General features: G+C 42.2%; 60 protein-coding genes and 1 riboswitch (2 of these 61 only partly in view). Of the genes, 18 read left to right on the top strand and 42 right to left on the bottom strand.

The window, feature by feature from the left end:
- The 8 genes from allE to AC6CHU_RS07275 form a co-directional block, all read right to left on the bottom strand.
- Positions 1-214 carry the start of a (S)-ureidoglycine aminohydrolase gene (gene allE, locus AC6CHU_RS07310; RefSeq protein WP_498120989.1) on the bottom strand. The gene continues 551 nt to the left of window position 1, outside the view, so only the first 214 of its 765 coding nucleotides appear in the window; its start codon is at positions 212-214; its stop codon lies beyond the left edge, outside the window.
- 19 nt (positions 215-233) lie between these two features.
- Positions 234-1496, bottom strand: coding sequence for an allantoate deiminase (gene allC, locus AC6CHU_RS07305; protein ID WP_498120987.1), 1263 nt, complete (start codon positions 1494-1496; stop codon positions 234-236).
- A gap of 49 nt (positions 1497-1545) precedes the next feature.
- Entirely contained in the window at positions 1546-2937 is a 1392-nt protein-coding gene (gene allB / locus AC6CHU_RS07300) for an allantoinase AllB (protein WP_498120985.1), read from the bottom strand.
- A 30-nt stretch (positions 2938-2967) separates the two neighbouring features.
- On the bottom strand, positions 2968-4194 hold the full coding sequence (locus AC6CHU_RS07295) for an amidohydrolase (RefSeq protein WP_498120983.1): 1227 nt from the start codon (positions 4192-4194) through the stop codon (positions 2968-2970).
- Between the two features lie 72 nt (positions 4195-4266).
- Positions 4267-5832, bottom strand: a complete 1566-nt coding sequence (locus tag AC6CHU_RS07290; RefSeq protein WP_498120981.1) for a glutathione ABC transporter substrate-binding protein — start codon at positions 5830-5832, stop codon at positions 4267-4269.
- Between the two features lie 120 nt (positions 5833-5952).
- Positions 5953-7431, bottom strand: a complete 1479-nt coding sequence (locus tag AC6CHU_RS07285; protein WP_498120979.1) for an amidohydrolase family protein — start codon at positions 7429-7431, stop codon at positions 5953-5955.
- Entirely contained in the window at positions 7428-8936 is a 1509-nt protein-coding gene (locus AC6CHU_RS07280) for an amidohydrolase family protein (protein ID WP_498120977.1), read from the bottom strand. Before AC6CHU_RS07280 ends, AC6CHU_RS07285 begins: the two co-directional genes overlap by 4 nt.
- Before the next feature lie 402 nt (positions 8937-9338).
- The gene (locus tag AC6CHU_RS07275) at positions 9339-9704 is read right to left on the bottom strand and encodes a DUF488 domain-containing protein (protein ID WP_498120975.1); all 366 of its coding nucleotides are present in this window, start codon (positions 9702-9704) and stop codon (positions 9339-9341) included.
- A gap of 115 nt (positions 9705-9819) precedes the next feature.
- On the opposite strand from AC6CHU_RS07275, the gene AC6CHU_RS07270 reads away from it, so the two are divergent.
- Complete coding sequence (locus tag AC6CHU_RS07270; protein WP_498120973.1) at positions 9820-10041, top strand: hypothetical protein; 222 nt, start codon at positions 9820-9822, stop codon at positions 10039-10041.
- 42 nt (positions 10042-10083) lie between these two features.
- On the opposite strand, the gene hemG is transcribed toward AC6CHU_RS07270, so the two are convergent.
- The 3 genes from hemG to AC6CHU_RS07255 form a co-directional block, all read right to left on the bottom strand.
- Complete coding sequence (hemG, locus tag AC6CHU_RS07265) at positions 10084-11469, bottom strand: protoporphyrinogen oxidase (RefSeq protein WP_498120971.1); 1386 nt, start codon at positions 11467-11469, stop codon at positions 10084-10086.
- A 140-nt stretch (positions 11470-11609) separates the two neighbouring features.
- Complete coding sequence (locus AC6CHU_RS07260; RefSeq protein WP_498120969.1) at positions 11610-12674, bottom strand: C45 family autoproteolytic acyltransferase/hydrolase; 1065 nt, start codon at positions 12672-12674, stop codon at positions 11610-11612.
- A gap of 80 nt (positions 12675-12754) precedes the next feature.
- Positions 12755-13768: a DUF1835 domain-containing protein gene (locus tag AC6CHU_RS07255; RefSeq protein WP_498120967.1), complete on the bottom strand. Its 1014-nt coding sequence runs from the start codon at positions 13766-13768 to the stop codon at positions 12755-12757.
- Between the two features lie 150 nt (positions 13769-13918).
- On the opposite strand from AC6CHU_RS07255, the gene AC6CHU_RS07250 reads away from it, so the two are divergent.
- The 4 genes from AC6CHU_RS07250 to AC6CHU_RS07235 all read left to right on the top strand — a co-directional run bounded on the left by AC6CHU_RS07250 (position 13919) and on the right by AC6CHU_RS07235 (position 15738).
- Entirely contained in the window at positions 13919-14395 is a 477-nt protein-coding gene (locus AC6CHU_RS07250) for a glutathione peroxidase (RefSeq protein ID WP_251283206.1), read from the top strand.
- 25 nt (positions 14396-14420) lie between these two features.
- Entirely contained in the window at positions 14421-14861 is a 441-nt protein-coding gene (locus AC6CHU_RS07245) for a MarR family winged helix-turn-helix transcriptional regulator (protein WP_498120965.1), read from the top strand.
- Between the two features lie 86 nt (positions 14862-14947).
- Entirely contained in the window at positions 14948-15250 is a 303-nt protein-coding gene (locus AC6CHU_RS07240; protein ID WP_251283207.1) for a DUF5634 family protein, read from the top strand.
- 74 nt (positions 15251-15324) lie between these two features.
- The gene (locus tag AC6CHU_RS07235) at positions 15325-15738 is read left to right on the top strand and encodes a VOC family protein (protein WP_159861962.1); all 414 of its coding nucleotides are present in this window, start codon (positions 15325-15327) and stop codon (positions 15736-15738) included.
- A gap of 40 nt (positions 15739-15778) precedes the next feature.
- Here AC6CHU_RS07235 and AC6CHU_RS07230 read toward each other — a convergent pair whose 3' ends face one another.
- From AC6CHU_RS07230 to AC6CHU_RS07200, 7 genes are all read right to left on the bottom strand, one after another.
- Positions 15779-16531, bottom strand: a complete 753-nt coding sequence (locus AC6CHU_RS07230) for an AAA family ATPase (protein WP_159861963.1) — start codon at positions 16529-16531, stop codon at positions 15779-15781.
- A 30-nt stretch (positions 16532-16561) separates the two neighbouring features.
- Positions 16562-17404, bottom strand: a complete 843-nt coding sequence (locus tag AC6CHU_RS07225) for a radical SAM protein (protein ID WP_159862426.1) — start codon at positions 17402-17404, stop codon at positions 16562-16564.
- A gap of 117 nt (positions 17405-17521) precedes the next feature.
- Entirely contained in the window at positions 17522-18988 is a 1467-nt protein-coding gene (locus tag AC6CHU_RS07220) for a protein adenylyltransferase SelO (RefSeq protein WP_159862427.1), read from the bottom strand.
- Between the two features lie 143 nt (positions 18989-19131).
- Positions 19132-19287, bottom strand: coding sequence for a DUF1540 domain-containing protein (locus tag AC6CHU_RS07215; protein ID WP_082804505.1), 156 nt, complete (start codon positions 19285-19287; stop codon positions 19132-19134).
- Positions 19288-19388: 101 nt separating this feature from the next.
- The gene (locus AC6CHU_RS07210; protein WP_201306444.1) at positions 19389-19808 is read right to left on the bottom strand and encodes a YhfM domain-containing protein; all 420 of its coding nucleotides are present in this window, start codon (positions 19806-19808) and stop codon (positions 19389-19391) included.
- 338 nt (positions 19809-20146) lie between these two features.
- Entirely contained in the window at positions 20147-21112 is a 966-nt protein-coding gene (locus AC6CHU_RS07205; RefSeq protein ID WP_159861965.1) for a tRNA dihydrouridine synthase, read from the bottom strand.
- A gap of 256 nt (positions 21113-21368) precedes the next feature.
- Positions 21369-22061, bottom strand: coding sequence for a conserved phage C-terminal domain-containing protein (locus tag AC6CHU_RS07200; RefSeq protein ID WP_498120960.1), 693 nt, complete (start codon positions 22059-22061; stop codon positions 21369-21371).
- 1264 nt (positions 22062-23325) lie between these two features.
- Here AC6CHU_RS07200 and AC6CHU_RS07195 point away from each other — a divergent pair.
- Complete coding sequence (locus AC6CHU_RS07195) at positions 23326-23556, top strand: hypothetical protein (RefSeq protein ID WP_498120958.1); 231 nt, start codon at positions 23326-23328, stop codon at positions 23554-23556.
- A gap of 428 nt (positions 23557-23984) precedes the next feature.
- On the opposite strand, the gene AC6CHU_RS07190 is transcribed toward AC6CHU_RS07195, so the two are convergent.
- Positions 23985-24383 carry a GyrI-like domain-containing protein gene (locus tag AC6CHU_RS07190; RefSeq protein ID WP_159861969.1) on the bottom strand — a complete coding sequence of 133 codons (399 nt, stop codon included), beginning with the start codon at positions 24381-24383 and terminating at the stop codon, positions 23985-23987.
- A gap of 234 nt (positions 24384-24617) precedes the next feature.
- Between AC6CHU_RS07190 and AC6CHU_RS07185 the strand changes: the two genes are divergently transcribed.
- From AC6CHU_RS07185 to AC6CHU_RS07175, 3 genes are read left to right on the top strand one after another with little or no spacing between them, the layout of a single operon-like run.
- Complete coding sequence (locus AC6CHU_RS07185) at positions 24618-24767, top strand: hypothetical protein (protein WP_498120956.1); 150 nt, start codon at positions 24618-24620, stop codon at positions 24765-24767.
- Positions 24767-26050, top strand: a complete 1284-nt coding sequence (locus tag AC6CHU_RS07180) for a recombinase family protein (RefSeq protein WP_498120954.1) — start codon at positions 24767-24769, stop codon at positions 26048-26050. The genes AC6CHU_RS07185 and AC6CHU_RS07180 overlap by 1 nt, the downstream gene beginning before the upstream one ends.
- A gap of 2 nt (positions 26051-26052) precedes the next feature.
- Positions 26053-26256, top strand: a complete 204-nt coding sequence (locus AC6CHU_RS07175; RefSeq protein ID WP_498121022.1) for a DUF4368 domain-containing protein — start codon at positions 26053-26055, stop codon at positions 26254-26256.
- Positions 26257-26263: 7 nt separating this feature from the next.
- Here the strand turns inward: AC6CHU_RS07175 and rlmD are convergent, their stop codons facing one another.
- The 5 genes from rlmD to AC6CHU_RS07150 all read right to left on the bottom strand — a co-directional run bounded on the left by rlmD (position 26264) and on the right by AC6CHU_RS07150 (position 31795).
- Positions 26264-27649, bottom strand: coding sequence for a 23S rRNA (uracil(1939)-C(5))-methyltransferase RlmD (rlmD, locus tag AC6CHU_RS07170; RefSeq protein WP_498120952.1), 1386 nt, complete (start codon positions 27647-27649; stop codon positions 26264-26266).
- A 19-nt stretch (positions 27650-27668) separates the two neighbouring features.
- Positions 27669-28520 carry a DNA-3-methyladenine glycosylase family protein gene (locus AC6CHU_RS07165; RefSeq protein ID WP_498121019.1) on the bottom strand — a complete coding sequence of 284 codons (852 nt, stop codon included), beginning with the start codon at positions 28518-28520 and terminating at the stop codon, positions 27669-27671.
- 222 nt (positions 28521-28742) lie between these two features.
- Positions 28743-29534, bottom strand: a complete 792-nt coding sequence (pdaA, locus tag AC6CHU_RS07160; RefSeq protein ID WP_251283214.1) for a delta-lactam-biosynthetic de-N-acetylase — start codon at positions 29532-29534, stop codon at positions 28743-28745.
- A gap of 123 nt (positions 29535-29657) precedes the next feature.
- Positions 29658-31211: a fumarate hydratase gene (locus AC6CHU_RS07155; RefSeq protein WP_285868938.1), complete on the bottom strand. Its 1554-nt coding sequence runs from the start codon at positions 31209-31211 to the stop codon at positions 29658-29660.
- A gap of 401 nt (positions 31212-31612) precedes the next feature.
- Positions 31613-31795 carry an SE1561 family protein gene (locus AC6CHU_RS07150; protein ID WP_159861986.1) on the bottom strand — a complete coding sequence of 61 codons (183 nt, stop codon included), beginning with the start codon at positions 31793-31795 and terminating at the stop codon, positions 31613-31615.
- Between the two features lie 177 nt (positions 31796-31972).
- Here AC6CHU_RS07150 and AC6CHU_RS07145 point away from each other — a divergent pair, with 177 nt between their 5' ends.
- Entirely contained in the window at positions 31973-32491 is a 519-nt protein-coding gene (locus AC6CHU_RS07145) for a DUF421 domain-containing protein (protein ID WP_159861987.1), read from the top strand.
- A gap of 13 nt (positions 32492-32504) precedes the next feature.
- Here AC6CHU_RS07145 and ggt read toward each other — a convergent pair whose 3' ends face one another.
- A complete protein-coding gene (gene ggt, locus AC6CHU_RS07140; RefSeq protein ID WP_498120949.1) occupies positions 32505-34211 on the bottom strand; it encodes a gamma-glutamyltransferase in 1707 nt (568 codons plus the stop codon).
- Positions 34212-34351: 140 nt separating this feature from the next.
- Positions 34352-34978 carry a hypothetical protein gene (locus AC6CHU_RS07135; RefSeq protein ID WP_498120947.1) on the bottom strand — a complete coding sequence of 209 codons (627 nt, stop codon included), beginning with the start codon at positions 34976-34978 and terminating at the stop codon, positions 34352-34354.
- A 169-nt stretch (positions 34979-35147) separates the two neighbouring features.
- On the opposite strand from AC6CHU_RS07135, the gene yfkAB reads away from it, so the two are divergent.
- Positions 35148-36263 carry a radical SAM/CxCxxxxC motif protein YfkAB gene (gene yfkAB / locus AC6CHU_RS07130; protein WP_498120946.1) on the top strand — a complete coding sequence of 372 codons (1116 nt, stop codon included), beginning with the start codon at positions 35148-35150 and terminating at the stop codon, positions 36261-36263.
- 80 nt (positions 36264-36343) lie between these two features.
- Here yfkAB and AC6CHU_RS07125 read toward each other — a convergent pair whose 3' ends face one another.
- The 4 genes from AC6CHU_RS07125 to AC6CHU_RS07110 all read right to left on the bottom strand — a co-directional run bounded on the left by AC6CHU_RS07125 (position 36344) and on the right by AC6CHU_RS07110 (position 40849).
- Positions 36344-37165, bottom strand: a complete 822-nt coding sequence (locus AC6CHU_RS07125; protein WP_251283218.1) for a YfkD famly protein — start codon at positions 37163-37165, stop codon at positions 36344-36346.
- Between the two features lie 413 nt (positions 37166-37578).
- The gene (gene cax, locus AC6CHU_RS07120) at positions 37579-38640 is read right to left on the bottom strand and encodes a calcium/proton exchanger (protein WP_498120944.1); all 1062 of its coding nucleotides are present in this window, start codon (positions 38638-38640) and stop codon (positions 37579-37581) included.
- 565 nt (positions 38641-39205) lie between these two features.
- Positions 39206-40348: an acyl-CoA dehydrogenase family protein gene (locus tag AC6CHU_RS07115; protein ID WP_498120942.1), complete on the bottom strand. Its 1143-nt coding sequence runs from the start codon at positions 40346-40348 to the stop codon at positions 39206-39208.
- A 117-nt stretch (positions 40349-40465) separates the two neighbouring features.
- On the bottom strand, positions 40466-40849 hold the full coding sequence (locus AC6CHU_RS07110) for an OsmC family protein (protein WP_159861993.1): 384 nt from the start codon (positions 40847-40849) through the stop codon (positions 40466-40468).
- Positions 40850-41009: 160 nt separating this feature from the next.
- Between AC6CHU_RS07110 and AC6CHU_RS07105 the strand changes: the two genes are divergently transcribed.
- Both AC6CHU_RS07105 and AC6CHU_RS07100 read left to right on the top strand, forming a co-directional pair.
- A complete protein-coding gene (locus AC6CHU_RS07105; RefSeq protein ID WP_251283220.1) occupies positions 41010-42188 on the top strand; it encodes an MFS transporter in 1179 nt (392 codons plus the stop codon).
- A 217-nt stretch (positions 42189-42405) separates the two neighbouring features.
- The gene (locus AC6CHU_RS07100; RefSeq protein ID WP_498120939.1) at positions 42406-44328 is read left to right on the top strand and encodes a heavy metal translocating P-type ATPase; all 1923 of its coding nucleotides are present in this window, start codon (positions 42406-42408) and stop codon (positions 44326-44328) included.
- A gap of 227 nt (positions 44329-44555) precedes the next feature.
- Here the strand turns inward: AC6CHU_RS07100 and AC6CHU_RS07095 are convergent, their stop codons facing one another.
- Complete coding sequence (locus AC6CHU_RS07095; protein WP_159861995.1) at positions 44556-45380, bottom strand: YihY/virulence factor BrkB family protein; 825 nt, start codon at positions 45378-45380, stop codon at positions 44556-44558.
- A 19-nt stretch (positions 45381-45399) separates the two neighbouring features.
- Positions 45400-45780, bottom strand: coding sequence for a YtxH domain-containing protein (locus AC6CHU_RS07090; RefSeq protein WP_498120937.1), 381 nt, complete (start codon positions 45778-45780; stop codon positions 45400-45402).
- A 226-nt stretch (positions 45781-46006) separates the two neighbouring features.
- Between AC6CHU_RS07090 and AC6CHU_RS07085 the strand changes: the two genes are divergently transcribed.
- The gene (locus AC6CHU_RS07085) at positions 46007-46237 is read left to right on the top strand and encodes a DUF1128 domain-containing protein (RefSeq protein WP_159861997.1); all 231 of its coding nucleotides are present in this window, start codon (positions 46007-46009) and stop codon (positions 46235-46237) included.
- Between the two features lie 301 nt (positions 46238-46538).
- Here AC6CHU_RS07085 and AC6CHU_RS07080 read toward each other — a convergent pair whose 3' ends face one another.
- The 4 genes from AC6CHU_RS07080 to AC6CHU_RS07065 all read right to left on the bottom strand — a co-directional run bounded on the left by AC6CHU_RS07080 (position 46539) and on the right by AC6CHU_RS07065 (position 50202).
- The gene (locus AC6CHU_RS07080; protein ID WP_498120935.1) at positions 46539-47054 is read right to left on the bottom strand and encodes a type 1 glutamine amidotransferase domain-containing protein; all 516 of its coding nucleotides are present in this window, start codon (positions 47052-47054) and stop codon (positions 46539-46541) included.
- Between the two features lie 72 nt (positions 47055-47126).
- Positions 47127-47867, bottom strand: a complete 741-nt coding sequence (gene treR / locus AC6CHU_RS07075) for a trehalose operon repressor (RefSeq protein ID WP_251283307.1) — start codon at positions 47865-47867, stop codon at positions 47127-47129.
- 47 nt (positions 47868-47914) lie between these two features.
- The gene (locus AC6CHU_RS07070) at positions 47915-48904 is read right to left on the bottom strand and encodes a class I SAM-dependent methyltransferase (protein ID WP_498120933.1); all 990 of its coding nucleotides are present in this window, start codon (positions 48902-48904) and stop codon (positions 47915-47917) included.
- Complete coding sequence (locus tag AC6CHU_RS07065) at positions 48901-50202, bottom strand: FAD-dependent monooxygenase (RefSeq protein ID WP_498120931.1); 1302 nt, start codon at positions 50200-50202, stop codon at positions 48901-48903. Before AC6CHU_RS07065 ends, AC6CHU_RS07070 begins: the two co-directional genes overlap by 4 nt.
- 225 nt (positions 50203-50427) lie before the next feature.
- Here AC6CHU_RS07065 and mnmH point away from each other — a divergent pair, with 225 nt between their 5' ends.
- Positions 50428-51486, top strand: a complete 1059-nt coding sequence (gene mnmH / locus AC6CHU_RS07060) for a tRNA 2-selenouridine(34) synthase MnmH (protein ID WP_251283225.1) — start codon at positions 50428-50430, stop codon at positions 51484-51486.
- Between the two features lie 178 nt (positions 51487-51664).
- Positions 51665-51988, top strand: coding sequence for a helix-turn-helix domain-containing protein (locus AC6CHU_RS07055; protein ID WP_159862003.1), 324 nt, complete (start codon positions 51665-51667; stop codon positions 51986-51988).
- Positions 51989-52088: 100 nt separating this feature from the next.
- On the opposite strand, the gene AC6CHU_RS07050 is transcribed toward AC6CHU_RS07055, so the two are convergent.
- The 6 genes from AC6CHU_RS07050 to sipW all read right to left on the bottom strand — a co-directional run bounded on the left by AC6CHU_RS07050 (position 52089) and on the right by sipW (position 55212).
- A complete protein-coding gene (locus AC6CHU_RS07050) occupies positions 52089-52235 on the bottom strand; it encodes an anti-repressor SinI family protein (protein WP_159862004.1) in 147 nt (48 codons plus the stop codon).
- A gap of 30 nt (positions 52236-52265) precedes the next feature.
- Positions 52266-52354, bottom strand: a riboswitch (cyclic di-GMP riboswitch).
- Positions 52355-52498: 144 nt separating this feature from the next.
- Complete coding sequence (locus AC6CHU_RS07045) at positions 52499-52750, bottom strand: hypothetical protein (RefSeq protein ID WP_498120926.1); 252 nt, start codon at positions 52748-52750, stop codon at positions 52499-52501.
- A 50-nt stretch (positions 52751-52800) separates the two neighbouring features.
- Complete coding sequence (locus AC6CHU_RS07040; RefSeq protein ID WP_498121015.1) at positions 52801-53067, bottom strand: DUF5658 family protein; 267 nt, start codon at positions 53065-53067, stop codon at positions 52801-52803.
- Between the two features lie 117 nt (positions 53068-53184).
- Positions 53185-53892 carry an LPxTATN C-terminal sorting signal domain gene (locus tag AC6CHU_RS07035; RefSeq protein WP_498120924.1) on the bottom strand — a complete coding sequence of 236 codons (708 nt, stop codon included), beginning with the start codon at positions 53890-53892 and terminating at the stop codon, positions 53185-53187.
- A gap of 68 nt (positions 53893-53960) precedes the next feature.
- A complete protein-coding gene (locus AC6CHU_RS07030; protein WP_498120922.1) occupies positions 53961-54575 on the bottom strand; it encodes a TasA family protein in 615 nt (204 codons plus the stop codon).
- An 82-nt stretch (positions 54576-54657) separates the two neighbouring features.
- A complete protein-coding gene (gene sipW / locus AC6CHU_RS07025; RefSeq protein WP_498121013.1) occupies positions 54658-55212 on the bottom strand; it encodes a signal peptidase I SipW in 555 nt (184 codons plus the stop codon).
- A 299-nt stretch (positions 55213-55511) separates the two neighbouring features.
- On the opposite strand from sipW, the gene AC6CHU_RS07020 reads away from it, so the two are divergent.
- Both AC6CHU_RS07020 and srtD read left to right on the top strand, forming a co-directional pair.
- On the top strand, positions 55512-55853 hold the full coding sequence (locus AC6CHU_RS07020; protein WP_498120920.1) for a helix-turn-helix domain-containing protein: 342 nt from the start codon (positions 55512-55514) through the stop codon (positions 55851-55853).
- Positions 55854-56470 carry the 5' portion of a class D sortase, LPxTATN-specific gene (srtD, locus tag AC6CHU_RS07015; RefSeq protein ID WP_498120918.1) on the top strand. It continues 1 nt past the right edge of the window, so 617 of the gene's 618 nt are visible here — the first part of the coding sequence; it begins with the start codon at positions 55854-55856; only part of the stop codon is in view: it crosses the right edge, with 2 bases visible at positions 56469-56470. It begins immediately after the preceding gene.

The following is a 56470-nucleotide window of genomic DNA, read 5'->3' as shown; positions in this document are numbered from 1 at the left end:
GTCCGCCAAAGCCTTCGTTATTTCCGCCTCGATTTTTCATTGTCACATAATAGTCGACAAAGCTTGCCCCAAGCTTAGGAGAACCTAAAATCGAAATATGGCAAAGATGGAATCCAGGAATCACATTGTTTACTAGCCCTTCAGGTGCTATTAAGGCATACTTCCCATGTTTTATTACAGACCTGCTTGATAATAAATCTTTTGGATAACCCATTCATAAACTCCCCTTTTCTTTATTTATAAGCCAGTTCATATAAAGTGCTGATTAGCGCTTTAACCCCTTCAGCTAAATCAGCCGCCGCGGTATATTCATCAGGGTTATGGCTAATACCCTTTACGCTCGGCACAAATAACATTGCCGCAGGAATAGAGGCTGCAAAAATTTGTGCATCATGTCCTGCACCACTATGCATGACTTTATAGCTCAGGTTTTCTTCCCTGCACTTCTTTTCCATCAATTCCGTCATATCCGGATCCATTGGAACCGGATCCGTATCAAGCCATTTTTCAATGACCGTCTCAACCGCACGCTCCCTTGATATATCATTTATGTTTTCTATAAATCTCTCAGTAAAATGGGAGATTGCATTTTTATCAATATGCCGCAAATCTAAAGTAAACGCAGCTTTTCCCGGCACCACATTGGCAATGTTGGGTGAAATATCAATACTCCCTACAGTTGCGACCAGCGGGTCACCATATTGCTCTGCCATTTTAAGTGTTTCATATATCATTTGGCTGGCAGCAAATACAGCATCTTTGCGATATCCCATGGGAGTTGTTCCGGCATGGTTGGCTTGACCTTTTACTTCAACTGTAAAGCGCCTTTGTCCAACGATGCTACTCACAATCCCAACAGACTTTTTCTCAGTTTCAAGGACATTTCCCTGTTCAACGTGAACTTCCACGAAGACCTTCAAATCCTCCCGCGGAGGTTTGGTTTCATCCCTAAATCTGAACCCCGCCTCACTCATGGCGTCAGCAAAAATTACTCCATTTGCATCTTCAAGATTTTCAACGTCCTTTTTAGATGCGCATCCTGCAATATTCTTTGAACCCCAGAAGCAATATGGAAATCTGCTTCCTTCTTCTTCCGCCAGTGAAATAACCTCGAGATTGCGTTTTGGAGTCCCGTAATGTTCTTTCAAATAAATTAGTGCCATAATCCCAGCTACAATACCATATTGGCCGTCATACAACCCGCCATTTTTCACAGTATCTATATGAGATCCTGTTAAAATGGTTTCTTCCTGATTTACTCCCATCAGTATTCCGCTAAGATTACCAACTTCATCATACTTTACTTCCAAGCCCTCGGCCTCCATCCATTCCTTCAAAGCCTGCTGAGTATCGGTCCATTGCCGGGAGTATAGAAGGCGGGTAATTCCTCCTTCCGGATCCTTTGCAAACGAACCCAGCCATTCAAGCCTGTTCACAATATGTGTTGCTAAATCTTTAAATTCGAGCTTCCCCTGCAAATTGATTAAGTCAGTCATCCCCAATCCCCCTAATTATTTTGCGGATAATGAATTTTTTCTGTTAATTTCAGATCAGATTCAAATGTGACCTTCCATATTTTAACTTAAGGGCTTTTCCAATCGGTTTCCCCACAATCCCCTGGTCCAAATCATAGACAATCTTGCCGCGGACAAACGTTTTGGTTATCCGGCAATTAATCACCCTCCCAATATATGGGCTGTGCTTATGCCGATAATATAGGCCTTCCTCCTCCACAACATAGGAGCGATTAGCATCGATAAAGATGATATCTGCATCCATTGATACGGCTATTTCTCCTTTATTGGGAATATTAAAGCGTTCAGCGGGATTAGAAGAAATCATCCTTGAAAAATGCGTGATTGGCAGCTTTCGTTTCAAAACCGCTTCATCAAACATTAAATCAACACTGTTTTGACATCCTGTGATGCCTCCCCACACTTCAAAAAAATTATTTGAAGAACTATACTTCATTTCAGGCGGACATGGTGAGTGATCAGACGTTAACATATCAATCTTGCCTTCTAGTAACTTTTTCCAAAGCTTTTCCTGCTCCTCCATACTTCGCAGCGGAGGAGAACACTTGGCTGCCGGGCCAATTTTTTCGAGCTGCTCAGATGAGATCGTAAAATAGTGCGGACAGGATTCAAGGGAAACATCCTGCCCCCCGCTTCTGGCATTCATTATTTCTTCTACTGCTTCTGCGGTGCTAATATGCACAAAATGAATAGGGCACTTCGTTTCTTTTCCAAAGTAAAGTGCGCGTTTCACTGCTTCAACCTCAGTAAAAACAGGCCGGGATGAGACATAATCCGCAGCAGATGTCCTTCCCTGTGCATTTAACTCTTCACCTAACCGATCGGTAATTAGGGCATTTTCCGCATGAATCGATAGAATTTTCCCCAGTTCGGCAATCTTCTTCATCCCCGCAAAAAGGGTATAATCATCCACATTGGAAAAATCATCGGGATGATCTGTTCCGCATGTGGACATAAAGCATTTAAATGCGATAACTCCTTCATCTGAAAGCTCTTCAAGTCTTTCAAGATTGCCTGCAACAAGACCGCCATAAAATGCATAATCGATATAATTTTTCCCGTGGGCTGCTTCTGCCTTTAATTGCAGTGTATGCCTGTCTACCGTAGCTGGAAGGGCATTCAGGGGCATATCCGCATAGCATGTAGTTCCTCCTGCAGCAAGAGCTTTAGTCCCCGTTAAAAAACCTTCCCACTCTGTTCGGCCAGGCTCACAAATATGGACATGAGTATCAATCATACCAGGCATAACATATTGTTCAGATGCATCGATTATCTGTTCAGCTTTATGATCAATGGTTTCCGCAATCGCAGCAATTTTCCCATTTAAAATGGCGATATCATTCTTTATTACCTTGTCTTTCAGAACTACATTGCCGCCCTTTATAATCAAGTCATAAATCATCACATTACTCCCTCTGCTTTTCCTATCCAGTTATTCAGCCATCTTTTCGTAAACTAAATTCCCCTTGTAAAACACTGCCCGTCGTTCCGCCCTTCTAGCCATAGCTTCCGCTGAACAGCTTGCATCAACAAGTACCATGCTGGCTTCATCACCAGCAGCTGGCCAGACCCTGTCTCCCTTCTGATCCAGCGGTGTTCTGCCCCCTGTAATATATCGAAATGCTTGGGAAAGTGACTTTTCATCTGTCCATCTGTACCTTTCAATTAAGCGGCTTGCTCTTTCCAGGATATCTCCATTTCCTGTCGGCCACCATGAATCAAAGATATTATCATTCCCGACAGCCACCTCTACTCCATATTCACTTATCAGATCAACAGGCGGGATCTGACGGCCAGAAGGGAGACTGGTAACGATCGAAATACCGGCGTCTTTTAAAATCACTGCCATCTCGGAAGCCTCTTCCCTTGAAACATCCCCCAGGCCAAATGCATGGCTAATCGCTACTCTTCCTTCCCAGCCAGCTTCCTTAGTCAGAGAGGCCAGCCTTTTCATTGTAAAAGTACCAAGGTGACCAGGGTCATGCAGATGCAAATCAATATCTGCATTGCCTTCTACAGCTAGGTCCATCAATTGAACAAGCGAAGCTTCAATATTGTTGTCAACAGTAGCGGGATCGACCGCACCGACAATACCAGCACCATTTCTAACAGCTTCTCTTACCAGCTGGGGTGTCCCTGAGCGCAGCAGGCCATGCTGGGCAAAAGCAACAATCTCTGAGTTCGCATGACTTGAAAATTCCTCCAAAGTCTGCTGGACTTCTTCTAAATTCCGTAATTGGACTTCAGGGTATATATCCACATGGGTCCTGATGTGAGTTGATCCATAGGATATTAACTGCTTAAGCAATGCTTTGGATCGCTGATAGGTGCTTGAAGACATAGATAATAATGCATTCTTTTCAATTTCACACCGTTCTATGACACCGGACGCCGGAATGCAGGCCCTCCATTCATCCCCCATATACGTTTTATCAAGATGGACATGCTTTTCAACAAAGGATGGCAATAGCAGCAATCCCTTTGCATCTTTAATGGGCAGATCCTCAGAGGAAGCCTCTAAGTCCTTCGTAATCTCAGCAATGCGGCCATCCTCTATAAATAAATGAAATTGATCTGTTATCGTACCTGACACTCTATTATTCTCTTTTCTGTATCCGCATTCCAAACGCACATTCTTTAGCCAATAGCTATTATTCATTTCCATTCACCTCTCCGGCCCCGGACAAGATAAAAGGGTACCCCGAACGGATATCCCTCTTACCTTCGAGCCTTATTTAATTGAAATATCATTGATCTCCAAGTATCCGGATGGACTGATTGAGAAGCCCTTTACATCCTTTGAAATAGCCGCCATATTCTCAATGACACGAACCGGAATATATACAGATTCCTCCATTTCAATTTCCTGGGATTTTGCATAGAGCTCCATTCGTTTATCCGGATCTTTTTCAGCCCGTGCTGCTTCGATTAAACTGTCCACTTCTTTATTGCTGTAAAAGAAGGTATTGCCGGCAGCTCCCTTCGAACTGCTATGGAACAGATTATATTGATTATAATCCGCATCTCCTGTCGCATTTCTCCAGCTCAAAATAAACATTTCGGAATCTCCGCGGTTTACTTGTTCGACAAATGTCCCGTATTCATATACCTGAATATCCAGCTTGATTCCGATCCCTTTCAGCTGAGATTGAAGGACCTCTGCCATATTGATCCATTCTTTCTTATCCATTGTTTTCAACGTAGTTTCAAAACCGTTTGGGTAGCCTGCTTCGGCCAGAAGCCTTTTAGCCTCATTGAGATTGTATTCGTATGCTTCCAGGCTTTCATGATATCCAAATACCTTTGGCCCCAGCAGTGAATTGGACTTTTTCCCAACATTCTCAAATACTCCTTCCAGGATAGAGTCCATCTCAATAGCATGTCCAACTGCTTTGCGGACTCGTGCATCATTAAACGGCTCCTTTTCTACATTGAATCCAATATATTCTGTGCCAAATCCTTCACTTCGGTAAATTTCCGCATTTTTGGAGTTTTCTACTGTTTCCATCATTGTGACTGAGAGCGGTTCGGCGATATGGGCTTCGCCTGTTTCAAGCATGGATATCCTTGTTGTTTCTTCAGGGACGATCTTAAATATGACTTTATCCAGCTTGGATGGAGTCCCCCAATACGTGTCATTTTGGTTAAAAACAATTTCTTTGCCTGGTGTCCAGGACTCAAATACAAATGGGCCTGTTCCTACAGGCTCTTGGATAACTTTTTTTCCATATTTCTCGATTGTTTTTGGTGAAATAATGCCGCCTTCATGATTGGCCAATATGGACAGCAAAGGTGCAAAAGGTTCTGATAACTTAAATTGGACAGTAAATTCATCGACTGCCTTTACTTCTTCTACCATTTTGAATACAACAGCTCTAGGGGAGGCAACCTCCGGATCTAATAACCGGTCAAATGTTGCTTTCACTGCATCGGCATTAAATGCCGTCCCGTCATGGAATGTGACATCCTCTCTAAGCTTGAACTCCCAGGTTGTTTCATCTAGCTGTTCCCACTTTTCAGCCAGCAGCGGCTTGATTTCAGCGTTTTTATCCCGGCCAACAAGCCCCTCATAAATTTTATTATGCGTAACGCTTGCCGCATTGATTGTCGACATAAAATGATGATCTAAATTTTCTGCGTCAGATAAACGGGCTATAACTAATTCTCCACCGTTTTCCGCTGTTGTTCCCTTGGAGTCCTGACTGCTGTCAACCGGTTTTTTGGTCGAACAGCCTGAAATAAGGATGGTGATCAGCAGAGCTAAAATGACTAACCCCTTTCTTTTTCTAACCTTCATATTCATTCCCCCTTTTTTAAGCTCGTCCGAGCCTTTGTCTAATTATATAAAATATTCAGATTAATCTTTTTCTACTTTCTTTACATGTTTTTTAACTTTCTTTACTACTTATTCAAAAGGTTATTGCTGATCAATAGAATCAGCAAACCGGAAAGAAGGCGGCATCAATTCATTCTCCGGTAGCTCTTGATAATCTCTTTTTAAATAACCTTTTTTCATTTTCATAAAATATTTTTGCGCTTTTCCTTTTAATGCCTCTAAATCCATGCTGGGTAATTTTCGGTCTTTCATGACTACTTTCCCATTAATAATGGATAACTTTACATCCCTTCCACTTCCGCTTGCCATCACTGTTCTCAGGGGATCATCTAAAACTCCCATATGGAATCCGTCTAAATCAATTGCAATAATATCTGCTTTTGCACCAGCACAAAGACGGCCCAAATCTTCTCTTCCCAAAAACTTTGCAGCACCTAATGTAGCAGCCCGGTAAAGATCTGAGAAGGCTGAATCTTTAACTTCTTTATTTGCGATGCGGGAAAGCATGCTCCCTATTCTGATATTTTGGAACATATCCGGAGGGAACGTATCTGTACCTAACGCAAGATTAATTCCTGACTGCTTATATTTTGCAAAGGATTCCATTGCCTCCCCATGCCTTCCTATTATTAAGGGGCAGTGAATGACTGTTGTGCCCGTTTCCCTCAGCAGTGATAAATCATCTCCACCACCTGTTTTTGCCCCGCTGTATCCAGCAATATAGTGGGCATGAGGAATAGCCGTTCTGGATCCTAAAAATCCAAGATTATATAAACGCCTGATTGGTGTTACGCCATATTTCTGAATCATTGTATGGTACTCATATTCACCCTGGGCTGCATGCAATTTTATCGGAACTTTGTAATGGTCACTATATTGCTTTGTCCGGAGAAGACTTTCTTCCGTTTGGCTTTCAATTCGCTCAGGTGCAAGCATCCCTTTTACCAAACCATTAAATGAACCATCAAACTCTTCCAAAAAACGTACTGCTCTTTCCAATCCTCGCCTTCCGGCATCTTCATCCCAATGAATCTTTATATTGCCATCACCCTGAACCACTCTTATCCCTGATTGATAGCTTGGGCCGAGGTAAATACGCAGTCCCAGGTCAGCGGCATGTTTCGCTGCTGAAGCTAGCTCCTCATATGTTTCTGCCCATTTTTTATAATGTACAGAGGTAATTGGCATAGCAGTTGTAATTCCATGAAGGATCAGCTGTGAATAGGCATATAGAGATTTAAAGGCCTCTTCTTCAGCCGTCATGATTTCATGGTGCCCTTGCTTAACATACCTCTCTGACCAAAGCAGGTTTTTCTGTCTTGCTGAACTGGCCTCCATATGCAGGATATCATGGTCAATATCACCTAATGCATTCAAGTCAATGAATCCCGGACTGATTAAAGCGCAGCCGGCATCAATAACTTTATCAGCTTGGCCAGCATACCTTTTTCCAACATAAATGATGGTATCGTTTTCAAAAACAACTTCAGCATTTTCAATCAGCACATGATCTTTTCCATCATATCCAATTACATATTTACCCTTTAGTCTGGTCTTCATTTCTGCTCCTCCTTCTCACCAGCAGGCTCTTCCATGCTATGATCCATTCCATCTCCATAGGTTCGTGTGTGACCCCAAAAATATTTCGATTGCTTCATATATCTTTCAAGACCAGCCCGCTTAATTGTTTCGTCAGCTTCTTCATTTGCCTCTGCTAAAACTGACCTTTCATCAACGGAGCATACTGTTCTGTCCTTCATAAGAACCCGGCCATCTGCGATAACATGCCACACATCAGCTGCATAAGCCTGATGGACAAGCCGGTGAATATGCATAAACTCTGGTGTCAAGTGCGGCTGATGCATATTGACAGTTATAACATCCGCCTTTTTCCCTGCTTCAAGAGAGCCCAAGTCATCATCCCATCCAATACATTTTGCAGCATCAATTGTAACCATCTCCAGAAGTTTTCCAGGAGGCAAGCAATATTCATCTCTATGAGCTGCCTGATGTATAAATTGAGTTTTTCTCATGGCTTGAAACATATCAAATGCTGTGGATGGTGAAGTGCCATCTGTGGATATAGCAACTGTCGCTCCCAGCTCTAGCAATTCTATCATCGGTGTGCGTGCGTGAATTTGAGAGAATCCAGGTGAGGCACTGACATTTGTTCCGGTTTCTGCCAATATTTTCACTTCATCAAAAGATATCCCCCGGCAATGCTGCAGATGAACATCAGGGCCTAAAAGGGCATTCTCCCAATCCTTTACTGCTAAGTGAATCATGCCTCCAAAAGCATCAGAGTGGATTCTTGTATTATATTTTCTGGCAATCTCTCTGACTTTCTTTGCCTGGTATAAATCATGCTCTGTTAAACTATGAAGTTTCGCTGGGGAAGTTGGGCCAGAAGGTTCAACTGAAGTAACAATGACGAAAGGGGTAATAAATGCTCTTGTCCGATCTTCATTGGAATGGTTTAAAGCTTCAATTACGGCTTCAGCACCCTTCAACACTTCCTCATAGGTGACATCTTTCATCATTCTTTGGCCGTTTATCCACCTGCTGAATGATTGAGGCCATGGCGGATTACAGGGACCGGTGCAAATAACTTCCCTGACACCAGTCTCTGCGTAGGCTTTAGCATGATTGATGGCAAACACCGGATCATCCGACCTTGGCATAGAGCCAAGAACAGATACACCAGTTGTTATGCCCGCCTTCAGCCGCTCAAGGGCAGAAAGCTTCCCTTCAAAATACCAGAATTCGTCTGTTACAAAATGCTTATACGTATTCGTCATAATAGGCATCCAATCATCCAGGCTTTCCATTGCTATGGTCTTAAACATCGAATGTCCGCCATGTCCATGTACATCTATTAATCCCGGCAGGATACAATGATGGGTGCAATCTATCACTTCTCGAGCCTCATATTTTTGTAATAGTTTCTCACTCTTTTCCACATCCAGGATCCTGTCTCCATTTATGGCAACAGCTCCATCCGTGATAATGCGCCTGTTTGGATCCATGGTAATGACTGTTCCATGAATCAGAAGTAAATCGATCATTCTTTCTCCCTCACTTCTTTTAACTTTAAGTATAGGAAAAAAGAAAACACTAAACTTTCAGAATCATTACATAAATTTAAAGTATTTTTACCTTTTCCTTTTTTAAAAGGCTCTTTTCGCATAAATTGTTGTTTTTCACATATAAATGTTGCCCGTTGATTGCAGCGAGAGGATGCTCAGCGATCGCGGGGCGGGCGCTGAGCATCCTCGACGCTACCCGTCTGCGGGGTCTCACCTGTCCTGCTACTCCCGCAGGACGTTGAATAAGCTTCCTTGAGTGACACCGCACGAAGAAAATGTGCATGCATTTTCGAGGATCTCGCACCTTCCGCTACAATCAACTCAGTAAATATAATTCGAATAGCAACAAACTTTGCGGAAACAGCCTTTTACAATCAGCCTTTATTTCTCCTGCCTTAATAATTCCTCCATTAATACGATCGCATGGTTATGTACTGTATCCTTCGCAGCATATAGTAAAGTAAGTTTTTGCTTCTTTGATATCTCGTACAGTTCTTCCATCTTGCTGATCTTGTCTGTCTGTGTACGCAGTTCAATGAGATACTTTTCCCGAAAAACACCGAAAAGTTCAGGTTTATGATTAAAAAACTTTCTAAGCTCGGTGCTTGGCGCAACCTCTTTCTCCCAGGCCGACAGATGTGCAGCTTCTTTTTTAATTCCTCTTGGCCACAGCCGATCCACCAATACCCGGTAGCCATCTGTCTCTTCATACGGATCGTAGGTTCTTTTAACTGTAATATCAGCCATTTCTTCACCGCCTGATCTTTTTTCGTGTTTCTATCTCACTTGTCGTTTGCTATAATCTAATTACATACATATTACACAAAATTTTCAAATTCAATTAATGTGAGGTGCAAAAAATTTGACAGGTACGATTGCCGTGGTTATGATTTTCTCTATTCCCATCATTGCCATCCTGACTGTTCACAATCAAAAGCTTGCCAAAATTAAACACCATATGATAATAGATGAAATCACTCTGGAAAAGCTGAAGCAGGAAAACTATCTGCTTGAGACCGAAAAGATGAAGCTGGAGCTGGAGCAGATGAAACTAGAAGGTCCTAGGGACACCAAAATCATATAAAACCAAAAAAGTCCCCATCTTACACAGAAGGGGATTTTTGCTTTACATATTCTCAATAATTTTCACGGCAGTTTCTGCCCCACTTTCGATGCAGTCAGGGATGCCCACGCCATAATAGGAGCAGCCGGCAAGCCAAATGCCAGGGTAATCCCGGCTCAATCTGCTTTCAAGTGCCGCTACTGTCTGTGGATGGGATATCAGATAGTTCGGCATTTTTTCAGTCCAATTTGTCACTTCACTTGCCGCAGGCTCAGCCGTAATGCCAAGGCTTTTTTCAATATCAGCCAATGCCGTCTTCAAAAGCTCATCTTCATCCATTTCCTTTAGAAAGGCAAACGCAGGATGGCTGCTTTTATAAAATAATCTAACCAGCAAATTGCCGCTTCCTGATGTATGCTTCCATTTGCGGCTTGTCCATGTACAGGCATTGCAATTTAACTCATCCGTATTGGCCGTAATGAAGCCTGTCCCGTCTTCAGGCAGCTCGCTGTCTGGAATATCATATGCAAGATAAATAGAGATGAGGGAACTGTTTTTCAAAAGCTCAAACTCCGCTTTCAGCCCCTGATCATCGAACAGGGTGGCAGCTGCATTATGCGGAATGCCAAGCACCACATGATCCGGCTCCAGGCTCTCGCCATTTGAGAAATCAACCTTATATCCGCTGTCCGTTTTTTCTATTTTAACAGCTTGTGTGTTTTTTAAGATTTGAGTTCCGTCCAGTCTTTCTTCATAAGCGTCAATTAATGCATCCAGGCCGTTATTAAAGGAAAGAAACTTCTTTCCCCTTCCGCTCTGGAACACCGTTTTATTTTCCTCAAAGCCTTTTATGATACTTCCGTACTTTTCTTTATAATCAAACACCTGCGGAAGTGTCGAAGCAATGGTTAAGTCACTGAGATTCCCGGAGTATACTCCCGAAAGAACAGGTGCAATTTGTTTTTCCACCAGTTCTTTTCCGAAGAAATGCTCAAGGAAATCGCCGATGGAATCATTTTTTGTAAAGCGGTCATTTTTCGTATAAAAATCCTTTAAAGCTTCAACCTTTCCCTCTGCAGAGACAATTGTTGATTTGGCAAGAGATTCAACGCTCGCCGGAATCCCAAACACAGAATCCGCCGGAATGAGCTTCAGCTCACCGTCACTGTAAATATAAGACCGTCCCGCTGCATTGTAAACAACGTCTTCTTCTAAACCAAGCTCCTGGATAAAATTCATTGCATCCGCTTTGCGGGCAACAATCGAATCAGCTCCTGATTCGATAACAAATCCGCCTCTTCTTACCGTGCGGATCTTTCCGCCAAGCTGTTCCGCTGACTCTGCCAGCACAAGCCGTATATCCTGATCATTTTCTTTTTTCCATTTGTTCAGTTCATACATGGCGGATAATCCTGTAACACCGCCGCCGATGACTAATACTGTTTTCACGTGTATGCACCTCAGTTTACATCCAATTCATACTTAAAGTGTACCACAACATAAAGCAATGCAAGAATGTGAGGGTTTGTCCAAATGATGAATATATTTGGTCAAAATAGAAAAAACGGAGAGCCGGACTCTCCGTTTCATCATCTCCTGAACCAATTCGCATGCTCATCCATATGCAAAAAAGGAATGTCGGTATCAACTTCACCAGGGATTCTGTCCATTTCAATGTCATGTCCATCGAGCCATCTTCCAAAGTCAAAAAGAACCGGCTCTCTGTCGCCGCCGAGCGCAAACCAGGCCATCATCTCTTGCGGCAGATAGGCTGATGTATGAATGGTCCCGGCCCAGCTTCCATAAAGATCTGAAAAAACGCCTTTATCACTATCATTCAAAAGGCGGAATGCATCATGTGCACCCAGACGCTCCGCCTGACGGCTTTTCATGACATCCAGCCTGCGCATGCTGTCAGCCAGATGGCTGCGATTTTCATCCTTCATGATTTCAAAATGGTTTGTACAGGCTGTTGTCTGACGGACCTGTACACCTCTCGGAGAAGTTTCCACTGCATAGGTCTCTCCGCCTGCGTCATACACCACATAGGTAAAAGAGTGGCGGTGCGGTATTTCCTGCAGCATCTCAACCGCTTCTTTGACATTGGCACATGCCTCTAAAATCAGGCGGCCGATCATGCAGCAGATAAAGCCATCAGCAGGCTTTTTCCGGTTCATGAAATTATAGCCGATTACAAGTCCTTTTTCATTCATGCCATCCATCCGGCCAGTCACCCTCTGGCTCGGACCAATGATCGCATAGCCCTGATCTGTTGGCTGATAAAAGGTATAGCGCCCCTCATAAGTTTTTGGATGATAATCATAATTGCGAATCAGATAGTCATCCCCTGTAAGGATGGAACAGCCTGAACGGACATAATCGAGGCGATATCCGCCAAATTCCTTTAATACCCGCTCCATCGGCCATTGCATTGCTGCCTGAATCCCAAGCAGCTCATCCCAGATTCCGGGGGCAAATCTCGTAATTGCTTTTTTTACTTCTGATTCATTTATTGAAAAGCGCGGCTTTCGCACCTTCCATTGGTCATCCCGGTTTCTGACCGAAAGAGAATCCTTTAATCGTTCTCCCTGCATGAAGCCAAAATCAAAGTGGGTGCCGCGGAATTGAATAACATCACTGTAAATCTTCTTCAAGATGAATCCCCTTCTATTCGTTTCTTTTATTTAGAATAAATGAAGGCTGAATGAAATTCCAGCAGAGAGACTACTGAATTCTAAATCTCTTTCAGTTTAATGCTATAAAACCTCATACTTTTCGGAATTCCTTTTATGGCAAATATTCCGTTATACACTAAGGATCTTACTCTATATTCGGCAAAGCCATCCCCAATTGGCTCATCCAGATGCCCTATCACTTCACCAATTAATCTGGCTGATTTTATAAAACCCTTGTTGCCTTTATGAAGCTTTTTGGCTGACTCGATGATATATTCATCAAAATAACTCTCTGGTACACTATGTATTTCATTCTCTTCCCATATGCGCAATACTTCCTCTGTTTTGGAGAGTGCCTGCCAATCTGATACAAATCCGGTTCTTTCTTCAGCAGATAAAGGGCTTCCCATGTTTTTATCCAATATGAACTTAAGCTTATCTGGAGCAGCTTCACCTGAGTGCCTGAGCTTGTATTGATTCTTTTTCGCAGGAAAAAGCTCCTTATAGGACTGAGAAGTATTAATAACATGCACATTATTATCCTTGTTTCTTAATAAGTGAAGGAAAAACCGCAAACCCGTTTGTTCATCGGCGTTGTCAGCTGTCCAGATCACGATTGGTTTGCCCGCAGGAATGGCTGCGATTTCTTCAATTGCTTTAGCTATTTTTCTTTCATATTCCTTTTCCAGATAATCATCTGGTATATTAATATGATCCTTCACCCATTCAAATCGCTTTTTTCTCCCTTCCTTTTCATGCACCCTCCACAGAGGCCCATTGCTAAAGAAGTCAGGAAAACCGATGACCTTATTTTCTTTACTGAGCCCTGCCTTTAAAGCCCCTGCAGGTGATTCTCCGCACACAATGTGGCAGATTTCATATTCCTGCTCCAAATCCCTCTCCTCGGAATAAAAGAGTACCTTTTCTTGAATATCATGGAGCAGTTCGATGATTTTTTCCTGAGAACCAGCATTGTTTTTTAATAAGTGAACCCTAAGCAATAGGTGGAATAAATAGCTCTTCGCCCCCCGCTCCGGCAGTTTTTCAATGGCTTCCCGCAGCTCATCCAGCATCCTGATCACCCTTTGTAAATGAATTTGAAATCTATCTTCTCTACGAATAAACACGATCATTAGTTTCAGGAGAATGTTATTGATTGCAAAAAGAATTTAAATCGTATAAGATTAAATCGTACACGATATATATATATAGGAGGGATTCGAATGACAACAGTTTTTGATTTTGAAGTTAAAAAAACGAATGGTGACTTGAAATCTCTGAAAGAATACGAAGGAAAACCTCTCATTATAGTAAACACCGCAAGCAAATGCGGATTAACACCTCAATTCAAAGGATTGCAGGAGCTTTATGAAAAGTATAAAGACAGCGGCCTTGAAATTCTTGGTTTCCCTTGTGATCAGTTCAATAACCAGGAATTTGATAATATTGAGGAAACCACTGAGTTTTGCCAGCTGAATTATGGTGTGTCTTTCCCGGTTTTCGCCAAAATTGATGTAAATGGCGACAATACGGACCCATTATTTGCTTATCTAAAAGAACAGAAAAAGGGACTTCTGTCTAAAAACATTAAGTGGAACTTTACGAAATTTCTCGTAGACCGGAACGGACAGGTTGTAGAACGGTATGCACCTACAACTGAACCGGAAAGAATCGAGGATGATTTAAAGAAATTATTGTAAACCCAGATTAGAATCAGGTGATGATGTGAAGGACTTTTTTACACTGGATAAACAGCTATGCTTTGCGGTTTATGAAACAGCAGGCGATTTTACAAAACTATATACAAGTGCCCTGCAGCCATTTGGCTTAACCTATCCGCAATATCTGGTTCTTCTGGCACTTTGGGAAAAGGATGGCATGACAGCCAAAGAGCTTGGAGATAAATTAAATCTTGGCACCGGGACACTCACCCCGATGATTTCTAGGATGGTATCCAACGGATGGCTCCGAAAAGAACGCTCTACAGCGGATGAACGCAAGGTATATATTTTCCTTGAGGAAAAAGCACGCAAGGAAAAACAGGGTATCACCAAAAATGTCGGAGAGGCCATACAGTCCTGCAGCATTGAGCTGAAAGAATATGAAGAACTTATGGAGCATCTCGGCAAACTAAGAATAAAGCTAAGAAGCAGAGGGCCTCGCTAATAGGGGCACTCTTTTCACCGTTTCATGTTTATTCCCTCTCCAAAAAGCCATATTAAGAATAGATAATTGGAAGGGAGCAAATCGCCATGGATTTTTTATCAAGAGAGCAAGTAATCAGAGAATTACAGGAGCCATTCCAGTCTTATTTAGATAAATATGGAATCGATGATATTGGGGTTTACGAGGAAGAGGGCCAGGACCAATACTATTATATGGGATACACGCTGAAGAAAGCAGGGAAAACGTATCATGTTCACAGCCCATTCCTTAAAGATGAGAATGGCGGCTTAACTCCTGCCGGCAATGAATGGATCATTGAATCGGATGAACCCGATCGTGCTGACAGCAGAGGATTCACTAGTGTTGAACAAGCACTTCAGGAATTATAAAGATTGTCTCTGATCTGTATTAATTTTTGAATATTTCGTCTATAATGAAATTGAATTAGGAAGGAGTGAAAGAAATGGCTGTTAATGCCTATTTAAATTTTAATGGAAATACACGGGAAGCAATTGAATTTTATGTAAAGGCATTTGAATTGGAAATGCCTGAGATCACCACTTTTGGTGAATCTCCACAAAACCCTGATTATCCTCTGCCAGAGGAAGCAAGGAATTTGGTTATGCATTCAAGCCTTAACATTAGCGGCAGTAATGTAATGTTTTCAGATACGTTTCCAGGTATGCCTTTTACAGTAGGAAATAACATTAATCTTGCAGTTGTCATTAATGATGTGGATAACCTGAGAAAGTATTTTAACAATCTGCAGGAAGGCGGCAAAGTAACCATGGAGCTGCAGGAAACTTTCTGGAGCAAGAGCTTTGGCCAGTTAACAGATAAATTCGGGATCAACTGGATGTTCAGCCACGAAGAATAACATACATAAGCTAAAATGGAGGCATGCGGCCTCCATTTTTTTATTCATTAAGCAAATGATGAAGCATTCTTTTCTTATTATCGAAAAATTGCTTCATGATGCGGTAATGATTCGTTTCTTCCAGCTTCTTTTCCGAAATGCCGTCCTCAGTGAATTCATATATGGCTGCATCAGGATAAGCCATGATGATGGGAGAATGAGTGGCGATAATAAATTGTGAATGTTCGCTGACCAGATCATGAATTCTTGTCAGCATGGACATTTGGCGCAGTGGGGATAGTGCCGCTTCAGGCTCGTCCAGAATGTAGATTCCATTGCCGCGAAAGCGATGAAGAAATGTGGAGAAAAACGCTTCACCATGTGACTGCTCATGTAAAGAACGGCCCCCAAAGGAGTCAATTACTTTTGGCCCGCTGCCTTCGCTGTCCATTTCTTCAATATTGGAAGCTACATTATAGAAGCTCTCTGCCCTTAAGAAAAAGCCATCTGACGGTCTATCTACGCCCTTAATTACCTTTAAATATTCTCCCATTATAGAATGTGAATCAAAGGTAGAAAAATTAAAATTGAATGATCCGCCTTCTGCATTGAATCCCAGTGCAACCGCAACCGCCTCAAGGAGGGTTGACTTTCCCATTCCATTCTCGCCTATCAGAAAGGTTACTTTCGGGTGAAAAGGCACCTCATCCAGCGTTTTCAGGCTCGGGAGGCTGAAAGGATATTGATTGAATGATGGAATATCTTCTCTTTTAAGCCTAATGCCTCTTACGTATTGTGAACTAAACAGATCCATAAAAAATACCTCTTATATTTTTATAGTCACCTATCTGCCATCAGGGCTGAAACCACCCTTTGATACACCCAGTTGAATCGGTGCATCTTGAAATTCCCGTTCCAGCATGTTAAGAACCACTTTATATGCAGATGGATTATACCATTTCTCCAAGCCAAGCTCATTAAAAACCTTGCGGATTCCAAGCCTCTCGGTCCTTCTCCCTCCGCTTCCATCCCCCATCCAAAAATCGTCGATCGTAACACGGTTAGCAATAGATTTCAGTTTTGCAGGAAATTCCCTCGAACATGGAAGCAGCGGGGCCAGTGTTGCCTGAGTGATAATTCCTGCCTCTTTTATGAGTTTTAGTGCAGCCATTCTTGCAGGGATGGGAGGTGCAGCAGGTGCAAATGCCTTTCTGACTTCTTCTTTATCTGTCTCGATTGTCATGGAGATTCTGATTCGATCTCCGAATTGCTGAAATAAATCGATATCCCGCTTCACCAATGGCGAACGGGTTTGTACATGTAAAAAGTCAGGCTGATTTTCAAGCATCACTTCCAATAAACTTCTTGTCAGTTTTGAAGTATATTCTATTGGCTGGTAAGGATCAGTGGAAGAGGACATAAATAAAGCCACTTTCCCCCTTTTTTTAGCTTTAGCCAATTCTTTCTCCAAAAGCTCAGCCGCATTTGATTTTATATCAATCCATGCACCCCATTCCTCTTCACGGAAGATGGAAACAGGCAGCTCCCTTACGTAGCAGTATTTACAGCCAAAAGCACAGCCCGCATATGGGTTCAATGAATGAGTAAAGTTGTCTATCGCACCTTTGGCAGGTGTTAAGATACTTTTTGATATGATTTCTTTTAGTTGTATGTTCAAGTCAACCACCAAACCGAATGTATGTTCTATATTTAATGTAACACTGTCACCTGCTGATGTCAATAACAGCATAAAATATGCCTGACCCATTAATCGGGCCAGGCTTTACCTATTAATTGTACTATATTAAGTTCCGCAGTATGTTCGATATGGCATGCCGGATGGCTCTGGCAGTTTGCAGTATTCTTCCTGATCTTTTGTATAAGCATAAGGATTCTCGAGTACTGCAAGCAGTTTTTTCATCACGCTGTAATCACCATTGTTAACAGCTGCTTCCAGCGCGTCTTCCACCCGGTGGTTCCGAGGAATGACGGACGGGTTGCTGTTCTTCATTTTCTCATTTACTTCTTCTTTCGATTCCTTCTGCCTGGTCAGTCTTTCCTGCCATTGACCATGCCAGCTGGCAAACTCCGGATCATTATTTACCACAGTGTTTTCAAGCTCACCCAGTGTTAGTGCACGGAAGGTGTTGGTATAGTCGGCTTCAGACTTCTGCATAATCTTTAGCAGTCCGGTAAAAAGAGCCTCATCTTCTGCTTCTTCATTAAATAACCCAAGCTTTGCCCTCATCCCTGCAAGCCAATGTTTCTGATAGATTTTATTGTATTCTGAAATGGCGCCTTGAGCTAATTTTACAGATTCCTCTTCGGCTTCATGAAGCAGAGGCAAAAGAGTTTCCGCAAATCTTGCCAGGTTCCAGCCGCCAATATACGGCTGATTTCCATAAGCATAACGGCCTTCCCTGTCAATGGAGCTGAAGACAGTTGCCAAATCATAACTATCCATAAAAGCGCACGGGCCATAATCAATGGTTTCTCCGCTGATAGCCATGTTGTCGGTGTTCATGACTCCATGGATAAAGCCTATATGCTGCCATTTGGCAATCAGCCAAGCCTGCTGCTGGATCACCTTCTCCAGGAGAGACAGGTAAGGGTTTTCGTCATCTTTTATTTTCGGATAATGACGCTGAATCGTGTAATCTGCCAAGCTTTTAAGCTCCTCAACCGGCCGCCAGTTTGCCGCATATTGAAAAGTCCCCACCCGTATATGGCTATCAGCCACTCTTGTCAGAATCGCCCCCGGAAGCTCAGTTTCCCGGATAACGGCTTCTCCTGTAGTTACAACTGCCAGACTGCGGGTAGTGGGAATTCCAAGGGCATGCATGGCTTCACTGATAATGTACTCCCGGAGCATCGGGCCCAGAGCCGCCCGTCCATCTCCGCCGCGTGAAAACGGCGTTCGGCCGGAGCCTTTCAGCTGAATGTCGAATCGTTTATCCTCAGGGGTTATCTGCTCGCCGATCAGCATCGCCCGGCCGTCTCCAAGCATATTAAAGTGTCCAAACTGATGACCTGCATAAGCTTGAGCGAGAGGTTCAGCATCCATAGGGACCTGACAGCCTGCCAATACCTCAACACCCGTTTCGCTTGTTAATGCGTCTATATCCAATCCCAATTTTTTTGCCAGCGGCCCGTTTAGGATAACCAGCTCAGGGGATGATACAGGGTTTGGCTTCATTGTTGAGAAAAATGTCTGAGGCAGCCGTGTATAACTATTATCAAAACTCCATCCGATTTCATTGTTAGTTGTCATCATAACTCCTTCCTTATCTGCATGGTTTTAAAGTCATTTTCATTTATTATACCCTTTCTAAGGAAATATAGCGGGCATCTTTTGTATGTAAAAAAACCTGACAGCCTGCATTTTAATCTGCCGGCTGTCAGGTCTTCTTATGCTTATTCATCAAGCTCAAACGTTTTACAGGCTGTTTCCTCTATTTCATCCGCTTCCCGGCCATTCTGGCCAATCACATAAATAGAGTCCGCTACACATTTATCACCTTCAGCCCAGTACTTACAGTTTTCCACGTTACACAATACTTCTACTTCCATTCTTGGCCACCTCCTTTTGGTTTACTGAATGTATACCCCTTTTTTAGAGAAATAACCATGTGGGAGATTATCCCATTAAAAAGGAGTGGCTTTGGATGGAGTTAGTTTGAGAGAACGAGGCTTCTTAGTTTTTTCGTCATTTCCGGGGAAGTCAGGTAAATCTCTTCATTGGTAATATACATGAAGGAGCTTTTTTCATTATCCTCGCCAAGCCATAAATGAATGCCGTGTGCAGGAAGATCTCCTTTGTATTCTACTGCTATATCATATTCAGGTTCCTCAATATCTGCGTTGCCTGATTGTTTTACAGCAGTTGTTATTGCCTTTTCAAATACAGCGATCGATTTTCGATCCTTGAAAGAAATAAAGCTTTCTTCATTAATTCCGCCTAAACCCTCTGATTTTGAAACTTTTATTTCTTTGATTTCTTCATCCAGCAGAACCATTGTTTCAGCTGACTGGCAGCCTGTTAGCATTGCTAGAGAAAATAAAATGAATGTGCATAATAAAAAAGGTTTCATTCTCATCCCTCACGTTTAAAAATTATCTTTTTTCGATAAAATGTTGTTTTTCGCTTTGCAATGTTGTCCGTTGATTTCCGCTCCAGGATGCTCAGCGATCGCGGGGCGTGCGCTGAGCATCCTCGACGCTTCGCGCCTGCGGGGTCTCATCTGTCCCGCTACTCCCGCAGGACGTTGAATAAGCTTCCCTGATAAACACCGCACGAAGAAAATGCGCATGCATTTTCGAGGATCTCGCACCTTCCGCTACAATCAACTCAGCGAATTAAACTAAGTTAGGAAAAAGCAACAAACCCTTAATAAAAGAGGATGGACGATTGGCCCATCCCCTAGCATTTTTAATTATTCTTTAAAGCAAAAGCCTCAAGCAATTCACGCACTTCAGCAGTAGATCTTGTGTTCATCAAGTCATTTCTTAGTGAGCTTGCTCCTGGAAAGCCTTTGACATAGATCTTGAAAAAGCGATGAAGAGCCGTGAACGGCCGCAGTTCTAAATGCGCATATTGATCATGCAGATCCATATGCAATCTCAGAAGGTCCAGCAATTCCTCACTGGTGTGATCCTTTTTCTCCTTTTCAAAAGCAAATGGATTATGGAATATGCCGCGCCCAATCATGACTCCATCTATACCGTATTTATCGGCCAGCTCCAAGCCCTTCTCGCGATCTGGAATATCTCCATTGATTGTCAAAAGGGTATCCGGAGCCACCTGGTCACGAAGTTCCTTAATCTCCGGGATCAGCTCCCAATGGGCAGGCACTTTGCTCATTTCTTCCCGCGTCCGCAGATGAATGGAAAGATTAGCAATGTCCTGCTCGAAAATGTGTTTCAGCCAAGCCTTCCATTCGCCAACTTCCGTGAAGCCAAGCCTTGTTTTTACACTGACCGGCAAGCCTCCTGCTTTGGCTGCCTGTATGAGTTCTGCTGCCAATTCAGGGCGGCGGATCAGGCCGCTTCCCTTCCCGTTCTGGGTCACATTGGGTACGGGACAGCCCATGTTGATATCTATTCCCTTAAAGCCCATTGCCGCCATCCCAATACTCATTTGACGGAAGTACTCAGGCTTATCACCCCATATATGGGCGACAATTGGCTGTTCATCTTCTGTAAAGGTCAAACGCCCGCGCACACTTTTGATCCCATCAGGGTGACAATAGCTATCTGAGTTTGTAAACTCAGTAAAAAACACATCTGGTCTGGCTGCTTCACTCACCACATGGCGAAAAACAACATCTGTCACCTCTTCCATTGGTGCCAATATAAAAAATGGCCGCGGTAACTCTAGCCAAAAATTTTCTTTCATCTTTTTATTCCAATCCTCTCATTAAGAGATACTAAAGAAACTCCATATCCCTAAATTAAAAACAGCATATCTATGCTTCTTTTACACTTATACCATGGTTAAGGACTTTTTATCAAACTCCCTGCAGAAGTTTAAAATTTCATACTATGGCCGGGATGTGGCGTTTGTCCCTTCGGATGAGACGCTTTGTCGCCTGTCCGCCTTGCATTTACTATTCCCTTTTTGTTTCGAATGGTTCACACCAGATTTTTGATCACTAGTCATCCAGTTCGAAATCATTTTCCTCCAAATGTTTTGCTTGCGGCTTTTGATTTAAGTACCCTTCAAATTTTGAGCCAAACAGTGTTTCAGGTCTCAGGTAGCGTGAATATTGCGGATCTCTCTTCCATTCGGCAGACTTCAAATCGATAACCCTATGAAAATCTGAGAGGGTGAAGCCTTGTTCCCACCAAGCCCTGATTAGACTCCTCGTCTTCCTGGAGCTCTCCCGATAGCCCGAATCCGTTTTCTCATTGAGATATTGGATGATGGCAGCGTACGGAATTTCCGTTTCCGTTTCCATTTCAGTTTCCTGCCACTTCGAATTCTCACTTCCGTTTAGTTGAATGGGTCCCTTTAATTCTCCCTCAATCTCCCTCAGCCTTTTATAGTCAATCGAGTACCATTTCGTCTGATCCCAATTATGAGCATTGAAGTTATCCGATAGGATATAGCCCTTTTCCTCGAGACCCGCAATCGTTCGCTTAATCGTACTCAGCGACCAGAACGGAAGCTGTTTCTTCCATTCTTCATAAGTGTTGTAGACCCATTTTCGGCCATCCTTCACATTCCTGCTGACCGAAAGCCAATAATGGACATGCTGCAGCATGATCGCCTCCTTCATTCCCAGCTTCACCGCTAGCGATGGAATCAATATAATGGGCCGTTCCCCCACCAAAAACTTGCTCATTGAAATCCCTCCAGAATATTTTCAGAAATAGTTCGCTGAATGTCATAATGATCATCATTGACACGATCCATTGATTCAGCTCCTCACCCTCTATATATAAAGAAAACAGTAAAAAGGACAGGGTGAATTTAAATATTTTTAATATGACTGATTAAAATATCAGAAATGAAACCTTTCAGCTGACTAAAAAAGAGACTATATAGATTATTTTGTAAGTATTCTTTGAAGTACTCTATGGTATTGGTTTGCTCAGGCTGGAGAGCTTTAATGAGGTCAATCTGATCGCATTAGGCGGCGCAAGCGTACACTTTGATTATTCAACAAAAAAAAGAGCGGTAAACAGCATACCGCTCCTCTTTCGCTTGTTTCTGGAAGGAGTGTGAAACAAGCAGATAAATTTTTATTGTTTGTATATTTTTGATTAACAGCTTTCCGCATCAACTGATTATTTCAGTTCAAGAAGTGTGACCGCCTCAACGTGTGTTGAATACATTTCACAGATATTATACACTGGGCGACTATATTACCACTTTTTATAGGAATAATCCTCTTCATTATAGACCCCACCCAGCGCCGAATGATTGACTATATCAAATATATATGTTGGTATGGCTCATTCTCTCCATATGAAAATTTTCCAAATTTCCTTTGTACGTCAAATACTTCAAAATGGATGTCCTAAAACTTCCACCCCCAATAAAGGTAGATACCACCAATTATAGAGGTAATAACTATACGTTCGTTCCCTCAACCTGCCTATAAAAATCTACTAATGTACGCCAAAACAAAGGATTTTATTGTTATTTATCGTTTTATGTTCTTTTACGCTCCATGTTAAAAAATAAAATGCCATTCTTATAATGTTTGTGTCAGAGCAAGAAATAACAAAAATTAGGAGGTCTTACGGTATGGAAAAAGAGTTTCTAACAGTACGCTCATTATCCAAGTTACTAGATAGGAGTGAACAAACAACCTATAAATTAGCACGAGAAGGAGTAATTCCAGGACCTGTAAAGGGGTTGGTAAATCAGTTCGTTTTAATAGAGCGATAGTTATGGAATGGTTACAGAAGGGCGGTACTGCTGATGATAATGAAAACTGAAAATCTTTACAGTTTTTCACAAGCAGCCGAAATATCGGGGGTTACAACTCAAAGATTTTTTGAACTATCATCTTCCCCCTATGTTGAAAAGGTTCAACAAGAAAACCGTTTCTATTTTACAAAAGATAGCATACGAAAATTAGTATTGAGGGGTGATGTTTAATGATAACAGTCGAAGGAGCAAGAAGAATAGTTGACCGCTTTGGGCTTGGTTTTACTGATGACTACATTATTAGACGTATCCAAAGCGGACAACTAGAAAGAGTATCTAAACCTTACAATGGTGTTCATGACAATAGTTATGGCTATGGTGTCAGTATTGAGTCTTTAGTAAAGCTACTACTTGACTATGGAATTACAGAAAATGAAATTGATGAAATTCTACCAGTTTAGAAGTTTGTTAACTTCCTGTTGTTACTATATTGCCGCTCCTTATCAGTTATTCATGGGGTGGTTTTACATAGGGAATACTTATATCGATTTTATCCGTGGTTATCTAGGAGAACACGTTAAAAACTAGCCCGTGTAAAAGCGGTGAACACCGGTAGAGGGTGAAATTTTTCCCAGATCAATACCCGTCGCAGAGCCTTTTGGCTGGTGGCATGACAGAGTTATTTTGAATATACGTGGTAAAGCTGTACCTGGGCACGTTGATGTCATGAAGATACCTCAGGATTAGTCCTTAATATCGCCATCCCCTTTACAGGGGGGTGGTATGTTTCCTCGAATTAGTACCTAAATCCCCCTACCCATTATAAAAAGGGCGAGGAACGAAGCCCCCGAAGTGAGTGAAGCGAACGGAGAATACAGATAGACATTAATTACTTTATTGCTATGTAAATTTCAATCTCCCCATTAGTTGAATATTTTTCAAAATCATATGAGTAAGCCCTCTCTAATAAACCCGCTTCCTCTTGTTCCCATATCTTACTCCAAGTATTAATGACACCTTTTTCGTCAGTAGTATCCACTTTAAAAATTTCGTATTTCTCGTTTTTTGGTATTTCAATAAAAGATTTCCCATAACTTTCTTCAATACCAACGCTTAATGAATAATCACCTTTATAGTCACTCTCATAGTCATAATAAACACCAAAGATACTATTTTGATGATGTTCTAGATTACTATAGGCTTCTTCCCACATATTTTTGATTTTCCCCATTATTTGTTCATCATTAAAATTATTTGTTCTAATGCTGTTGACCAAAAATAATTTCATTATTAATTAGCCCTCCGATACAATTAGTTATTTAATTTCAACCATAAAAGGAACGAAAAACCCATTCTCTTACTAACCTCTAGGACACCTAAATATAGACAATATAAGTATATTTTACCAAACGTTTATATCCATTTCTATAACTCTTTAATTCCTCTTCTAAACTTATAAAAATATCTCGCAACTAATTCCCTATATAGAACGATTGCTACGGTAGAAAGGGGAAATAATAATATGAACATTCAACGAGTTTTTATTGGAACACATGATTTTGAGTCGATAATCTTACACCAATTAGAGAAAGAAATTGAAAAGATTATATCTGCCGCTTACAATGATAATCAAGTAGATATAGTCGCTTTCGATAATGGAGGGCGACAATAATGAGGGTAGCAGGATATATAAGGGTATCAACTAACAAAGAGGGTCAAAAAGAGTCACCAGAAAATCAAAAGCAAATGATTTTAGATTTCATCACAGAAAATCACTTTGACTTATATGACCTTTATACAGACGTTCAAAAAGGAACTACTGATAATCGTGAAGGATTAAAAAAACTTATCCATGACGCTGAAAATAAAGAATTTGATGTAATTGTAGCTAAAGAGTTAAGCAGATTAGGTCGTAATGTGGAATTACTTTATCAACTAAGGCGAGTTGCTGACAATAAAGGAGTTCGATTAATTACTTTAGATGGCAAAGTTGATACACAGGACTTCTCAAAACAAGCTATGTTCGGTCTTTATGCTTGGATTTATGAAAGTGAAAGTCAACGTATTAGCGACCGTATTAAGTCTGTATTTCACATGAGGTATAAAAGCGGAAAATTCTTGGGTAGTATTCCCCCATATGGATATGCACTGAAAGACAAAAAGCTAATAATTAGAGATGATTATACCGTTAGTGTAGTTAAAGACATCTTTGAAAAATACCTTGAAGGTTGGGGACATGACAAAATAGCTAGGTATCTAACTAATAATGATATTCCAACTCCATCACAGGTTATAGGAAAAGCCAATGCAGGTCTTTATTGGCAGGGTTCTACTATTAAGAAGATATTGAAGAACCCCCACTATGCAGGAGACCTTGTACAGGGCAGAGAGACCACTATGAACGTGACTAATAAGACACGCAAAGTAAATGACCAAAGCGAATGGATAACCATTTCTAACACTCACGAGCCTATCATTTCAAGAAATATGTTTGAACAGGTTCAGAGCCTACTAGAACAAAAAGCTAAAAGAGGTCGGGGCGGTACTAGAAAGAGAAAGCACCTTTTTACTAATATCGCTTATTGTTCTGACTGTGGTAAATCCATGCATTATAGAATAAATCGAAAGGGTTATATTTGTGGCTCTTATGCAAAACATGGTAAGAAAGCCTGTTCTAGTCATGTGATTAAAGAGCAACTTTTAGAAGAAATAATCCTTGATGATTTAAAAAAGATAGCTGATGACTTAGTACATCCTAACTTAGAAAGCAAAATTGAGAAAAAAGTAAAAGCCACCGCAAAACAAAATGAGTCAAGATTACAATCTATTGAAAAACAAGTTCAAAAGCAGAAAGAGTTAAAGCGTAATGCTTTACAGAAGTTTATTTCAGAGGATATTTCAAAACAGGATTATGACGATTTTGTTAGTCGGTACAGGAAAAGTTACAACAACTAGAAATAGAAAAAGCAGAGATTAAAAGAGCCATTGATGAGAAAAAAGCAGCTTTTAAAACCTCTGCTATCTTAGAACAACTAAAAACATTCTTAAACTTCAATTCTTTAACAACCGAGATGTTACTACGCTTCGTGGAAAAGATTGAAGTAACAGAAAACAAAGATGTTAAGATTTACTACAAGTTTGCACAGGGTGAGGGGCTATAATTCCCCCTCAATCATTTTTTAAAACTAACTGTGAAATGCACTCCACATGTGCCGTCTGCGGAAACATATCCACAGGCTGAATGCCATTTACTTTATATTTAGAACTCAGGACCGAAATATCCTTTGCCAACGTAGACGGATTACACGAAACATAAACCACTTTCTTCGGCTGGACTTTCAAAATCGTTTTTAACAGCTGCTGATCCAGTCCTGTTCTTGGCGGATCGACGATAACCACGTCCGGCTTCCATCCTTCTTTTGTCCATTTCGGAAGCCATTCTTCTGCCTTGCCGACCACGTATTGGGCATGTTTAATTCCATGGCGCGCCGCGTTTTTCTTAGCATCTTCAATGGATTCCCTGATGATATCCATGCCGCGGATTTCGGCTGCCTGATCGGCCACCCATAGTCCAATCGTTCCGACGCCACAGTATGCGTCAGCTACTTTTTCTTTGCCGGTTAAAGCCGCTGCTCTTTTAACTTCATTGTAAAGCTTGACAGTCTGTTCCGGGTTCAGCTGGAAGAAGGTCCGTGCCGACAGTTCAAACTGAAGATCTCCAAGTGTCTCCTGGATAAAGTCGCTTCCATCCAGATTCATGGTTTCCTGCCCAAAAATAATGGAGGTTTTTTCACCGTTCACATTTTGAATGATCGACTTTACTTCAGGCAGCTCACTTTTAATTTTTTCGATAATGATCTCTTTCTTAGGAAGCTCTTTCTGAGCTGTAATTAATACAATCTGCAGCTCGCCTGTCTGAATCCCTACCCTGGCAACGATGGTTCTCACGATGCCTTTGCGGTTTCTCTCATTATAAATTGGGATTCGCAGATCCTGAATAATCCGTTTCACAGTTTCTGTCGCCTTGGTTGTCTGTGGATGCTGGACTGCACAGTGCTCGATATTAATCAGGCGGTGCGAATTCATACCATATAAGCCGGCCAGCACTTTCCCATCTTTTTGGCCAACCTGGAATTGGCTTTTATTTCTATATCTCCATGGATCTTCCATTCCAATGGTTTCTTTTATATCAAGCTTTTCAGGATTCAGCTTTGTGTGTCTTTCTAAAGATTGAATGATGATATCCCGCTTTTCCTTCAGCTGCTGATCATAGCGGAGATGCTGCAGCTGGCAGCCGCCGCACTCATGATAGACCGGGCATGGGGGCTGGACACGGAACTCCGATTTTTTTCGGATTTTCTTGATTTTGGCTTCTGAAAACTTTGGGTTTACCTTTGTTGCTTCTGCTACAATTTCCTCGCCTGGCAATGCCCCCGGGACAAATACAACCTGCCTTTTAAAATAGCCGACACCTTCACCGTTAATGCCAAGCCTTTTGATTGTCAGCGGGAATGTCTGCTTTAGTTTTAATTTAGCTGTTTGTTCTTGTTTCATGATTCTTCATCACTCCAAATTACTCGATGCTTCTCCACAAATAAAGAGAGGCATAGCTCAAATAAGGATCCCAGCTCTTCGAAAATGTCTCCATTTCCTCGAAAGTCGGTTTCACTTCTAATTTATATAATTTTTTCAACGCATTCTGAATGCCGATATCGGCCATCGGAAAAAGATTTGGCCGGCCAAGACCGAACATTAAAAAGTTCTGAACCGTCCACGGACCGACACCGCGCAATTTGATTAGTTTATCATAAATTTCTTCATCTGAAAGGTTTTCAAGCTCATCAAAGTTTAAATTTCCGGCAGCCGTCTCTTTTGCTATGCCGATAACATATTCAGCCTTGCGTCCGCTGAATTGCAGTTCTCTTAGGTCATCCACTGTCAGTTCTGCAACTTTTTCAGGCAGCGGATAGAACCACACACCCTCTTTTTCAAAGCCAAATGTTTTCACAAACCGTTCTGTTAGTGTGTGTGCAAACGCAAGATTCAACTGCTGGTGAATAATGCATTTCAGGATACATCCATACGGATCAAAATCGAGCACAATAGGCGTTCCATAATGCTCTTCAAATATCGGCTGTAATTCTGTGTTTTGAAAATGCCTGTGAATGGTCTCAAGCGGCAGATGCCATTGGAAAATTTCCGATAGGCGCTCGGCTGCCTTTTCTTTGAGGGGGCCTTCCGTTCCGGAAATTAAAAATTCCGGCTGTTCCGTCGTTCCGATTGCCTTTACTACGGCTACAACCGGCTGATGGTTGAGCAGCAATGGCACTTTCACAAACCTTTCCTCTATATTAACCTGATTAAGAGGGTCGTTTGAAAGCCTGTCCAGTACCAGATCAAAATTATAAGGTCCTTCTACTTGCATCTTTTCCAAGAAGAATCCGTCCTTTATCATTTTCCCCGATTATAGCATTTTTTGCTGTTATTTTTACTAAAATTATTCGCCTAAGCAAAAATAGACCCTGAAGAACAGGGTCTATTTCATGCAGAAATTGGGATATGGCTTTTTTACCGGCCGTAATGGGGGATTTACCGGCCAAGCACCACTTAGGCATGCCACTCCGAAATTTTTATCAGCCAATCCAAATCAGTATAGCATCCGCTCCCCAATCGCTTGTTCCCATGTCAAGTCGTCAAGACTTTTAAAAGTATACCCTCGTTTTTTCAGATCCTGTATGGCTTTTTCAAGTGCATCCGCATTATCCTTTGACACAGTGTGCAGCAGAAGGATACTGCCCGGGTGAATCTGGCGCATAATATTGTCGTAGGAATACTGCCAGCCCTTCTGCCGATCAGTGTACCAGTCCACAAAAGCCAATGACCAGAATACGTGAGTATAGCCTTCCTTTTTAGCTAGTGCCAGTGTACGCTCACTGAATATTCCGCGCGGCGGCCGCAAATAAGCCATATGCTTAACACCTGTCAGCTTTTCGGTTTCAGCACGGACCATTTCAAGCTCTTTGGTAAATTTCTCATCGCTCACTCTTGTCATATCAGGGTGATGCCAGGAGTGGTTGCCAATAATATGGCCTTCTGCCGCCATCCTTTTGACGAGCTCCGGGGCGCTTTTTAAATAATGGCCTGTTACAAAAAAGGCAGCTGGGACATTTTCCTTTTTCAGAACGTCCAGAACCTGTCCGGTATAGCCATTTTCATATCCATTATCAAATGTTAAATAGATCTCCTTTTTGCTTGGATCGCCTTTATAAAAGGATCCATGTCTCTCAAGCAGTGCATCAAGCGGCTTGCCTGCTTCGGCAGGCATCTCATTTTTAGCTTTTTTAAATCCCCAGTGCAGGGGAGAATTGCCGTAGTTTGCATAAGCTGTTCCGGAAAAAAACAAAATAAAAACACTCAGGAAGATACTTATTTTTTTCATCTGAGCTCCTCCAATATTTTTTCTTAGTGTTTGTGAATGAAACAAAATCATTCACAGGGCTCATTGGCAAAAAATTGCACATAAAAAGAGAGGCCGCAGACAGCCTCTCTCCCTGTTCATCTATTAGAATACACGCTCTTTGAATTGAGCCAGCTTCTCAAGTGAAGATTTATCTACATCACTATGAAGACTGTTTCCATGAGAATCCATCGTCACAACTGCAGTAAAGCCTTCAACCTTCAAATGCCACATCGCTTCTGGAATACCGAATTCCATTAGGTCCACACCTTCAACAGACTTGATGCAGTCAGCATAATACTGTGCTGCTCCGCCGATTGCATTTAGGTAAACGCCGCCATGTTCCTGAAGTGCAGCAAGCGTTTTTGGACCCATTCCGCCTTTTCCAATAACCGCACGGATGCCAAACTTTTTCATGATATCGCCCTGATAAGGCTCTTCACGAATACTTGTGGTCGGACCGGCTGCTTTCACATGCCACTTGCCGTCTTCATCTTTCATCATAACAGGTCCGCAGTGGTAAATGACCTGTCCATTCAGATCCACTGGTGCATCATGGTCCATGAGATGATGATGGATCGCATCTCTGCCCGTGTACATCATGCCATTGATTTGAACGACATCACCGACTTTAAGGCTGCGGATCTGTTCTTCAGTGATCGGCGCCTGCAAAGTAACGATGTTTGTTTGCTCAGCTGTCTCCGCTGCTGCCGCAGTTTCAAGTTCAGCTTCAGATGCGCCAAAGTCGATGTGCTCGCCTTCCTGGTACATCCAATCATTGATTTCGCCAGTTTCCATGCTGACTGCTACGCCAAGGCGGCGGAACGCCCAGCAATTATAGGCAACAGATACGAAGAAACTTGCAGGAATTCGGTTCATAACCCCGACTTTACAGCCAAGAAGAGTTGTTTCTCCGCCGAAGCCCATGGTTCCGATGCCCAGCTCATTGGCATTCTCCATCACATAATCTTCAAGCTTGCGAAGATCTTCATTAGGGTTCACATCATCGACAGAACGGAACAGCTGCTCTTTCGCCAGGTCATAGCCTGAAGAGCGGTCCCCCCCGATGCCGACACCGATGAAACCGGCGCTGCAGCCCTGTCCCTGCGCCTGGTAGACAGAATGCATAATGCACTTGCGGATTCCATCCAGGTCACGGCCAGCACGGCCAAGGCCTTCAAGTTCACATGGAAGGCTGTATTGGATATTTTTATTTTCACAGCCGCCGCCTTTTAAAATTAAGCGTGCATCGATATAATCCTTTTCCCATTGCTCAAATTTAATAACAGGAGTGCCAAAGCCAAGATTATCCCCGCTGTTGGCTCCTGTCAGTGAGTCAACAGAGTTCGGGCGAAGCTTTCCGTCCTTCGTTGCCTGGGCAATTGCGTTCTTGATCGCTTCTTTCATGACCAGCTGGTTAGCACCAACAGGCGTCTTAATTTTGAATGTCGGCAATCCGGTATCCTGGCAGATTGGCGACACATTATCATCAGCCATTTTAATATTATTTGTGATAGTATCCAGGCTCATCGCTGCTCTCGTGCCAGCATTCTCTCTTTCTTTCGCTGATTTAATCGCTCGGCGTACATCACGCGGAAGATTTGTGGATGTCTCAACAATCAGCTGATACATGCTTTCCTGAAATTTGTCGATATTCATTGCTTTAGTCCCCTTCCCTTTGCTCCCTATATGCATATATCTTTAATAAAAATTTTAATTGATAATCGTCTACCATTATACTCCTAACTGAAGTGTATTTAAAGACTAAGGTTGCAATCGTTTACAGGATGAAAGGGAGGTATATGCGGGATTAATTGCCGTTTTTCTTAGGACTCCGCCTCTTTGGGCATTATTCGTCCGGATTTATTACCATTTCTCTCTGGTCTCCACCCTTTTGGGCACTATTCCTCTAGATTAACGACCATTTCTCTTAGCACTCAGCCATTTTCGGCACTATTCCTTCCATTCCCACGGGAACCCGGCGTTTCGGCGCAGCCCGCTGAAACTAACCGCCATCAGTTCCAAATCCCCATAAAAAAAGAGCCCTCAGGCTCCTATTTTTAATCGCGGTTATTAAATTCACGGCATTTTGATTCGAGTTCATCGATCATTTCGATCAGACGGTCGATATCCTCGATTTCAGTGTCTTCCGGCTCAATAGCATCCAGTACGTCCAGAAACATATTTAAGCGCTGTTTTAGAAAAGTAACCTGTGAATTTTTATCTTGAATCGGACTGCCCAAAACGTTCTCTCCTTTCGTCTCGATTACATCCTACAGGAAAACTGCTATTTCAGCAAATAGTGGTTTTATTTAATATACCCATCTTGGCAATCCCAGCAACATGGAAACTGATTCAAATTCATCTGTTTACAGTCTTCCTTTAAAAGGAATAGAAACTATACAGAGAGGAGGAAAAGGATGATTTTTTCCAGCTGGCAGGATATATGGAGAGTTCTCTCTATTGGCGCTATGAGTTATATCTTCCTGGTTTTATTCCTAAGGATATCGGGAAAACGAACCTTAACCAAAATGAATGCTTTTGATTTAGTGGTTACCGTTGCCATCGGGTCTACACTTGCCACTATCTTCCTTAACAAGCAGGTTTCACTTGCCGAAGGTCTGACTGCTTATGTTCTATTGATCGGCCTGCAGTATATTGTGGCCTGGCTATCTCTTCATTCAGCCAAATTCAATACATTCATAAAAGCCAGCCCTGACCTTCTTTTTTATAAAGGGCATTACATTGATTCGGCACTAAAAGAGAACAGAGTTATACGATCAGAAGTTTTGCAGGCTGTCCGTTCCAGCGGCCATTCCACGATGGACGAAATTGAAGCGGTTGTGTTTGAGCCAGACGGCAGCATGTCAGTCATTCAAAGGACCAGTTCAAACAGCACAATGAGCACCCTTTCAGATATTGGCCAAAAGAAAAGCTGATGCCAAACCGGCATCAGCTCTTTAATTGCTCCTCTGTAATTCCTGCTGCTTTCCCTTCACGGCTGGAGTCAGCCGCTCCATATAAACGGCCCTTCTCCCGATCAATCTGGATAGCCTGAACATTTCCGATCCGGCTTGGCTTATCTCCAAATTCGAATCCCATGAATTCCATTTCTCCCTTGGATTTCATGCTTATGCCCGGTTCCCATTCAATTAGCGGGCCTGTTGTGGCAAAAATCCTGGGCTCTTCAATGGCTTCCTTTAAATTCATATCATGATCAATAATATTCACGATCGTCTGAAAAACCGAGCCAATAATAGTTGGACCTCCTGGAGAGCCAAGGGTCAGAACAGGCTGATCATCCTTGAACAAAATGGTCGGGCTTTTACAGCTGACCGGCCTTTTATCCGGTTTTGGCTCATTGACGCCGCCCGGATTGGCATCAAAGTCTGTCAGTTCATTGTTTAATAAGAAACCGTAGCCTTTCACCATAATTCCAGATCCAAATGGATGCTCAACGGTCGATGTACACGCTGCAATATTGCCCCATTGGTCAATTACCGTGAAATGGGTGGTTTCACTTTTTTCTAAATCATCCGGCTGGCGGATAATCTGCTTTGGTTCCCCCTCTTGATAATTCCATGGGTTCCCAAAATCGATTGCATCATTTCTTCTTTTAAAATTAATGGCTTTTACCCTTTCAGCTATATAATCATCATGAAGCAGCCCTTCAATTGGCAGATCTGTAAATTCAGGATCACCTGAATAGGCAACCTTGTCAGCAAAAGCCAATCGCATGGCTTCCGTAATCAGATAATACTTCTCCCAGGACTTTGAATCATATTGGCTCAAATTAAACTTCTCCAGGATTTTCAGAATCTGGATGACCGTCACACCGCCTGCACTCGGAGGAGCTGATGAAGCGATCTTATAGCCTTTGTATTCTCCCCAAATAGGCTCATCGATCGTCAGACGGTAATTCTTAAGGTCCTCAAGTGTCATAAAGCCGCCTTCTTCTTTAAGGCACTTTACAATGGCTTCGGCAATCTCTCCCTCATAAAAAGAAGAAATTCCTTCTTTTTGAAGGATGCGGAATGTCTTCGCTAAATGCTCCTTTACAAGGCTGTCACCAGACTTAAGAGTTTTGCCTTCCGGAAAATAAAACGCTTTGGCTTCCTCACCAAGTCTGTAATGAAAGTTCTGAAGAGCTTCCTCCAGTACCCAGTTCACTTCCACACCGCTTTCCGCTGCTTGGATTGCCGGCTGGATCAGATCGGCTAATGGTTTGGATCCATGTTCCTCAAGTGCTCTTTCAAAAGCTTTTAAGATACCCGGAATGCCTACTGCAGACCCATGCGTAGAGCGTTTGCGGAAGTCGATTACTTCTCCGTTGTCATCCAGAAACATTTCGGGATGAACGCCCTTTGGAGCCCGAGTGTGGCCATCAAATATTTTTACATCTTTTTTCTTATTATCATAAACCATTAAAAATCCGCTTCCGCCAATACCTGTCATCATCGGCTCTACTACATTTAAAGCAAATTGGATGGCCGCTGCAGCATCCACTGCATTGCCGCCATCCCGCAATATTTTTTCTCCTATATCTGTAGCAACCGAATGAGGACTCACTACCATCCCCTTGGTTCCAACAGCTGTTTCTCTATCATGAGATTGTTTTTCCATATCGTTTGATAATGATTTCCCTCGTCTATACCCCATAAATGTAACCTCCAAAAAATGTCCTATACCTGTATATAAGGGTTACCCCGTCTCCGTATATCTAAAACAACCATCATTAGGAAATAAAGCCAATTAAAAATCCTCCACTCATACGAGCAGAGGATGTTTAATATCATTCATTAAAGGTTATTGCTGTTCTTTTGAGTCCCGGGACTGTAAGTGACTGCACTTTCACTGCGCTCTGTCGGAAAAGCAGTATCAGTGCCGCTGGCTGAGCCTGCAGACTGATAGTTTGAGCCCGATGAAGCTCCGCCGCTTCCTGCAGGGCTTTCCATTAATTCTGAACCTGCGTCTTTTACTTTTGATCCGATATCAGCCAGTTCGCTTTTTGCTTCCTTTGCTGTTGACATAGCATCGCTAGAGACCTCTTTTACCATGTCCATATTGCCGAAGACATCTTCATTAACACGCTGATATAAACTCTGTGCGTCTTTGATGGCATCTTTCAGGGTATTGGAAGCACTCTTAAATTGGTTAATCATCGTTTCTTTTACTTCACCGGGATTTTCCTTCACTTCTGAAATAAGATTTGCTGATGAATCCTTAAGATCCATTGCCTTTGTTTTCACTTTTGTTCTGGTTGTACTGTCAAGCATGGCCAAGGCTCCGCCGATAATGCCGCCAATGACAATGCCCTTCATCAGCTTGCTGTTCTGTGAATTATCCTGATCATAAGCCGTATTCATTCCTTGTCCATAATCAGTGCTCAAAGTATTTGTGGTATTATACGAGTTATTCTGTTCCATGTTAAATCCTCCTCTTATTATTAAAAATGTTTCGTCTGTGATATTGGATTAATTCCCGCATGAGGAGAAAATAAACGTTCTAATCCTAATTTTAGTCTAAACTATCGATTGACAAGGGGTTCCAAAGATTTAATAATGACAAAGGACTTAGATTTAAAAGGAGATTTATATGAAAACACAACTTTCACCTATAACACCGGAATATGATCCATGGGAAGCTTATTCCGACATCGATCAGCACGGAAAAATGGTGCTTTCAAATATTGAATTTACAACCACTGTATTATGTAATATGCGCTGCGAACATTGCGCAGTCGGATATACCCTTCAGCCTAAGGACCCTCTTGCACTGCCTATCGACTTGCTTTTGAAAAGGCTGGATGAAATCCCCCTTCTAAGATCACTGAGCATCACAGGCGGAGAGCCGATGCTTTCAAAAAAATCGGTTGAAAATTATGTTGTGCCCCTGCTTCGCTATGCACACAACAGAGGGGTCAGAACTCAGATTAATTCAAATCTGACACTGGAGTTAGCCCGTTATGAAGAAATTATTCCTTATTTGGATGTCCTTCATATTTCGCATAACTGGGGAACGGAGGAAGACTTTATTGAAGGCGGCTTTGCGATGATGGAACGAAAGCCGACAATAGAGCAGCGCCAGCGTCTTTTTTACCGAATGATTGAAAACAGCAGGGAGCTCGTAAAAGCAGGAGTGATGGTTTCTGCTGAGACCATGCTCAACAAACGGACATTGCCTTATCTTGAGAAAATCCATAAACAAATTACAGAGGAAATGAACTGTCAGCGCCATGAGGTCCATCCGATGTACCCATCCGATTTCGCCTCTTCGCTGGAAACACTAACTCTAAAAGAAATGAGATCAGCTATCCATCATTTATTGGATATCCGAAATGAAGATACATGGATGCTGTTTGGCACCCTGCCATTCTATGCCTGCAGCAGCGACAAGGAAGACCTGGAGCTTCTAAGAAGACTGCACGCAGCTAAAAATGTGACTGTCCGCAATGATCCAGACGGAAGATCACGTTTAAATGTTAATATTTTCACTGGCGATGTCATTGTCACTGACTTTGGTGATACACCGCCGCTTGGGAATATCCAGACCGATCAGCTTGAGGATATTTATCAGAAATGGAGCAGAACAGAACTCGCCGATTCACTGAACTGTCATTGTTCGGCTGTTAAGTGCCTTGGCCCTAACGTTCTTGTGAAGAACAGCTATTATAAAGAAACAGATTTTAAGACAAGACGTACAAATATCTAAAAAAGAGCCAGCCCGCATGTTGGGCTGGCATTGTTTTTGCAAAAATAGTAAATGTTGAACGCGCTCCTTGGTACTTCTAATTATTTTGGCCTTTCTGAAACAACAAACCCAAAGGTCACATGGTCCTGAATCGGAATCCAGGCACCTATTCCCTGGGAGGTAACATTTTTAATGACAATCATTTTTTTGCTGCCTTTCAGCATTAAATACACTTCTCCATACGTGACTTTCCCCTTTTCGTTGATAGCTGGGGCATAGCCGTATAGATAGCCTAATCTTTTAGGCGGGATATTATAGATATGGTCCTTTTTGGTGCCCGCGCCTATAATTGTTTCAAAGGCTAGAGGCAGACCTGACTTCTCCATGGCTTTCAGAAGCATCATCTTTTTAACATCCTCAGCATTGGGAACCTTGGCAGTCAGACCTCCGCGGACAACCTTTTGGGCTTCCTGCACATAATGAATCTGATATGGTGCCTTGCCGCCCCGGTTATCAAAATAATTTGTGTTAATCCTCTGGTATTCCCAATTTGGAGAGGTTTCGGCAGACTGATAATTTAACGGCCATTGACCGAGGTAGACGATCGCTCTATAGCCAAGCGCAAACGGTGTACTGCTGACAGATGTTTCATTCAGCATCCGGATAAGATCCGGATTTTCGATAGGAACCTTTGATGAATCAATCAGCTGCTGGGTTAATTCACTGGGCTGAAGCGTCGGCATATCCTGTGCAGGGTTCGGATACGTATTTTCCTTCGTTACATTCAGCACAGAATTAGGGACAACAATAGCCTTTGGCTGCTGTTTTGCCGATTTCTCAGCCCCTTTCTGCGCTTCTGCAGCCGGATGAATTGACAGCATTAATATAAGACCTAAAAAAAGAATGCTTACGTATTTTTTCATGGTGTCTTTCTCCTTTCAAGTCACAATCTTTTTAGGTTGATCTTAGTTTTTTCGGAGTAAGGGGATATTATCCCTCCCATGAAAAATAAGGCTTGTTTATGAAAAATTTAATTTTGTAATGAAAATGTAAAAATCAGAATATTTACAAATATCAAATAACAGTTTATAATAAGATTACTAAATTAAAGGAGGGCAGTGGAAGTCAACCCCACTATTATGTCAAAGGAGGAGAATCGTTTTTTTGTTAAGTCATCTGCAAGACAGTAATGATCAAACATCATCATGAAGGTTGGTGATCAATGACTGAAAGCGAACAGAACATTCTCTGAAAGAACATAATCCTTTAAAAAAGTACTTAAATACCCATATAAATAACCGGCCCTGAGATTTTTTCAGAGCCGGTTTTCTGTTTGCTATAAAAGATAAAATCCGATTCCCATGATCACGTAAGCTGCCAGCAGAGTGGCTCCTTCAAACCAGTTGGTTTCTCCATCATTGCCAATGACAACCATCAGCAGGACGGCCGTAACCATGGCAATCAGCTCAGGTAATGTAAAAACAAGCGGCATGGCTGTCGGGAACAGAAGCGAAAGCAGTACCAGGACTGGCGCGACAAACATCGCAACCTGGAGGGTGGAACCTACTGCAATTTCAACAGCAATATCCATCTTATTTTTATAAGCCATAATTATAGCCGAAGCATGCTCTGCCGCATTTCCGACAATTGCCACAATGACTACCCCAATAAACAGTTCTGACCAGCCAAACGTTTCTCCAACTTCTTCGAAGGTATGAACCAGATTCTCTGATACATAAGCAACAGCAATAGTGGAAATGGCAAGTACAGCAATGGCTTTCCCTTTGCTCCACTCCGGGATTTCCTCCTCATGTGAGCCCCGTTCTTCTTCTGTTGATTGATAGACGCCCCGGTGGGTGACCAGTTTGAAGAGCAAGGCAGCTAAATACAAAGCGATTAAAATGACAGAAATGCCGATGCTGAACGTGATCGTCTCCGCTTCGTCCATGGTCATTGAAAAAACTTCAGGAATGACAAAGGCCACAATAACGGCAAACATCAGAAGTCCTGAATTGTGGCGGGCATCAAAGACATTAAAGCTTTGTCTCTTGAATTTCAGTCCGCCAATGAAAAAGGAAAGTCCTGCCACCAGCAGTAAATTCCCCAGTACGGATCCCGTCAGTGATGCGAGCACAACACTGATCAGACCTGCTTTTAAAGCGAAGATTGATATGATTAGTTCAACCGCATTTCCAAAGGTGGCATTCAGCAATCCGCCAATTCGGGGACCCGCTACTACTGCAAGACTTTCTGTCGCCCTTCCCATATAGCTGGCCAGTGCAATAATAGTGATGCAGTAGATCGCAAACAGCAAGATATTGGACCAGTGCATCAATGTACCGATGACAGACAGCGGCACACCTGCAAATGCCAATACCATGAACACTTTATTAGTCATATTGGCTACTCCTTCCCTTCTTAATATTTTTTAGTATTGCCTGCACTTTCCTGCCTATGTGATTATATGCAAGGAGTTTATGTAAAACGTACTTTCTCTTTAGCCATTTTAGGGGAAAGTCAAACTTGGAGGATACGGAGGGCGACTGGATATAAACCGATATCTACCTTTTATAAAGAGGCTCTTTTCATATAGATTCTTGTTTTTCACTTTTCAATGTTGACCGTTGATTGCAGCGAAGGGATGCTCAAGCGTTCTGAGGGGCAGGCGGTGAGCCTCCTTGGCGCTACGCGTCTGCGGGGTCTCACCTGTCCCGCTACTCGCTGGGCATTGAATAAATGTTAGCGTGAACGGCCTCAATCGAGCGGATTGAGACCGTTTGTGGCAGAAAATGTCATCGTAAACAGCCACAATCGAGGGGATTAGTACCGTTCGTGGCGAGTTTTCCCGAGTACGCACCGCAGAAGAAACTGCGCATGCATTTTCGAGGATCTCGCACCTTCCGCTCCAATCAACTCAGTAAATATAATACAAAAAGCTGCCGTCTAAACAGCAGCCTTCTGCATTACTTTATCGCATGTTTTGCTAATGCCTGAATGGTCATATCATCCATCGGCGGGTTATGCAGGCCGGCACGTACATCCCTGTAATAGCGCTGGAGCGGATTTTGTGCTGATAAACTGCGTGCACCTGCCACACGCATGGCCAGATCGACTACTGTAATGGCCGCGTTGGTTACAGCGAGCTTAACCGCTCCCAATTCAGGCTGCATTCCGCTTCTCGTTTCGCCGCTGGCTTCATCCCATTTATTTGCAACCGAATAGAGGAAATGACGCGCCCTCATGAGTTCAAATTCCATCTCGCCAACCTTTTGCTGAACATTGGGCAAGTCAATAATGGCACCGCTTATACTGTTCGGGGAATAATCCTTCGCAAAGCTAATGGCATAATTCTGTGCCGCCTGAGCAATGCCCAAATAACAGGCCGGAATGTGGAGAAGCCAGCCGGCTGCACCTTTTTTGCCTGGCTGAAACATCTCGACAAGTGCATCCTCCTTAACCTTTACATTTTTTAAAAGAAGGTCATGGCTGCCTGTTCCTCTCATTGCAATGCTGTCCCATGTTTCCACAATCTCAAGGCCGGAGGAGTTTCTCGGAATTAAAAAGTTTCCTATTTCCCCGCTTTCTTCAATCGCTGCACTCACATTGAAGTAATCCAGCACAGGGGCCATGGTGGTAAAGCTTTTCCGGCCATTAATAATCCAGGAGTCCCCTTCTTTTCGTGCAGAGGTAACCGGCTTGCCTCCCCTTGTAGGGCTGCCCGTCTGCAATTCTGTTGCACAGTTATTCATTAAAGCACCCTTTTTTACTTCTTCACACAGGTTCTTAAATACCTCTTCATCCCAGTTGTTTTTCTCGCCAAGGCTTTTGATAATCCCCATATGCCACCCAATGGACAGGGCGGTGGAGCCATCTCCTTCTGCGATCTTCTCTTGGAGCTTCAGAAATTCAGAAAGGGAAATTTCTGCGCCTCCGTATCGTTTAGGGACGGTCAAGGAGGTGTAGCCGGATTCTTTTAGTTCATTAATATTCTCAAACGGAAACAGGCCTTCTTCATCGTTTTTGGCTGCTCTTGATAAGAAATTTTGTGAGAGCTCTTCCATGAGCCTGATTCTTTCTTCGGTGGTTTGCAAGTCTTGGAATTTCAATGCGGGGCACCTCGTTTCTGCTTCAATTCTTATTATTTTTATAGGAATTATTATACTATTATTCTACTGCCTTTAACAAAAAACAAGGAAGAGGCATCCCCCTTCCCTGTCCGCATGTTAAATAAGTTCAAATGTCTCTTCTATTTCAATGCTTTCTTCCACTGAGCGCACCATTGAACAGTTCTTTCTGGTCAATTCCATTGCCTTGTGGAGCTTCGCCTCATTTAGGTCCGTTCCTTTTATGATGAAATGAATCTGTACCTTTTCCACCCGGTCAGCCTTTTCAGGATTTCTTTCAACTCTTGTTTTTATTTTAATGTCTTCAAACTCCATGCGCATTTTTTTCATGATTTTCCTCAGAACACCGCCGCTGCACACAGCCAGCGAAGCGACAAGCAGCTGGTACGGCCTGAAGCCATACTCTTCATCTCCTGCCACCTCCAAACGCCCAAATGGCAAATCGGTATAGAAGCCAACTTCTTCCTTCATTTTAAATTCCATGGTATTCGCCCCTTTTTATCTTATTATTAGTAGAGATTACACTAATTCTCTTGCAAACAAAATTATTTTGACCATAAACTTACTCTTGCCAAGATAACTTATTCCCGATACCATCATTTAGGAGACGATACTATTTCACGTCAGAAAAAGAGGTTTTTTTATGAATAAAGAAACAATGCGTTTTTGGATTCTCATCAGCATTGTGGCCATTTCAGGCTTCAGCCAGGGAATGCTGCTGCCGCTGATTGCGATTATTTTTGAAAATGACGGCATTTCCTCAAGCTTGAATGGTCTAAATGCAACAGGTTTATATATCGGAATCCTGCTTATTTCACCTTTTATGGAATATCCATTGCGAAAATACGGCTACAAGCCGGTCATTATCCTTGGCGGATTATTAGTTGTTGTATCTCTCATGCTTTTTCCGCTCTGGAAATCTTTTTGGTTTTGGTTTGTGCTGCGTCTGCTTATCGGAATCGGCGACCATGCCCTGCATTTCGGAACGCAAACATGGATCACCTCCTTTTCTCCGGAAAACAAACGCGGCCGGAATATCTCCCTGTACGGACTTTTCTTCGGAGTTGGGTTTGCTGTAGGACCGTTAATGGCACCGCTTGTAAAAGTAAATGAAACGATGCCGTTTATTATTTCATCCATTCTATGTCTAATTGCCTGGCTGTTTTTATTCACATTGAAAAATGACTTCCCGGAGCAGTCCATCGAAATTAACTCTTTCAGAGAAACCATGAAGCGTTTTTCAAAAGCCGCAAAATATGGCTGGGTAGCCTTCCTGCCGGCATTGGGATATGGATTTCTTGAAGCTTCATTGAACGGCAGCTTTCCCATCTATGGCCTGCGCATCGGGCTGGAGGTTTCAAGCGTTTCCCTGCTTCTGACTTCATTTGCAATTGGGGGCATCCTATTCCAGCTTCCTTTAGGTATCATGAGTGATAAGTTCGGAAGACGCCATGTACTAATGAGTGTCCTTTTTATCGGATTTTTAAGCTTTGTCGCAGCAAGCATGCTCGAGGAAATAGTGCTTGCTCTGACGATTTGCCTATTCATTGCAGGCATGGCCGTCGGATCCACCTTTTCACTCGGCATCACCTATATGGCAGACTTAATGCCAAAGAACTTGCTTCCGACAGGCAACCTGCTTTGCGGTGTAGCTTTCAGCATCGGAAGCCTGATTGGCCCTTATTTCGGCGGCCTTTTCATTGAATTATTCAAGACGATCAGCTTTTTCAACATTATCAGTGTGATGCTATTGATGATCTTTGGTGCCGTCACCTTATTTGGGAATAAGGGTCAGGTGCTGGAGAAAAGCCAGTCATTTTAATTTTCATGTAACTGTTTCGCTTTTCTTTTCATAGGGTATATAGTAAAATAAATGTAATAGAATACAATAATTGCATAATGCTAGCTGCATTACTGATTTTAACGCTGTCACCTATTTGGTGGCAGCTTTCGTTGTTTTTTAGGGGTATTGAATGTGATTATTCTTCTCAATAAGATAATTGAAAAAATAGTAAATTTATATTTTAGGAGGACAAATGATGAGTATGGAGGCAAAGGCTCTGCTTAACAATAGCCCAGGATCCCAAGAAAATCTTTTAGAAAAAATGAAACCCCATGCTGAATTAATTGCCGCCCTTCTAAGCGGTGTATTGATTTTAACAGGCTGGCTGCTGGACCGAAACGGAATGGAAGCTGGTTCAATCGCTGCTTACCTGCTGGCTTTTGTGATCGGCGGCTTTGCGAAAGCAAAAGAAGGCATCGAAGAAACCATTGAGAATAAAGAATTGAATGTTGAAATGCTGATGATCTTCGCTGCAATCGGCTCAGCAATTATCGGCTATTGGACAGAAGGCGCTATCCTGATATTTATTTTCGCAGTCAGCGGCGCTTTGGAGACCTACACCATGAACAAAAGCCATAAAGAAATCTCTTCCCTAATGGAATTGCAGCCGGAAGAAGCACTGAGAATTACGGATGGGTCAGAGGAACGTGTACATGTCTCAGCGCTTGAAATCGGGGATTTAATCCTTGTAAAGCCGGGTGAACGGGTCCCCTCTGATGGAACGATTGTAAAAGGCCTATCATCGCTGGATGAAGCTGCTATAACGGGTGAGTCTCTGCCCGTTTCCAAAGGGGCAGATGACCAGGTATTTGCAGGGACAGTGAATTTGAACGGATCGATTACAGTTGAAATAACAAAACCGAATAACGAAACCCTTTTTCAAAAAATTATTGAGCTGGTGCAATCCGCTCAAAGCGAGAAATCCCCTTCACAGCTTTTCATTGAAAAATTTGAAGGTACTTATGTCAAAATTGTTTTGGCTGTTGTGTTTCTTATGATGTTTGCTCCACACTTTCTGTTGGGATGGAGCTGGACAGAAACCTTTTACAGGGCCATGATCCTTCTTGTTGTGGCATCACCTTGTGCCCTTGTCGCATCGATTATGCCTGCGACTTTGTCCGCCATTTCAAATGGCGCGAGACACGGCATCCTCTTTAAAGGCGGTGTGCACCTTGAGAACCTGAGTCATCTTAAGGCAATTGCCTTTGACAAAACCGGTACACTGACAAAAGGTAAGCCGGAAGTTACCGATGTAGTGGTTAAGGATGGGCTTTCCAAAGAAGAACTGCTTCTAAAGGTGGCCTCCATCGAGAGCCATTCAAACCATCCGCTTGCTAATGCCATCGTCAAGCATGCAAAGAAGGAACTCTCTGAGCCCCTAATCCGTCCGGAAAGCATTGAAGATGTAGCGGGTTATGGTGTGAAAGCTAAGGTTCATCAGGATGAATGGAAAATCGGCAAAGCCTCTTTTGTCGGTAATACAGAGGCAAATGCATTTGCAGACGGAGCAGCCGACCGCATGGCAAGCGAAGGAAAAACCGTTGTGTTTGTACAGAAAAACGATGAAGTCATCGGTCTGATTTCCCTGAAGGATGTTGTCCGCGAGGAAACCAAACAGGCAATTGGCCTTTTAAAGAAACAGGGAATTTACACGATCATGCTGACTGGGGACAGCCAGACAACAGCAGCAGCGATTGCAGGCGAAAGCCATGTCAATGAACATATTGCTGAATGCCTGCCTGAAAACAAAGTCGAGCATTTGAAAAAGCTGAAAGAAAAATACATCAATGTTGCCATGGTTGGTGACGGAATTAACGATGCCCCTGCTCTGGCCACTGCCAATGTCGGAATTGCTATGGGCGAAGGAACAGATGTAGCACTTGAAACGGCTGATGTGGTTTTAATGAAAAATGACCTCCCCAAAATTGCAGAAGCCATTGAACTGTCAAGGCGGATGAATCGCATTATCAAACAGAATGTCATTTTCTCCATCACGGTAATTATGTTTTTAATTGCATCCAACTTCCTGCAGCTGCTTGACCTTCCATATGGAGTGATCGGCCATGAAGGGTCAACGATTTTAGTTATTTTAAACAGTCTGAGGCTGTTAAAATCATAAGGAAAGCCTGGGAATTCAAATTCCCAGGCTTTTTTATTAATTAGTGATAGCCGTTCTGCCCGTTAGCAGAACCGGATGTTTTTTGTTTTGGTTTGTTTTTGCCTTTTTGCTTCGTACCGCCATCTTTTTTCGTATGTTTTGTCATATCGATACCCTCCTGATGTATTCATTTTCCCCCATTACTAGTGTGTAACGGAGAGTCAATTTTTAAGAAGGTAACTTTTTCATCAGCAATCGTCTTTATTGATTTTCGAATAGGTGGCATTGATTTCTCCGCCTACAATGATGATAATGCCGGATATGTAGAACCAGATCATAAGCACGATAATAGCGCCAATGCTTCCATATGTTGCGGAAAAATTGCCGAAGCTGCTGACATAGTATGAAAAGGCCAGTGATGAAAGCACCCAGCCGATTGTAGCAAAAACGGCACCTGGAACAGCGCTGATACAGGTTAATTTCTTATTAGGCGCAATCCAGTACAGCCCTGTAAACACCACAAAAAGAATGAACGGACTCACCAGCCAGCGAATCATATTCCAAATGGCCAGAAATTGGCCTGATAAACCAAATTCCGAAGAAATAAACAAGCCAATCTGCCTTCCGAAAACAGGAAGAAGCAGAGCCAGTACAAAGACAAAAATCATTGCAAATGTAAGCAGGATCGACATCCCGCGTGCAATAATAAAATGGCGGGTTTCCTTTACGTCATATGCCTTATTAAAAGCCTTCACCACGGCATTGATTCCATTCGAAGCCGACCAGAGGGTAGCAATGATCCCGAAGGAAAGCAGCTTTCCATTCCGCTTCGTAATCTCATAAATATTGGTTTCAATCAGCTTCATGGTCTCTCCCGGTGCAAAATCACGGACAACATTTAAAATATCCTGCTGTGTGATCGGCAAATAAGGAACGAGCGTGACCAGAAAAATTAACAGAGGAAAAAGAGAGAGAAGAAAGAAATACGCTAATTGGGCAGCAAGTCCAAATACATCATCTTCCTCTACTCTTTTCCATAAGTTTGGAATTAGAGCCGAAAGAGTTCGTCCCATTCCAACACCTCACTTGTTATTAATGCGGAAGCTGTACTGAATCATCATCAGATTTGTCCGGCAGTTCACTTGATCCATTTGGTTTAATATCTGAAAATGCCTGCTTTGTATTCTGGACAATCTGTGTTACTTCCGGTGCCATTTCCTTTATTTCTTCCACAGTTCCCGTAATAAAAGCGACGTCTTCACTAACCTGGTCAATGGCGGTTTTGACCTTATTGGAAACATCCTTCACCTGATTCACTGCTTCACTTGGGTGCTTTAAATAATAGCCGACATTGCTGGATGTTTTCCGGCAATTATCAAAAACAGTTTCTCTTGTGGATTTGTCCAGAAGGCTTAGCGCACCTCCTGCAAGCGCACCATACATGACACCTTTCCAAAATAATGATTTCCCCATATTTTATTCTCCTTTAGCTAAATTATTATATGAAAATTTTATTCAATTTTTCCCTTTTTTCGGTTCTGCGAAACCTGACTCGTCCAATGGCCAGCTTCTCCTTTATTTTCTACTAATTTCCATGGTACATGCAAGTCTAATTTAAGTTGACAATTTGCTGATATCGTGGAAAGATGATAAGAAAAGTGTACGCGTTTAATTACATAGCGATGAGAGGGTGTTGGGAATGAGTAATTTGTCTGTGAAATCGGCTGAGAATGTGGAGTTTATGATTGAGGCTATTAAGGAGAAGCTGAAGGTTTTGAATTTAGGTGCTATTAAGCCATCGCATTTTGATGAGGAAATGTATGAGGAATTGAAGGATATTTATGATCTTGTTATGAAAAAGGATTCTTTTAGTCCGAATGAAATGCAGGCGCTTGTTGAAGAGCTGGGGAATTTGAGGAAGAATAAATAATTTTGGGAGCAGCCATTTGAGGGCTGCTTTTTTGATGGGGTTAGGTATCCATATAAACATTATATGCATCTGTTGATTTGGGTGCTGATTTCCGCTGCAGGGCCTCGCTTTCCACGGGGCTACCGGGAGCCTCCTCGACGCTTTGCGTCTGTGGGGTCTCCCCTGGGTCGCTACTCCCGTAGGAGTCGAGTCCCTTCCGCTCCAATCAGCACGGTTTAATAAGGAATTTTAGAAAATCAAATCCCGAATAAATAACTCCTAAAAAACCCCCTGCCAATTAGGCAGAGGGCTGTCGATTTCATTATCCTAACACTTTAAGCGATTCACGTGTGAATGCCGGGATGTCGTCAGGCTGGCGGCTTGTAACTAGCTGGTTTTGGCATACGACGACTTCTGAGTCCTGGAATTTGGCTCCTGCGTATTCCATGTCCACCTGGATGGATTTGTAGCCGGTTGCGGCACGGCCTTCGAGAGCCTTGGCTGTGATCAAGAGCTGTGGTCCATGGCAGATCGCGAAGACTGGTTTCTTTTCATCCATAAAAGATTTGGCAAATTGGACAAATCGGCCATCGGCACGAAGCTGGTCAGGCGAGAAGCCTCCTGGCAGGAATAGGGCATCAAAGTCCTGCGGGTTTACGCTGTCAATGCTCTGATCTATTTGAACAGTGGCTTCACCCTGTTTTCCTTTAACAGATTTGCCCTGTTCCTTTTCAATCGTCACGACTTCATGTCCTGCTTCTTTAAAAGCTTGTGCAGGTTCCGTGTACTCACTGTCCTCGAACATCTCGGTAATTAAGCATGCGATTTTTTTACTCATTTATACCATCTCCTTATAAAAATCTTCACATAAGGAGATTTCCCTCAAGGCACAATCTTAAACGTAAAAAGCTTAAAACACACCGCTGTCCATTCTTCTCGCAAAATCAACAAACCGGAACTTGTCCGGTCTGTGCCGGGATTCTGTGTACTGAAACAGAGCCGCATCATCAAAGTAAATATAATTTTTTACCACGACGATAGCATGGAACCCTTCCATATCCAGATGCCTGCGGTCTTCAGCAGTTGGCTCTTCCACTGTGAATTCCTTTTTGGCAAAGCTGATTTTTTTTCCGAGTTCACCCTCAATGTAGGCAAAGATAGAGTTCTGGCAAATTTCTTTGGTTAACCCCGGGACAAACTTTTCTATTAGAAAATCCTTGTCCAAAATGATCCGCTCATCTTCAATTTTCCGGATCCGAAACACTTTCCATATCTTTTCATCTTGATCAATTTGAAGATGCTTCATCTTTTCAGCATCAGGCTGAGTCAGGGAAAATTCCTCCACAAGTGTTTCCGCACGCTGTCCCATTTTCCCGGCCAGCTCTTTAAAGCTGACAAGGCCCGATATGGGAAACTGCAGTTTTTTTAAATCAAGGACCATCGAGCCCTTTCCGCGTATTTTCTGAATAAAACCGTTTTGCGCCAGCAAATTCAGCGCTTTGCGGATCGTTTCCCTTGAAGTGGAATACATCCCCGTCAATTCATGTTCAGATGGCAGAATGGATCTGGCGGGATACTTGCCTTCCTGGATTTGCTGGGCGAGCTCTTCATATATCATTAAATATTTATTATTTCTCATTTCAATCACCATTTCAGTCAAGTTACCCCCATTCTACCATTAAATGAGCGGGCTTTGAATTATCGGCCGGACAGCTGGATAAAATACCATCCGCCTTCCGTTACGACCGGCTTGAAGGTTTTCACTTTAAGCTTCAGCTCTTTCGCGAGATGATGGATATCCTCCTCGGTCGGAGTTGGATAAAGATTTTCAAAGGCAGAAAAGAAGCTGTTGAACACACTGGAAAACTCCTCGCCTTTTTTTGAATGAAGAATGGGGGTGATAATGGTAATGGATCCTTTCCGGCTAAGCCAGCTTTTAAGCCGGGATAGAAGCTGCCTGCGATCCTCCGGCTGGATGTAGTGAAGCAGGTTATTGACCATAATCAAATCAGCCTGATGCTCTGGAGAGTATTCATGAACATCTGCTGTAACGATTTGAATGTTAGGAATGTCTTTGCAATTAGTTCGGGCAGATTCTGCAACCTCTTCATTCATTTCAATTCCTGCCAGTTTGGCATTCGGGAACTTCTGGCTGATTCTGCTTAAATAGCCGCCTTCCCCGCAGCCAATATCGATGATCCGCTCCATTTTGTTTTTCTTAATGGTTTTCATCAAACGAGGCAGGGCAAGCTGCTCAAGCAGGGATGAGGTTCTCGCTACTGTCGGTCCATGCTCTTCATGGTTAAAAGTATTCTTCTTATTGGAACGTAGCAGTTCTGGATAGGAAAGTAAAGTTGGGATATGCAATTCCATCATTTCCTTCAGGATGATTCCTGTGGAACGGGGGTTATTCGGTGTGGACGGAAGACTGAATTTCGATGCTGTCTTGATTTTGTCCTTGCCTTTCTTTTTCAAATGGCGGATCGCCAGCCCCACCTCCACCCATCTTAAAAGCAGCTCCTCCTGCAGATTTCTGCTTGATGCCACCTCTTTTACCGTTCTCCAGCTGCGGAACTGTGAAAAAAGGTCTAGCTCAAATCCGACGTATGCATGCCAGCTGTATAGAAAGGGCTGGTTCTTTTTCATCCAATTTCGCGCTTTTAATAACCTCACATATTCATTTATCATGGCTGTTCAACCTTCCTCCAGGGATAGTCTTCTTTTTCTGTATAAAAATAATGGCTTTTCACTGAATCGGGTAAATCTTCTTTTCTAGCCGGCATGATTCCAGCCTGAATCAATCGGTCCCTAAGACTCTCCGGCCAATAACCGAGGCCTGAGACATTCAGCATTTGCTTATATTGCAGGGTTTTATCTCTTTCAATCTGCTTCAGGCCTTTTCGGCGGACTCCTGTGATTATACGATTGGAGTAAGAATAAGCAATGGCGGATAAATGGCTGAGGCTAATCATGTTTTCAGCGCGGGGTTTCCGGACCTTTTCATACCATTTCAGCTTGTCCGGCACGATTCTTCCGCTCGTATACATCTCAGCAAGCAATTCACCTAGCACATCGGCATCCTGAATCGCCATATTCATGCCTTCCCCTGCCATCGGGTGCACTGTATGTGCCGCATCGCCCAGAATCGCCATTCTTCCATCCACATATTTATCTGCATAAAAAGCCGTCGGAATCATCAGCTGAATATCCTTCCAGTTTTTCAGCCTCGTCACATACCCGTCCAATTCAGGAAAAAGCTCTACATAATTTTTATGGAAATAGTGAATTCCTTTTTGGAGATGTTCCTTATAAGAACCCTCCGGTATTAAATAAACAGACCGTACTTTCGCATCCGGCAGCGGAAATAATCCGAGGAACCGCTCATCCTTAGAGATGATTTTCCCTTCCTCCAATGAATGCGGGCGGGGAAAGGTGACCGTTAAGAATTGATGGTTGTATTCTATCTTTTTAATTTTGCTGTTCATTTCTTTTCGGGTAATGGAATTTCTTCCTTCAGCGCCTATATAAAAATCAGCTCTCACTGTCAGCTGCTCCTTTACATCCTTCCGCTCCACCAGTAAGTCGCCATTGTCATACCCTTTTGCCAGGGACCCTGGCAGATAATGAAAATTTGAATAGTGAAGCGCCTGTTTAAGAAGAATCCCTTTCAGCTTTTCATGCTCGATCATGAGTGAGTAATCATAATCTCCAGGGAGAATACTGTAATCCATTGCAAACTCTTTTTCCCCTTCCTCAAACGCGATCCGGGAAAAGGAAAAGCCATTTTCCAAGATTTCACCCAGGGCATTCAGCTCTTCAAAAATTTTCAGGCTCTTTGGCTGTAAGAGTTCACCTCTATAAACGGAAGATGGGGCATCCAGCTTTTCCGCTACAGTGACATCAATATTGGATTGAGCAAGCTTCAGGCCAAGCGTCAAACCGCCAATCCCTCCGCCCAATATGGCAACCTCTGTTTTCAAGGACATGCTTCCACCACCTTTGCCTTTTATTTAACCTCCTTTTTAAAAAGCAAAACCAATGGATATGCTGATATTACAATGTCTGGAAAAAATTTATAGAACAAACTTTTGAAAATAGGAGTATGATTGTGGAAGGCACCTATATTTTCATAATCCTGTATAATAGATAGAGTAAAATTAATTAACGTACCCTTTGGGCTATATATAGCAATAATTTTGGAGGCAATAAAAATGAGAGAAATAGCAGTCGAACAATACATCCAAATGGATAACGCAGTTCCGGTCGATGTCAGGTCTCCAATTGAATTTGAGGAGTGCAGCATACCCGGTGCTGTCAATGTTCCGCTTTTCACAAACGAAGAACGTGCGGAAATCGGGACATTATATAAAAAAGAAGGCTCTGATGCGGCGAAATGGAGAGCGATGGAAATCGTTTCACCTAAAATTCCGTCCATGATGCAGAAAATCAGAGACCTGAAAAATGATGGCTTCCAGCCTGTCATTTACTGCTGGCGCGGCGGAATGCGCAGCAAAGCGGTTACTACATTTATCACTTATGCGGGCGTTTCGATCCCCCGTTTAATTGGGGGCTACCGGGCGTACCGTCAATATATACTTGAAAACACAGCAGACCTGATTCCTGAAAAAGCAGTTGTTCTGCACGGAATGACCGGCGTTGGGAAAACAGATGTGCTGAAGGTGTTAAACGAAAAAGGCTATCCTGTTATTGACCTAGAGGAAATGGCAGGCCACCGCGGTTCGATCTTCGGCTCCTTCGGCATGGGAGACGGCAGCACACAGAAAACCTTTGATGCCCTATTGTATCAAGCCCTTTCTGAGGTTAAAGGCTCCCCCTATATTATTATGGAAGCTGAAAGCAAACGAATAGGCAAGGTGGTTCAGCCGGATGAGCTGCTGGATACTAAAAAATCAGGAATCCACATTGATATGTTTGCCAGCATCGAATCCCGTGTCCAGCGCATCCTCCGTGACTATGTTGAACCATATCAAAAAGAAGAATGGTTCAAGCCGAAAGTGGATGAAAGCCTCGTGTTTATTAAAAAACGGCTGAAGAATACTGAAATCCGCGAGCAGCTGGATGAATCAGTGGAAACTGAGAACTACGAGCTATTTATCAAGCTTTTATTAGAACATTATTACGATCCACGCTATGCTTTTAAACAGCATGACTATGAGGGTGAATTCCACCATGTGAATGCGGATAATGTGGAAGCAGCTGCACAGCAGGTAATTAACATTATTGAAAAACAAAATGCTCCCGTCCTATGACGCGGAGCATTACTTTTTGAGAGCGACAAAAGATATATTTTTATAAAACTGTGATAACTAACTATTTAAATAAGTTAACACTATGGTATGATGATAATAATATTGAACGATTCGTTCTTAATATGGAACCAAATATGATATAATCCTATTACATACAAAATAAGGTGTGTGGTATACGATGATCGGTGATCGTGTAAAAAAACTTCGCCAGGAAAAGAAAATGTCACTATCCGAGCTGGCTGAGCAGGCCGGTGTGGCAAAATCATATTTAAGCTCACTCGAGCGCAACCTGCAAACCAACCCATCGATTCAGTTTCTCGAGAAAATCGCCGGTGTTCTGAATGTTCCTGTGGACCATTTGATCCATGAGCAGATCAACAAGGAAGATCTGGATTCAGAATGGATGAAAATTGTGAAGGAAGCAATGGAATCGGGTGTTTCGAAGGAGCAGTTTCGGGAGTTTTTGGATTTTAATAAGTGGAGAAGCGGACAAAAATCATAATTGCCAATAAGCCTGAATGCACAGGCTTATTTTTTTGGCAAAATAAAAAGCATTTCCATTTAGAGATGCCTCTAACAGAAATACTTAGCCAACTGTATATTTAAGCTTCCATCAGAACCTCTTGAGCTCTGTTATTATGTAAAAACTCTCTAATTTCTTCCTTTTGCAGGCCTAAGTTTTTTGCTTCCATAATTAACTGCAGCCACTCCAAATCAACTTCTTCAACCTTAATATTTTTCTCTGCCAAAACTCTTCCCCCCAGGATACTTTTCGTATTCCAGGCAATCCAGCCATCGTAGCATCATCCAATACCTTAGACCTGTGACTTTGCGTCCTCATTTTTCAATGAGTTTGCCTTTTTCTGCGCCTATCGGCTCAAAGAAATATTTTCCATAGATGTATTCTACTATGGGTGTATTGCTAATGGTGTCTTTTTTTGTAAATAGAACTAATTATTTTAATATTAAATTAATTCGTTTTTCGACAAAAGTCTTTCAAATCCCTCACATATCAGTTAATTGTTCTCTGTTTAGAGTAGTAAGAATGGCCGATTCTTTTCCTATAATTCTTATTGATTTCCTGCAGAGAATATGTGAGCGACATTTTCTTTTTCTTATAAGTAATATGGACCGGTTCCCGTGTCATTGCATCAAGGAAAGCTTCATTTTTTAAATCATTTCCGCAAATCGGGCATAGCCACTCTCCGGCTTCAGTACTGCTGAAAGATGATTGATGGCATTTAGTGCAGTTTTTTTGGTACATGGAACACCGCCTGAACTGTTTTATAATGATATAAATTTCCTAATTAAATTTTAATGAATGCAATTAACAATTAATGAGAAAATCCAAGCAGAGTGCAGCTGGCATACGATTGAATACATTACTGAAGCTCCTGCTGCCAGAAGCTTTACTCTCGATTCTGTAGATATAAATTTTGATAGAATGATCAGCATGGCTGAAAGAGTTATTTTAAAAGAAAGAAATAAAAATGGATGCAGGTCATATAGGTTGCGCATGAGCGGATTGCTTTCTTCTATAACATTAAAGTGGAGTCCTAGAGCAGTAAGAAATTCGTCCAGTATATTTAAGAAGGCCAGATAATAAAGCAGCTTTTTCAGGTGATCACCACTTTATTGCTAAGGTTAGTTTTTTTAATAAAAATTAAGGCCACGAAGTTTTTACTCTCCTGGCCTTCTCTATCTTTCACTTCTTATCCTTCTATAAAAAACAAGGATTAATACACTTCCTGTTCCCAATAATAGTCCGCCGATCAACAGTAAGTTATAAGTATTGGTAGCTGTGTTTGGCAGAAGATTCTTGGTCATTTCAGGATTTATAACAATATTGTCTTTAGAATCACCAGGTTTCGCTCCTTCGTCATTAGATTCATCGGAAGGTTCTCCATCTCCTGGCGGATCAGATGGATCCGTTAATGCCTCAGCAAGAAATATAATTTCTACCTCAGCAGAAGAATCCTGAAAGGCATTTCCAAGATTGTAAGGCATTGAAACTTGAAAGAATAACTGTTCAGAGCTGCCCTTTGCCAGCTTTCTTGGAGTAAAAGCTTCAAAGTCTTTTAACTTTCCTTCAAATAAAATATCTGAATTCTTCTTAACCAGAAGATCAAGCTCTTCGAAAAGCCCTTTTACGGATTTTTTCTTTCCAATTTGCGCTGTGTATCTGAAATCCTGTTTACCCTGGTTTAGGATGGTTATATCTCGAGGCATCCAGTCGCCTGGTTTAAGGTTACCAACTTCAAAATAATAACCATGGGAGGTAGTTTTAATTTCAATATCCTTATCTTTAGCACTCACAATGTTCGTTCCTAATAGCAAAGTAATAAAGAAAAAACAAGTTAATTGCACTCTCTTCAATGGTTTTGCCAGTAAAACTTTGATACTCATGGCATTACCTCACATTATTCGATTTAACAAAAGGCGGGAAAATAATTCCCGCCTCCTGATTAATTAAATTATCTATTTGTGCCATCAGTTTGTTGTGCATCAAACTTCCACTTTAATTGTAGGGAGGCACCCTGATATTCATTTTGGTCGTCTCCATTATTAACAAATTCAAACTTCACAAACATATTATCCTTTTGTCCAGATGGTAATCCACTTTGTTCTCCCCCTTGCCACCCAAAGAAAGTTGGACTAACATTCTTTACTGCATCTGGAGACATATTTTTCAACTCAAATAAAGTTTTACTTGTAATAACATTACTATCTCCTAAAATACTTGCTTTGTCTTCATTTTTTAAGAAATGAACAATAATATGTTTTCCAAAATCGCTATCTGCTTTTAGATTAGAACCAGATTGTGTATAATCTGTCGTTAAAAAGACTTTTGAAATATCCAGAGAACCATTATTCTCTAATTTAAAACTTTTGGAAATTTTATCACCCGGTTTAATTTTATCAATATTAACAATTACATCCGGATTAACTCCTAAATCTAGAGTTCCTGCTGCAAAAGTATTATTAGTTTCTACAACATCATTAAAGTATGCAAATGTCCCCCCACCTATTAATGAAATCCCTAGTGCTGCTGATGCAATACCCATTCCTAATTTCTTTTTTAAATTCATTTCCCTTTTCCTCCTCTACCCCATTCGGGTATGTATGATTTTTTATATTGACCCTTGTTATTAACAAGGAGTGCAACCAAAGTTAAGCAGTTTCCTTTGTATCACTTTTCTTATTCTTGGAATCAAGTTCTCTTAATCCCTGCATGATGCTAAATGCTGAGTATGCCAGAAGCAAAACTCCAGGACCAATCAGCAGAATCGCTCCGCCTTCTTTTGATTGAGCAAAATCTATGAAATATCCCACATATGGAATCGTGAAACCAGAGTAAACGGCTCTTACGTTTTCAGAAAGTACCGGGTCCATGTCTGCTGCGTTATTGTTATCACCCTTTGTTTCATACATGACATGTTCGCCGCTTGTTGAGACACCGATAATGCGGTGGGTGATCAGCTTCTGTTCATCCGCTTGGAAAGTGATGATATCTCCTTTTTTCAGGTCTTTACTTTTGGATGAATCCACTGGCTTGACTGCAATGACAGATCCAGTCATAAAGGTTGGCTCCATTGAACCTGATAGTACGGTTTTAAGCTGGTAACCGAATGCCTGAGGTTCTCCGCCAGATGCTTTAGATGAAACTACAAGCACCGCCATAATGATTAAATTGATAAACAGGATTGCCGTAATCAAATTGCTCATAATCTTTCTTGCTGTTTTCCAGCTAAATTTCAATTCACTGTCACCTTCCTTAAAAGAAAGAAGATTGTTCTTTCTTTTTGTTCGTTTTGTTCTTTTTATCGAACCGATAAGTTGAGTATAGTCCATCGGTCTTATTTTGAAAAATTCCAAATTCAGCCGTTTTTTCGTTTTAAAGAACGTTTTTCGTTCTTTTTCTAAGAATATCTCGAGAATTCTCACTATTTTGTATTTTTTATTGAACGTTTTGTTCGTTATAATGAAAACATCTTTATATTTTATGATAAGGGAGTATTATGCCTATGATAGGTGACCGGATTAAAAGTTTAAGGATCAAAAAGGGATTCTCAATTAATGAGCTTTCTGAAAAAGCAGAGGTTTCCAAATCATATTTGAGCTACATTGAAAGAGGCATACAGGAGAACCCTTCCTTGCAGGTACTATCACGAATAGCCAGAACACTGGAAACTAATCTTGAAGAGCTGCTGGAAGAGAATAAAGAACAAATTACCGATTTGTCTAAGCTCGATGAAGAGTGGGTAACCCTTGTCAAAGAAGCTATCAGGCAGGGAATCACAAAAGAGGATTTCTCCTATTATCTGGAGTTCATTAAATTTAAGAAGATGAATGGAGGGAACGTGTAGTTGAAGGCTAGAGGCCGTTTGCTGATTATAGCTGCCTCCTTTCTTATTCTAATCGGAGGGGGTCTGGTCCTGTTTTCCCTGCAGGAAATGTATGCTCAGGAAAAGAAAACCAAGGATTCCTTAAACCAGGCACAAGAAAGAATCCAAAAAGAAGTGAACAAAGATAGGAAAAGTGTTCTCCAGACAGAACAGCGAATAGATGTTTCTTTTGAGAAGGGTGAAGCCATTGGCATTTTAAAAATCCCCCGCTTGGAAGCTGAGCTTCCTATTATAGAAGGAACCGATGAGGATGAGCTTGAAAAAGGGGTTGGCCATTACTCCACAACTGTACTTCCAGGACAGAAGGACCAAATTTTATTATCAGGTCATCGGGACACAGTTTTCCGCCGGCTTGGTGAACTTGAAATAGGGGATATACTTCAAGTTAACATGCCCTATGGAGAATACAAGTATGTAATAACAGAAGCAGAGATTGTTGAAGCTGATGATACTACAGTGATTAATTCTACTGCTCCGCATGAAATTCTTACGGTTTCGACTTGCTATCCTTTTTCATATGTAGGAAATGCGCCATATCGTTACATTTTAACTGCTAAAAAACTAGTAAGTTTAAATTA

Source organism: Cytobacillus sp. GQ23 (assembly GCF_059758675.1).
This window is presented reverse-complemented; position numbering and strand designations above follow the sequence as displayed.

Bases quoted from the DNA above. Each gene is read 5' to 3' on its own strand.
- allC (WP_498120987.1), bottom strand. From the start codon at position 1,496: ATGACTGACTTAATCAATTTGCAGGGGAAGCTCGAATTTAAAGATTTA.
- allB (WP_498120985.1), bottom strand. From the start codon at position 2,937: ATGATTTATGACTTGATTATAAAGGGCGGCAATGTAGTTCTGAAAGAC.
- AC6CHU_RS07295 (WP_498120983.1), bottom strand. From the start codon at position 4,194: ATGAATAATAGCTATTGGCTAAAGAATGTGCGTTTGGAATGCGGATAC.
- AC6CHU_RS07290 (WP_498120981.1), bottom strand. From the start codon at position 5,832: ATGAAGGTTAGAAAAAGAAAGGGGTTAGTCATTTTAGCTCTGCTGATC.
- AC6CHU_RS07285 (WP_498120979.1), bottom strand. From the start codon at position 7,431: ATGAAGACCAGACTAAAGGGTAAATATGTAATTGGATATGATGGAAAA.
- AC6CHU_RS07280 (WP_498120977.1), bottom strand. From the start codon at position 8,936: ATGATCGATTTACTTCTGATTCATGGAACAGTCATTACCATGGATCCA.
- AC6CHU_RS07275 (WP_498120975.1), bottom strand. From the start codon at position 9,704: ATGGCTGATATTACAGTTAAAAGAACCTACGATCCGTATGAAGAGACA.
- AC6CHU_RS07255 (WP_498120967.1), bottom strand. From the start codon at position 13,768: ATGCTGGATGAGCTGCGGGAAGCCATTGAAAAACTGCCGGAGCGGGGG.
- AC6CHU_RS07250 (WP_251283206.1), top strand. From the start codon at position 13,919: ATGACAACAGTTTTTGATTTTGAAGTTAAAAAAACGAATGGTGACTTG.
- AC6CHU_RS07240 (WP_251283207.1), top strand. From the start codon at position 14,948: ATGGATTTTTTATCAAGAGAGCAAGTAATCAGAGAATTACAGGAGCCA.
- AC6CHU_RS07235 (WP_159861962.1), top strand. From the start codon at position 15,325: ATGGCTGTTAATGCCTATTTAAATTTTAATGGAAATACACGGGAAGCA.
- AC6CHU_RS07230 (WP_159861963.1), bottom strand. From the start codon at position 16,531: ATGGATCTGTTTAGTTCACAATACGTAAGAGGCATTAGGCTTAAAAGA.
- AC6CHU_RS07220 (WP_159862427.1), bottom strand. From the start codon at position 18,988: ATGACAACTAACAATGAAATCGGATGGAGTTTTGATAATAGTTATACA.
- AC6CHU_RS07215 (WP_082804505.1), bottom strand. From the start codon at position 19,287: ATGGAAGTAGAAGTATTGTGTAACGTGGAAAACTGTAAGTACTGGGCT.
- AC6CHU_RS07210 (WP_201306444.1), bottom strand. From the start codon at position 19,808: ATGAAACCTTTTTTATTATGCACATTCATTTTATTTTCTCTAGCAATG.
- AC6CHU_RS07205 (WP_159861965.1), bottom strand. From the start codon at position 21,112: ATGAAAGAAAATTTTTGGCTAGAGTTACCGCGGCCATTTTTTATATTG.
- AC6CHU_RS07200 (WP_498120960.1), bottom strand. From the start codon at position 22,061: ATGAGCAAGTTTTTGGTGGGGGAACGGCCCATTATATTGATTCCATCG.
- AC6CHU_RS07195 (WP_498120958.1), top strand. From the start codon at position 23,326: ATGATAACAGTCGAAGGAGCAAGAAGAATAGTTGACCGCTTTGGGCTT.
- AC6CHU_RS07190 (WP_159861969.1), bottom strand. From the start codon at position 24,383: ATGAAATTATTTTTGGTCAACAGCATTAGAACAAATAATTTTAATGAT.
- AC6CHU_RS07185 (WP_498120956.1), top strand. From the start codon at position 24,618: ATGAACATTCAACGAGTTTTTATTGGAACACATGATTTTGAGTCGATA.
- AC6CHU_RS07180 (WP_498120954.1), top strand. From the start codon at position 24,767: ATGAGGGTAGCAGGATATATAAGGGTATCAACTAACAAAGAGGGTCAA.
- rlmD (WP_498120952.1), bottom strand. From the start codon at position 27,649: ATGAAACAAGAACAAACAGCTAAATTAAAACTAAAGCAGACATTCCCG.
- AC6CHU_RS07165 (WP_498121019.1), bottom strand. From the start codon at position 28,520: ATGCAAGTAGAAGGACCTTATAATTTTGATCTGGTACTGGACAGGCTT.
- pdaA (WP_251283214.1), bottom strand. From the start codon at position 29,534: ATGAAAAAAATAAGTATCTTCCTGAGTGTTTTTATTTTGTTTTTTTCC.
- AC6CHU_RS07155 (WP_285868938.1), bottom strand. From the start codon at position 31,211: ATGAATATCGACAAATTTCAGGAAAGCATGTATCAGCTGATTGTTGAG.
- AC6CHU_RS07145 (WP_159861987.1), top strand. From the start codon at position 31,973: ATGATTTTTTCCAGCTGGCAGGATATATGGAGAGTTCTCTCTATTGGC.
- ggt (WP_498120949.1), bottom strand. From the start codon at position 34,211: ATGGGGTATAGACGAGGGAAATCATTATCAAACGATATGGAAAAACAA.
- AC6CHU_RS07135 (WP_498120947.1), bottom strand. From the start codon at position 34,978: ATGGAACAGAATAACTCGTATAATACCACAAATACTTTGAGCACTGAT.
- yfkAB (WP_498120946.1), top strand. From the start codon at position 35,148: ATGAAAACACAACTTTCACCTATAACACCGGAATATGATCCATGGGAA.
- AC6CHU_RS07125 (WP_251283218.1), bottom strand. From the start codon at position 37,165: ATGAAAAAATACGTAAGCATTCTTTTTTTAGGTCTTATATTAATGCTG.
- cax (WP_498120944.1), bottom strand. From the start codon at position 38,640: ATGACTAATAAAGTGTTCATGGTATTGGCATTTGCAGGTGTGCCGCTG.
- AC6CHU_RS07110 (WP_159861993.1), bottom strand. From the start codon at position 40,849: ATGGAATTTAAAATGAAGGAAGAAGTTGGCTTCTATACCGATTTGCCA.
- AC6CHU_RS07105 (WP_251283220.1), top strand. From the start codon at position 41,010: ATGAATAAAGAAACAATGCGTTTTTGGATTCTCATCAGCATTGTGGCC.
- AC6CHU_RS07100 (WP_498120939.1), top strand. From the start codon at position 42,406: ATGAGTATGGAGGCAAAGGCTCTGCTTAACAATAGCCCAGGATCCCAA.
- AC6CHU_RS07095 (WP_159861995.1), bottom strand. From the start codon at position 45,380: ATGGGACGAACTCTTTCGGCTCTAATTCCAAACTTATGGAAAAGAGTA.
- AC6CHU_RS07090 (WP_498120937.1), bottom strand. From the start codon at position 45,780: ATGGGGAAATCATTATTTTGGAAAGGTGTCATGTATGGTGCGCTTGCA.
- AC6CHU_RS07085 (WP_159861997.1), top strand. From the start codon at position 46,007: ATGAGTAATTTGTCTGTGAAATCGGCTGAGAATGTGGAGTTTATGATT.
- AC6CHU_RS07080 (WP_498120935.1), bottom strand. From the start codon at position 47,054: ATGAGTAAAAAAATCGCATGCTTAATTACCGAGATGTTCGAGGACAGT.
- treR (WP_251283307.1), bottom strand. From the start codon at position 47,867: ATGGTGATTGAAATGAGAAATAATAAATATTTAATGATATATGAAGAG.
- AC6CHU_RS07070 (WP_498120933.1), bottom strand. From the start codon at position 48,904: ATGATAAATGAATATGTGAGGTTATTAAAAGCGCGAAATTGGATGAAA.
- AC6CHU_RS07065 (WP_498120931.1), bottom strand. From the start codon at position 50,202: ATGTCCTTGAAAACAGAGGTTGCCATATTGGGCGGAGGGATTGGCGGT.
- mnmH (WP_251283225.1), top strand. From the start codon at position 50,428: ATGAGAGAAATAGCAGTCGAACAATACATCCAAATGGATAACGCAGTT.
- AC6CHU_RS07055 (WP_159862003.1), top strand. From the start codon at position 51,665: ATGATCGGTGATCGTGTAAAAAAACTTCGCCAGGAAAAGAAAATGTCA.
- AC6CHU_RS07045 (WP_498120926.1), bottom strand. From the start codon at position 52,750: ATGTACCAAAAAAACTGCACTAAATGCCATCAATCATCTTTCAGCAGT.
- AC6CHU_RS07035 (WP_498120924.1), bottom strand. From the start codon at position 53,892: ATGAGTATCAAAGTTTTACTGGCAAAACCATTGAAGAGAGTGCAATTA.
- AC6CHU_RS07030 (WP_498120922.1), bottom strand. From the start codon at position 54,575: ATGAATTTAAAAAAGAAATTAGGAATGGGTATTGCATCAGCAGCACTA.
- sipW (WP_498121013.1), bottom strand. From the start codon at position 55,212: ATGAGCAATTTGATTACGGCAATCCTGTTTATCAATTTAATCATTATG.
- AC6CHU_RS07020 (WP_498120920.1), top strand. From the start codon at position 55,512: ATGATAGGTGACCGGATTAAAAGTTTAAGGATCAAAAAGGGATTCTCA.